This is a genomic window from Aeromonas sp. R5-1, assembly GCF_040908265.1.
Taxonomy (GTDB): Bacteria; Pseudomonadota; Gammaproteobacteria; order Enterobacterales; family Aeromonadaceae; genus Aeromonas; species Aeromonas caviae.
Genome location: NZ_JBFODJ010000110.1, coordinates 53963 through 111390, shown reverse-complemented (window position 1 = coordinate 111390; position 57428 = coordinate 53963). Strand labels below are relative to the sequence as shown.

Sequence of the window (57428 nt, the reverse complement as noted above, 5' to 3'; positions counted from 1 at the left end):
GGCGCGGTCTTCCACCCACTTGGTGATCTCGCCTTCGGCAGGACCGCCGTGGGGCGGGTTGTATTTGAAGCCACCGTCTTCCGGCGGGTTGTGGGACGGGGTGATCACGACGCCGTCCGCCTGCGCCACGGGTTTGCCTGCGTTGTGGCGCAGGATGGCATGGGAGATGACCGGGGTCGGCGTGAAGCCGAGGCCGGCCTGAATGCGGGTCTCGACACCGTTGGCCGCCAGCACTTCCACCGCGCTGGCAAAGGCGGATTCAGACAGGGCATGGGTATCCATGCCGACGAACAACGGCCCCGTGATACCGGCCTGCTGGCGGTACTCCACCAGCGCCTGGGTCACCGCCAGAATGTGGGATTCGGTGAAGGCGCTGTGCAGGGCGCTGCCGCGGTGACCGGAGGTGCCAAAGGCGACCCGCTGCTCAGGGCGGCTCATGTCCGGCTTGTTGAGGTAGTAGGCGCTGACCAGACGGGGAATGTTGGTCAGATCGCAAAGACGAGCCGGCTGACCGGCGTGGGAATGCTGTGCCATGGCGTTTTCCTTGAGCTGAGCCTTGCCCGGCAAGGCCTGAAGTCGTTGATGGGTTAAACGGCGCCGCACACCCGAGCCGTCAGATCCTCGTCATAACCCATGCTGTTCATGAGCTGGGCCACCATGTTCTGCTTGCGGCTGGTATTGGTATTGGTGATCACCCAGAACGGGGTCTCCGGTACCGGCTTGGGCTTGGTGGTGCTGCCACTGGCACGCAGCGCTTCCGGGTCACGGGAGAAGTAGACGCGCTTGCGCCCTTTTATCTCGGTCGCCTGGGTGAAGCCTTCCGGGTTGTCCCGATAGAGGGTGCTCAATACCAGCATGAAGCGGTTGATGGACTTCTCTTCTTTCTGCAGCTCGCCGGAATCCAGCAGTGCCTCCAGCCCCATGGCATCGGCCACGGGTTGCGGTTGCATCGCAGGCGCGGCCGCCACGGTTGCCGTGCCGGCCTGGGCGGGTTGCTCCAGCAGGCGACGCAGGATATCGGACGCACTCTCGCCGATGTGCCGGGTCTGGCTCGCGATAAAGAAGTAGAGATCGTCATCAAGCTCGATGGTTTTCATAGGGATGCGCTGGACTCGTCGAAATTCGGATGCGGCGATTATACATAGGCAGACCCGGCAGCCCAAGCAAGGGGCGGACAGATGTGCATGAATCTCCTTGAGAATACGGCATAATGACGGGCCAAGTGTGTGATCCCCCGCACTGATAGCCGATCCCGGGGAGATATTTTTGAAAAAAAACCACAAAAAAATCCCCCACCAGGAATGAAATCCTTTTCTTTCAGTGTGTTAAAAATTATGGCGATAGAGCCCACGACCGATAAGGTGTCATTTTGCAACAATACCCACGATTGAACTTCAAGGAACAGGGCGAAGGCCCGACTATCGTACTGATCCATGGCCTCTTTGGCAGCCTGGACAACCTCGGCCTGCTGGCACGCCCCCTCAGCGAACAATACCGGGTCATCAGCGTCGATCTACGCAATCACGGCGCCTCCTTTCACTCGGACGAGATGAGCTACCCGTCCCAGGCTGAGGACATCCTGGCCCTGCTGGACCATCTTGGACTTGAACAGGTGGCCCTGGTGGGTCACTCCATGGGGGGCAAGGTCGCCATGCAGGTCGCCAAGCAGGCCCCTCACAGGGTCAGCAAGCTGGTAGTGGCGGACATCGCCCCGGTGGCCTATCCCCACGCCCGCCACAAGAACGTGTTTGCCGGGCTCAATGCCACGCTGGCCACGCCCCCCCAGAGCCGCAGCGAGGCGGAAGCCATGCTGGCCGAGTACATCGAGATCGCCGGGGTGCGCCAGTTCCTGCTCAAATCCTTCGCCAAAGGGGAGTCTGGATGGGGGTGGCGTTTCAACGTGCCGGCCCTTGAGCGCAACTACGCCAACATCATGGGCTGGCCTGACGATGAACGCCGCTTCGAAGGCGCGACACTCTTCATCAAGGGGGGCGACTCCGACTATATGCTGCCCGAATACACCGGGGCCGCGATGGCCCAGTTCCCGGCCGCCAAGGCCCGCGTCATCGCCGGCACGGGTCACTGGCTGCACGCGGAAAAGCCGGTTTTGTTCAACAAACTGGTTGTGGATTTCCTGTCGACAGGCGGTTAACAGTTTCAAATCCTTTGTGATATAGTGCGCCCGTCTTAAGGAGTGCGCGCAATCCATGCTGAGTGAACACATCGATCTCATCGAGAGTCTGGGCCTGAAACTGTTCTTCGTGGCCATCTTCCTGCTGATTGGTCTGGCCATTCAGGACGTGCTCAAACGGGGCAATGTGCCCCGCTTCGGCCGCTTCATCGTCTGGCTGGTGCTGTTTCTGGGTTGCGCGGGTTTTGTCGCCAAGGGGCTGATCGAAATGGGCTGGGAAGGCTCAGGGATCGGCTAACTACTTTTCATCTGTGATGTATGGCCAAACAGCAAACTGATCGAACAACACTGGATCTGTTCGCAACTGAGAAGCGCCCCGGCAGGCCAAAGACCAATCCACTCCCCCGCGAGACCCAGCTCAAGATCAACAAGCGCAACCAGCTCAAGCGCGATCGTGAGAACGGGCTGAAACGGGTCGAGTTAAAGGTGGAAGCCGAGTTGCTGGAGCGCCTGAACCAACTTGCGCTGCAACAGAACGTCAGCCGAGCCGAGCTGATCCAATCTATCCTGAAGCAACAGATCGAGTCTGCTCATGCAGCAGGCATCGCAATCTGAACCGTCAAGCATCAACACCAGATACGGGTAACGAAACACTATGGCTAGTGTAGGTCTGTTTTTCGGCAGCGATACCGGTAATACCGAAGCTGTCGCCAAGATGATCCAGAAAGAACTGGGCAAACAACTGATTGAAGTCCGTGACATTGCCAAGAGCAGCAAGGCCGACATCGACAGCTTCGATCTGCTGATGTTCGGCATCCCGACTTGGTACTACGGCGAAGCCCAGGCCGATTGGGACGACTTCTTCCCCGAACTCGAAGAGATCGATTTCAACAACAAGCTGGTGGCCATCTTCGGATGCGGCGATCAGGAAGACTATGCCGAGTACTTCCTCGACGCCATGGGCACCCTGCGTGACATCGTCGAAGCCAAGGGCGCCATCATCATCGGCCACTGGCCGACCGCGAGCTACGAGTTCGAAGCCTCCAAGGCACTGGTGGATGACAAGCACTTCGTGGGCCTGGGCATCGACGAAGATCGCCAGCCGGAGCTGACTGCAGAGCGCGTCAAAGGCTGGTGCAAACAGCTGCACGAAGAGATGTGCCTGGGCGAGCTGGAGTGATCTGATCTCCCTCCCTCTTCATGCAACAAGGGCCCCGACGGGGCCCTTGTTGCATCTGCAGCAGGCATTCAGCCCCCCCTGTGCTGGGGCTTGGATCTGACATAGAGGGTGCGCTTCACCTGGGCCACCAGCTCGCCCTGGCCATCCTGCACCTGCACCTCGAACTCGGGAAAGTGCTTCTCTCCCCCCTCGGTCGCCGCCACGATCGATGCCAGCTTGGCGTCGCTCAGGGTGAACTCCGCCACCAGTTTGCCCTTGCCCGGCTTGATGAAATTGATGCTGCCCGCCTTGTCCCACACGTAGTAGCGGTTCTTGAAATAGCCCATCAGCATCAACGGGTAGATGGGATCCGTCATGGCGAACATGCTGCCACCGAACTGGGTCCGGTTGGCATTCTTGTTCCACCAGCGGGACTTGAGAGTGACCCGGCAGAAGCGGAAATCGGGGCTCAGGGTTTCTATCTTGATGCCTGCGCCCCAGAAGGGGGGCCAGGCGTTGAGGGCGCAGCGCACCCAGGCGGCATTGCCGAAAAGCCAATCCATGGATCTCATCCGACCAGACTATAAAGAAGTCACATAGTATCAACATTCTCTGGTCGAGCAAGCGGGCCTGAATATTCCCATGACGGGCTTGATGAGCTAAAGCCCTTGAATTGCTGGGTTTATTTTTAACTTGGCTACGACCTATAATGACAGGCCAAGCGAGTTCGTGGTTGCCATTACAGCGGCAGTCAATCAGAATAACCACACCTTCGAGAATGCGAATAAATAGAAATGGCAGACAACAACCAAGCGTTAAAAAAGGCCGGGCTCAAGATCACCTTGCCCCGTGTCAAGATCCTGGAAATCCTGCAACAGCCGGACTGCCAGCACACCAGTGCGGAAGATCTGTACAAACGGCTGATCGATCAGGGCGAGGAGATTGGTCTCGCTACCGTTTATCGCGTTCTCAACCAGTTTGATGATGCCGGTATCGTCACCCGTCACCATTTCGAAGGGGGCAAGTCGGTGTTCGAGCTCGCCACCCAGGAGCACCACGACCACCTGGTCTGCCTCGACTGCGGCAAGGTGATCGAGTTCTCCGACGAGGTGATCGAACAGCGCCAGCGCGACATCGCCAAGGCGCACAACATCCGCCTGACCAACCACAGCCTTTACCTGTATGGCCACTGCGCCAACGGTGACTGCAAGCACGACGATTGATTCGGCCGGGTCGGCGCAATAAAAAAGCCAGCATGATGCTGGCTTTTTTGTGTCCGCAATCCGGACCAGAAGCGGCAGGGTTTCCCCTGCCCTCTTCTATTAGACCTCGGCCTTGCCCCAGACGTCACGCAGGGCCACGGTGCGGTTGAACACCAGGCGCTCGGCGCTGGAGAGCTTGTTGTCGGCGCAGAAGTAACCTTCACGCTCGAACTGGTAGGCAAACTCCGGCTTGGCATCCTTCAGGGAAGCTTCCACCCGGGCCCCTTCGATGATCACCAGGGATTCCGGATTCAGAGCCGCTTCGAAGTCATCCTCGGCGCCCGGGTTCGGCACCTTGAACAGACGGTCGTAGAGACGCACTTCGGCCGGCAGGGAGTGAGTGGCGCTGACCCAGTGGATCACCCCTTTCACCTTGCGGCCGTCCGCCGGATCCTTGCCCAGGGTCTCGCGGTCGTAAGAGCAGTAGATGCAGGTGACCTTGCCGTCCGCATCCTTCTCGACCCGTTCGGCCTTGATGACGTAGGCATTGCGCAGGCGCACTTCCTTGCCCAGCACCAGACGCTTGAACTGCTTGTTGGCTTCCTCTTTGAAGTCCGCCTCGTCGATGAAGATTTCGCGGGAGAAATGCAGCTCACGGGTCCCCATCTCCGGCTTGTTCGGGTGCGCTGGCGCCGTCAGCACCTCGTCCGCCGCCAGGTTCTCGATCACCACCTTCACCGGGTGCAGCACGGCCATGGCGCGCGGGGCGTTCTCGTTGAGATCGTCGCGGATGCAGGCTTCCAGCATGCTCATCTCAACGATGTTGTCCTGCTTGGTCACGCCGATGCGCTTGCAGAACTCGCGGATGGAGGCCGGGGTGTAACCACGGCGGCGCAGACCGGAGACGGTCAGCATGCGCGGATCATCCCAGCCGTTCACGTGCCCCTCGGTCACCAGCAGGTTCAGCTTGCGCTTGGACATGACGGTGTATTCGAGGTTCAGACGGGAGAACTCGTACTGACGGGGGTGACAGTCGATGCTGATGTTGTCCAGCACCCAGTCATACAGGCGACGGTTGTCCTGGAACTCCAGGGTACACAGGGAGTGGGTGATCCCCTCCAGGGCATCCGAGATGCAGTGGGTGAAGTCATACATCGGGTAGATGCACCACTCGTCACCGGTCTGGTGGTGGTGGGCAAACTTGATGCGATAGATGACGGGATCGCGCATCACCATGAAGGGGGATGCCATGTCGATCTTGGCGCGCAGGCAGGCGGAGCCTTCGGCCATCTCACCGTTCTTCATCTTGGCGAACAGGGCAAGGTTCTCTTCCACGCTGCGATCGCGGAACGGGCTGTTCTTGCCAGGGGCGGTCAGGGTACCGCGGTATTCGCGCATCTGCTCCGGGGAGAGCTCGTCCACATAGGCCAGTCCCTTCTCGATGAGCTCGATGGCGTAGCCGTGCAGCTTGTGGAAATAGTCGGAGGAGTAGCAGATCTCGCCGCTCCACTGGAAGCCCAGCCACTGGACGTCCTGCTTGATGGACTCCACGAACTCGATGTCTTCCTTCGCCGGGTTGGTGTCATCGAAACGCAGGTTGCACTGACCCTGATAGTCGCGGGCGATGCCGAAGTTCAGGCAGATGGATTTGGCGTGGCCGATATGGAGATAACCGTTCGGCTCCGGCGGGAAACGGGTATGCACGCTGCTGTGCTTACCGCTGGCCAGATCTTCATCAATGATCTGACGAATAAAGTTAGTTGGGCTGTTCGCCTGACTCATGGCTCACCTCAAAAATGCGTCACTGGCGGACGTTGTGCCGGCTGGCACCCTCATACCCCCGCCGTCAAGCCGGGTATGATCCCTCATTACGCGCCCTGCCTCAACCTGAATTTGGCCAATTCGGGTCATTGGCGCACCAAAAACGGCGAAACGGGAGAAATTGCAGAGATCCTGGTCAAAAAAAGCCCCGCACGGGGCGGGGTCTCAAGTGATGAAAAACAGACAAAACACACACAACAAAGGTTCACACGCAGAGTCAACCTTTCCCAAACCCGATGGCCATCGCCCTTGGGAAAGGCGGGTCTTGCGACCCACCTTGCGTTATGGATTGAAGGCTAGCTATCAGTTCAGCTCGGTGACGCGGCTGGTGCGCTTGCCATCGAAGCTGGTGGTACGCAGGTAGACCTTGCCGTTGACGCTCGGCTTGGCGGCTGCGTCGTAGGCAGTCCAGGTAGTGCCGTCCAGGCTGTACTGGATGGGCAGACCCGGCAGATCCACGTTCGCTTCCAGCACACCGTTCACCACCTTGGCACCCGGTACGGAGAGGCGATATTCCACCCCGGCCTGATCCAGTTTGGGCAGCACGCGCTGACCCAGCACGTTGGCAAACTGGTTCCACTCCTTGTTCAGGGTGGCCTTGTTGACATGCTTGGTGGTGCCGGAGAACTCGCGACCCTTCACGTAATCGAGCTCGAAGCCGCCCTTGTGCCAGGCGCGTTCGGCCACGGAGAAGATGCGCGGATAGACCATGTACTCGTACTGGGCATCGGTGCGCACGGTTTCACTCCATTGCTGACCGGAGATCCCCTTGAACTTGACCGGATCCTGGTCACCCTTGGCCACGAAGGCGTTGCCGTCGCGGTCAACCGAGGTCTCGGCGTTCTGCGGCAGGTTTTCCGGGGCGAAGGCGAACACCTTGCGGGTGTCGTTGAAGCGGGTTGCCCAGTAGTAGCCGCGCTCGGCCGGGTGTACCTCGTTCGGGAAGTCGAAGTAGAGGTAATCCGGGTTGGAGAGCACCACGTCATAGCCCTTGTGCGCCCACTTCATCGCCTCGTTGAAACCACCCCAGTAGAGGGTTTCCCAGAAGTTGACCCGGGTCTTGTCGGTGGAGAATACGCTGGCATCCGTGGCGTACTTCAGGCCATCTTCCCACGCCTGCAGGGTGGAGAAGCCGTGGCCCTTGACCATCTCGCTCACTTCCTTGGCAAAGTAGACCGGCAGCTCGGCCACGTCCTTGATCTTGCCATCGTCGATCATCTTCTGGCACATGGGGGACTTGCCGAACGGCTTGTCCTGCTTGCTGGAGTCGACGTTGCCCTTCCAGGCCACCAGATCTTCTTTCTTGGTGACGGCCGGATCCTGGTAACCACCGCCCTGCATGATGTTCTTCGCCTCGTCACCACCGTAGTGCCAGGCGGTCAGCGGCTGGCCGGCGGCCTGGTGCATCTGGGCCACTTCATCCATCACCTTGGCAACGAAGGTGGCGGCACCCGGCTGGCAGGGGTTGATGAAGGACATCTTGTCGTAGAACTGCACCGAGGTGACGTTGGAGGTATCGGCCGGGTCAGTCAGACGGAACTGGTTGGCCTCGGCTTCTTTGCCCTCGCTCATCAGACGCTTGTAGCGCGCCTCCATGGAGACCACGGCGGCACGGGCGTGGGCCGGCATGTTGATCTCGGGGATCACGGTCACACCGCGGGCCTTGGCATAGCGTACCAGGTCGATGTAGTCCGCCTTGCTGTAGAAACCGGAGCCCTGGTTGTCGCTGGTGGGGCCGGAGCCAAGCTGCGGCATCAGGCACTTGGTTTCGGACTCGTCATGGCAACGCTGGCTGCCGACGTCGGTCAGCTCTGGCAGGCCCGGGATCTCCAGACGCCAGCCTTCATCATTGGTCAGCCCAAGGTGCAGCACGTTGAGCTTCATGGCGGACATCTGGTCCACCAGCTTCTTCATGGTCTCGGGGCTTCGGAAGTGACGGGCCACGTCGGTCTGCATGCCACGGTATTCAAAGCGCGGCGCATCCTCGACGCTCATCTGGCTCACCAGCTTGTCGTCAACCCCCAGCAGAGAGATCAGAGACTGGGCGCCCCAGAAGGCGCCGTCAACGTCGTGCCCCTGAATGACGGTGCCCTTCTTGCCGATGGTCATGTCGTAGCCTTCGGCCTGCTTGAGCTTGCTGCCGAGCTTGATGGTGACCGGGTAGCCGGTGTCGGAGAGGGTAACACCCAGCTTGGTCAGTTGCGCCTTCAGGGCCTCGGTGCGATCGCTCGGCAGGTCAAGGGCATTGAGCTTGATGGTGGAGAAGTCGATTTGCGGGCCGGCCTTGACCACCTGCTTCATCGGGCTTGGCAGGATGCGGTCGTCAATCTTGCCGGCAGGCAGCAGGGTGCTGGTCTGGTTCGCGGCGAAACGGGTCTCGCTGTTCATCAGGATGTTGTTGTCATCCTTGGTGCGCTTCCAGCCATCGGCAGGCATCGGCTTCTCGTAGGTGCTGGCATCGTCGATGTTGCTCATGCTGGCCAGCACTTTCGGCTCGGCCCCTTCACTGGCGACATACCAGTTCGGCATGATGTCAGATTCGAACAATACCCAGTATTCCACCACCAGGGGCACCTCGACCGTGGCGTCCTTGGCAAAGCCCTGGAACTTCTCGGTCGGCGTCAAACGATAGAGGTCGCCGGTCAGGTGGGTGATGGTGAACTGGTCGTTGTCCACCCGCTGGATGCGGCGGATGGAGGAGACATAGATGCTCCAGTCCTTGGAGGTGACGTCGGCACCGGTATTGGTCAGGTGCAGCTTGGCAACGCCGCAGCTCGCCCACTCGGAGCCCAGCGCCTGGCAATCAAGACCGGCGCCGGCACCGTCATTGGTGACGACTTCGTACTTGACGACGAGGTTGCTGGCGAGGGCGTCGACCACCGCTTGCCTGGCAGCATCGGCTGCAAGTGCGGGACCGGCGAAAACGGTAGACATGGCAATGGCTAACAGAGAATGTTTCAAGTTCATAACTGCTGCTCTCATTTGAAGTAAAGGTTGGATTTTCTTGGCTTTTTTTATATGGGGCCCCGAGGCGGGGCCCTTAGTTATGTCAACAATGGACTTAGACTTGAGGTGAGCGAGTCGCTCGATTAACGCAGGGCTTTCATCTCACCGGCGATGATCTCGGCCAATGGGCCCAGAATCACCTGCAGGTTCTGCTCACCGAGCTTGACCACACCGGCCGCGCCCAGAGCTTTGAGCTTGCGCTCATCGACGATGCTGCGGTCTTTCAGGGTCAGACGCAGACGGGTGATGCAGGCATCGATGGTCACCAGGTTCTCCTGACCACCCAGCACTTCCAGATACTGCTTGGCCAGCTCGGTGCGGTCGGTGGTTTGAGCCTGTACCGGCACGGCTTCGTCATCTTCACGACCCGGGGTTTTCAGGTTGAACTTGGCGATCACCGCGCGGAAGACCACGTAGTAGAGGCCGAAGAAGACCAGACCCTGTACCAGCAGCATGTACCACTGGGTCGCCAGCGGGTTGCGGCTGGAGAGCACCATATCCACCAGACCGGCGCTGAAGCCGAAACCGGCGATCCAGTGCATGGAGGCTGCGATGAACACAGAGATACCGGTCAGCAGGGCGTGGATGACGTACAGTACCGGCGCCACGAACATGAAGGAGAACTCGAGCGGCTCGGTCACCCCGGTGAAGAAGGCGGCAAAGGCGGCAGCGATCATGATGGACGCAACCTTCTCTTTGTTCTCTTTCTTCGCGCTGTGGTAGATGGCCAGTGCGGCACCCGGCAGACCGAACATCATGATGGGGAAGAAGCCGGCCTGGTACATGCCTGTCACGCCCACGACAGCCTTGCCGGCGTCGATGGAGGACTGGCCACCCAGGAAGTTCGGGATGTCGTTGATGCCGGCCACGTCGAACCAGAACACGGAGTTCAGGGCGTGGTGCAGACCAACCGGGATCAGCAGACGGTTGAAGAAGGCATAGATGCCGGCACCGGTGGAGCCCATGCTGACGATGGATTCACCGAAGCTCACCAGGCCACCGTAGATGACCGGCCAGACGGCCATCAGGATGAAGGAGACGACGATCATCACCACGGAGGTCACGATCGGCACCAGACGACGACCGGAGAAGAAGGCCAGCGCCTTGTGCAGCTCCACGCTGCTGAAACGGTTGTAGAGCTCGGCGGCGATGACACCACACAGGATGCCGACGAACTGGTTGCTGATCTTGGCAAAGGCTGCCGGCACCTGGTCGGCCGGGATACCCTTGATCTGGGCCACGGCGCCCGGGCTCAGCAGAGTGGTGACCACCAGGAAGCCGACCAGACCGGCCAGCGCGGCGGAACCGTCTTTATCCTTGGACATGCCGTAAGCGACGCCGACGGCGAACAGAATGGGCATACTGTCGATGATGGCGGCGCCCGCCTTGATCAGAAACGCAGCCAGAGGGCTTCCGCCACCCCAACCGTTCGGGTCAATCCAGTAGCCAATCCCCATCAGGATCGCGGCGGCAGGCAATACCGCTACCGGCACCATCAGGGCACGGCCGATCTTTTGTAAATAACCGAGAATGTTCACGGTTCCTCTCCTTAGTTGGTGTTTTTCTAGAAATTAAGTGCTTATCACGTTCGACGCATAAGCCATCAAGGCTTGATTGGCAGTCTATGTGTTTTATTTCGCTGCGCAAATTAATAAACCAGCTTTCGTGATCATTATCACTCAACAGAGATAAAGGTAGCCGATAGATGTGGCTTAGTTCGCAATCTTTATTTACGCTATAAAACAACTTGAATCCGTGTCTGGTCCCTTGCCGTCACTCCCTGTGCGGCAACCGTACTGAGGTATATAGAATGCGCCTGATCCCGTTGAAGTCTGCCAGCCAGGTGGGTCTCTGGTCTGCCCGTTACATCGTTGACCGCATCAATGCGTTCAAACCCACTGCCGAGCGCCCCTTCGTGCTGGGTCTGCCCACTGGCGGCACCCCGCTCAACACCTACAAGCGCCTGATTGAGCTGCATAAAGCCGGCGAGGTGAGCTTCCAGAACGTGGTCACCTTCAACATGGACGAGTATGTGGGGCTGCCCAAGGAACATCCGGAGAGCTACCACAGCTTCATGCACAACAACTTCTTCAATCACGTTGACATTCGCCCGGAAAACATCAACATCCTCAATGGCAACGCCGAGGATCTGGTGGCCGAGTGCCAGCGTTACGAAGACAAGATCAAGTCCTACGGCAAGATCCACCTGTTCATGGGCGGCGTCGGCAATGACGGCCACATCGCCTTCAACGAACCGGCCTCTTCCCTGGCTTCCCGTACCCGGGTCAAGACCCTGACCGAAGACACCCGCATCGCCAACTCCCGCTTCTTTGGCGGCGACATGGAGCAGGTGCCCAAGCTGGCCCTGACCGTGGGTGTCGGCACCCTGATGGACGCCGAAGAGATCCTGATCCTGGTGGTCGGTCACGCCAAGGCCCAGGCCCTGCAGGCCACCGTGGAGGGCAGCGTCAACCACATGTGGACCATCTCCACCCTGCAACTGCATCCGAAAGGGATTGTGGTGTGCGACGAACCTTCCACCATGGAGTTGAAGGTCAAGACGGTGCGCTACTTCCAGCAACTGGAAGCCGACAACATCAAGCACCTCTGAGGAGCTCCCATGTACGCTCTGACTAATTGCACTCTCTACACCGGCAGCTGCGTGCTGACCGGTTATGGCGTGGTCATCGATGGCGACAAGATTGTCGCCATCTCCCGCCAGGCAGAACTGCCAGCCGGCATCGAGCAGATTGACCTCCAGGGCGCCAACCTCAGCGCCGGCTTCATCGACGTCCAGCTCAACGGCTGCGGTGGCGTCATGTTCAACGGTCACATCACCACGGACACCCTGGCCACCATGCAGGCGGCCAACCTGAAATCCGGGACCACCAGCTTCCTGCCGACCCTGATCACCAGCCCGGATGCGGACATGAAGCAGGCCGTCGCCGTCACCCGCGACTACATGGCCGCCCACCCCAACGAGGTGCTTGGCGTCCATCTGGAAGGGCCCTACACCAACCTCAAGCGCAAGGGGATCCACCCGGCCGAACAGATCCGCCAGCCCGCCGACGAGATGATCGACTTCTTCTGCGACAACGCGGACGCCATCGCCAAGATCACCCTGGCACCCGAGCGCAACAAGCCCGAACACATCCGCCGTCTGGTGGAAGCCGGCATCCTGGTCTCCGCCGGCCACACCGCCGCCAACTACGACCAGGCCATGGCGGGCTTTGACAACGGCATGCGCTTTGCCACCCACCTCTACAACGCCATGACTCCGACCCTGAACGGTCGCGAGCCCGGCGTGGTCGGTGCCATCTACGATCGCAAGGATGTCTATGCGGGCATCATCGTCGACGGCCACCACGTACACTGGGCCAACGTGCGCCTGGCGCACAGGATGCTGGGGGAGCGGCTGGTGCTGGTCACCGATGCCACCGCGGCGGCAGGTGCACCGGAAGGCTTTGAGAAATTTGATTTTTGCGGCGCAACCGTCTATTTCCGCGATGGTCAGTGCGTCGATGAGAATGGTACACTCGGCGGCTCCGCCCTCACCATGATCGAAGGGGTGGAAAATCTGGTCAAACAGGTCGGATTGCCGCTCGACGAAGCACTGAGAATGGCCACCCTTTACCCCGCTCGCGCCATTGGATGGGACTCGCGTCTCGGTAGTATCCAGGTCGGAAAAATTGCCAACCTCACCGTCTTTGATCAGGCCTTCGCGGTCTGCGGGACCGTGGTTAACGGACACTACACAACACAGTGACACTATGACTGGCGGACAAATAGCAAACGTAGATCTTATCAAGCAGGTAAACAGTGCGGTCGTCTATCGCCTCATTGACCTGCAGGGGCCCATCTCGCGGGTCAAAATTGCCGAGTTGAGTCAGCTGGCCCCGGCCAGCGTGACCAAGATAACCCGGCAACTGATCGAGCACGGTCTCATCAGGGAAACCTCGCCGCAAGCCTCCACTGGCGGGCGCCGCGCCATCTCCCTGACCACCATCAAGCATCGCTTCCAGTTTGTGTCCGCCAAGCTGGGTCGCGGCTACCTGCAGCTCTCCCTGTATGACCTCGACGGCAAGGAGCTCGATCAGCACATCACCCAGGTGACCGAGATCGAGCAGCAACCCGTGGTGGACATGCTGCTGCGGGAGATTGGCGCCTTCATCGACGCCAATCAGGATCGCAGCCGCAACCTCATCAGCATCGCGCTGACCATGCCGGGTCTGGTCAACCCCGAATCCGGCATGGTCATCTACACCCCCACCTACCAGATCCGCAACCTGGGGCTCGCCAAGCTCCTGGAGCACCACTTCAACCTCCCCTGCTACGTGGGCAACGACACCCGTTCGCTGGCGCTGGCCGAACACTTCTTCGGCGAGTCCCGCGACTGCATGGACTCCATCCTGGTGAGTGTCCACCAGGGGACGGGCTCTGGCATCATCACCAAGGGCAAGGTGTTTCTCGGCCAGAACCGCAACGTCGGCGAAATAGGCCACATCCAGGTCGAACCCCTTGGCAAGCGCTGCCACTGCGGCAACTTCGGCTGCCTCGAGACCATCGCCTCCAACGAGGCCATCGTCGACAAGGTGAAGGAGCTCATCAGCCGGGGTCACCTGAGTTCGCTGCAAGAGAAGCACATCACCATCCAGGAGGTGTGCAAGGCGGCGGTGGCCGGTGACGAGCTGGCCCGCAGCGTGATCGAGAACGTGGGGGAGCACCTGGGGCGCGCCATCGCCATCACGGTCAACCTGTTCAACCCCCAGAAGGTGCTCATCGCCGGTGAAATCACCGCCGCCGAAGAGATCCTGATCCCGGCCATCCGCCGCTGTGTCGAGCACCAGTCTCTGCCAAGTTTCCATCGCGGCCTGCCCATCGTGAAGGCGCGCTTCCAGAACCAGCCCACCATCGGCGGCTTCGCCCTGGTCAAGCGCTCCCTGCTGGAAGGGGATCTGTTGCAGATCATCATGGAGCAAAAGTAAGGCCTACCCCTTCGGATACGAAAACGGCAGCCGGTGGCTGCCGTTTTTTTATGGTCTGTTTTCGCCGGTTCACCCCGCCCGGCACGGTTTGAAGAGATCCAGCTTGCCGTCATACACCTGGGTCTGCACGTCCATGATGCCGAGCATGGTGCGGGGCAACAGGTCGTCGTGCCGCTCAACCGCTCGGGCCCATTTACCCCGCCCGGCACGGTTTGAACAGATCCAGCTTGCCGTCATAGACCTGGGTCTGCACATCCATGATGCCGAGCATGGAGTGGAACAGGTTGTCGTGGGAGAAGCGCTTGCTGGCTGCCTCCTGTTGCAGGCAATCCAGATTGAGCTGACGGTCCGCCTGCAACTGGGGAGAGAACCAGGTCAGGAACGGCACCCGGGTCTGATCGTCCGGTGCGAACTTGTAGGGGGTGCCGTGCAGATAGAGCCCCATGGCGCCGAGGGATTCGCCGTGATCCGACAGATAGACCAGCCCCACGTTGTACTGGCTCTCCAGGCTCTTGAGCTTGTCGATGAGCTGGGCCAGCACCTTGTCGGTGTAGCGGATGGTGTTGTCATAGGTGTTCACCAGCTCTTCGTTGCTGCAGTTCTCGATGTCGCTGCGCGGGCAGTCCGGCAGGAAGACACGATCGGCGGCCGGGTAGCGGCGATAGTAGGTCGGACCGTGGCTGCCCATCAGGTGGAAGGCCACCAGCTTGCTGCCCTGCTTGCCCTGCATGTCGGCGATCTGCTGATCCAGCCCCTGCAACAGCACCTCGTCATGACAGGCATTGCCGGAGCAGTATGCGGGGAATGCCTTGGGCTCAATCTCGATGGTGGGGACGTTTTTGCACACCCCCTTGCAGCCGCCGTCGTTTTCCTTCCAGAGCACCGAGATCCCGGCATGTTGCAGCACGTCCAGCAAGCCATCCTGGGACTGGGCCCTGGCCTCGTCATAGCCACGCCGGGTCATGTTCGAGAACATGCAGGGCACGGAGAGCGCAGTGGCGGTGCCGCAGGAGCGCACGTTCCTGAACGAGACGACATTGGCCTCCTTCTCGGTGAAGCCGTTGGTCTCCTTCTTGTAGCCGTTGAGGGAGTAGTTCTGGCTGCGGGCCGTCTCCCCCACCACCAGGAACATCAGGGTCGGCTTCTCATGCTGGCCGATCACCCTGGCATCGGTGCCGATCTGCTGGTAGGGAATGGGAGTGGCGAAGACCACATCCCGGGCGTACTTGTAGAGCCCGTGCACATAGTTGGCGGGCACTATCTCCTTGCCGAGGGACTTGTTGTTGCGCCCGACCGAGGCGTAATCCTGGTAATAGAGGGCGGCAGCCCCCATCAGAAACAGCAAGGAGAGGGCGATGGAACCGAGGCGCAGACCCAGCCCCTTGTACCAGGGACGGGGATACTCAATCTTCACCCACAACAGAACCAGCACCGGCAGCAGGCCGGTCAGCAGGAACCAGAGCACCACGGAGCCGTTGAGGTAGGAGCCCGCCTCCCCGCTGTTGGTCTCGATGATGTTCTGCATCATGCCCATGTCGAAGATCACCCCGTACTTGAGCATGGCGTAGCTGACCAGGGAGCCGGTCAGGATGAGCAAGGCGAAAAAGGGCTTGAGCAGATAACGGAAGGTAAAGGGCAGGAACACCGCGTTGAGGGCCGCCACCAGTACCAGGGGAATGGAGAGGACAAACCCCGCCTTGACGTGTTCAAGGGCGCTGAGAATGCGATAAAAGTGCAGGAAAATGGGCCAGTTGAAGACCAGTGCAAACAGCAGCACCAGCAACAGATTGACCTTCATCACTCCCAGAGTGAGACGCATAGAGAGACTCCGACAAACCAGTGGAACTAACAACCTGCCAGCAGGCTTCGTGGTGACCATCCCGGCGCTCGGCCCTGGAAAAACAGGACAAGAGCCAGGGAGGTCCAGATACGGGGTCATCCTAGGACGGCAAACTTAAGCGAACATTAAGAGAGGAAATCGAACCACAAGGGGAGGTGCTCGGTCTGGCAACATAAAAAACGGCAGCCCGGGCTGCCGTTTTTGCGAAGGTGAACAAGGTGTCGCACCTGTGTGTTCGCGAACCTGAACAGGGTCACGAGAGACAATGACAGGGTCGCGGCAATCTCGTCGGAGCCGGGGAAGAGGACCGTTGTGGTCGCCCTCCCCTTGCCCTGGGGGATCACAGGGTCGCGGCGATCTCATCGGAGCCAGGGAAGAGGACCGTTGTGGTCGCCCTCCCCTTTGCCCTGAGGGATCACAGGGTCGCGGCAATCTCGTCGGAGCAGGGGGAGAGGACCGTTGTGATCGCCCTCCCCTTTGCTCTGGGGGATCACAGGGTCGCGGCAATCTCGTCGGAGCCGGGGAAGAGGACCGTTGTGGTCGCCCTCCCCTTGCCCTGGGGGATCACAGGGTCGCGGCGATCTCGTCGGAGATGGAGCCGTTGTGGTACACCTCCTGCACGTCGTCCAGATCTTCCAGCATGTCGATGAGGCGCATCAGCTTGGGCGCGGTCTCGGCATCCAGTTCCGCCTCGGTGGAGGGGATCATGGTCACTTCGGCGCTCTCGGGCTTGAAGCCGGCGGCTTCCAGACCGTCCAGCACGGTGCCGAAGTCGTTCGGGGTGGTGTAGACCTCGATGGTGCCATCTTCTTCGGTCACCACGTCGTCGGCACCGGCTTCCAGCGCGGCGTCCATCAGAGCGTCTTCATCGGCGCCCACGAAGGTCAGCACCCCCTTCTTGGTGAACAGATAGGCCACGGAGCCGTCGGTCCCCAGGTTGCCGCCGCACTTGCTGAAGGCGTGACGCACTTCGGCCACGGTACGGTTGCGGTTGTCGGTCAGGCACTCCACCATGACGGCGGAACCGGCCGGGCCGTACCCTTCGTACACGATGGTCTCGAGCTGCTCGCCGTCACCGCCGCCGGCCCCACGGGCGATGGCGCGGTTGATGGTGTCGCGGGTCATGTTGCTGGTCAGGGCTGCCGCCACCGCTGCACGCAGGCGGGGGTTGTTGGCAGGATCGGCATCACCCAGACGCGCGGAGGTGGTGATTTCGCGGATCAGCTTGGTGAAGATCTTGCCGCGCTTGGCGTCTTGCGCCGCCTTGCGGTGTTTGATGTTGGCCCATTTACTGTGACCTGCCATAGGGACTCTCCGTTATAGTTGGAAATTTCAGTAACACTGGTTGCGCCCAGGGGGAAACGGGAAAGGCCGCATCGCTGCGGCCTTTGTTGCCGATAACGGCTTATTCGTCACCCTTGACGGTGGTCGCAATCGCCAGCTCGCCCAGTTGGGCCGGGTTGGCAAAGCTCGGGGCGTCTGTCATCAGACAGGCGGCCGCCGTGGTTTTCGGGAAGGCGATGACATCCCGGATGTTGTCGGTGCCGGTCAGCAGCATGCTGAGGCGGTCCAGACCGAAGGCCAGGCCGGCGTGGGGCGGGGTGCCGTATTTCAGGGCATCCAGCAGGAAGCCGAACTTCAGGCGCTGCTCGTCCGGGGTGATCCCCAGGATGTCGAACACGGTGGACTGCATCTCGCTGTTGTGGATACGCACAGAGCCGCCACCCACTTCGTAACCGTTGATCACCATGTCGTAGGCGTTGGCGTAAGCGCCCACCGGGTTCGCTTTCAGCTCGGCCGGGCCCAGGTTGCTCGGGGCGGTGAAGGGGTGGTGCATGGCCGCCAGGCCGCCTTCGCCATCTTCTTCGAACATGGGGAAGTCGATGACCCACAGGGGCTTCCAGACGTTCTCCACCAGACCCAGATCGCGGCCCACCTTCAGGCGCAGGGCGCCCATGGCATCGCACACCACTTTCTTGGAGTCGGCGCCGAAGAAGATGATGTCGCCATCCATCGCGCCGGTGCGGGCCAGGATCTCGCGCACGATGGCGTCAGAGAGGAACTTGGCCACCGGGGACTGCACCCCTTCGAGGCCGCTCCCGGCTTCGTTGACCTTCATCCAGGCCAGGCCCTTGGCACCGTAGATGCCGACGAACTTGGTGTACTCGTCGATCTGCTTGCGAGACAGCTCCGCGCCGCCCGGTACCTTCAGGGCCGCCACACGGCCTTTCGGATCCTTGGCAGGACCGGCGAACACGGCGAACTCCACCTCGGTCAAGAGATCTGCCACGTCCACCAGCTCCATCGGCAGGCGCAGGTCCGGCTTGTCGGAGCCGAAGCGGCGCATGGCTTCGTCGAAGGTCATGATGGGGAAGTCACCCAGGTCCACGTTCAGGATGTGCAGCCAGAGCTTGCGGATCATCTCTTCCATGATTTCACGCACCTGGGGCGCGGTCATGAAGGAGGTCTCCACGTCGATCTGGGTGAATTCCGGCTGGCGGTCGGCACGCAGGTCTTCGTCGCGGAAGCACTTGACGATCTGGTAGTAGCGGTCGAAGCCGGACATCATCAGCAACTGCTTGAACAGCTGGGGGGACTGCGGCAGGGCGTAGAACTTGCCCTTGTGCACGCGGCTCGGCACCAGGTAGTCACGGGCCCCTTCCGGGGTCGCCTTGGTCAGCATCGGGGTCTCGATGTCGAGGAAGCCGTGCTCGTCCATGAAGCGGCGCACGAAGGCACTGGCCTTGGCACGGGTCTTCAGGTACTTGGCCATCTCGGGACGACGCAGGTCCAGGTAGCGGTACTTGAGGCTCACCTCTTCGCTGTTGACCTGGTTGAAGTCAAGGGGCAGCGGCTCGGCACGGTTGATGATGGTCAGCTCGTGGGCGAACACCTCGATGGCACCGGTGGCCATGTCGCTGTTGCGCTGGGAGTCGGGGCGGGTACGCACCACGCCGGTCACCTGGATGCAGAACTCGCCGCGCAGCTCGGAGGCCAGGGCAAAGGCGTCCGGCTTGTCCGGATCGAAGAACACCTGCACGATGCCCTCGCGGTCGCGCATGTCGATAAAGATGAGGCCGCCGAGATCACGACGACGATGGACCCAACCGCACAATGTAATGGTCTGCCCGGCATGGGCCTCATTGACCTGTCCGCAATAGATAGAGCGCATGGACTTCTTCCTTCGAAATGGTAGAGAGACGGTTCATCCTGGGTCGCCGGGCACGACTGGCAAGCACCGTCTGTCTCACAGCTGGCCAGATCCTGCTTCTTGCCCGGTTTGAAATCTGTCTCGGGTCATCCGGCTCCCCGAGCCGGATTCTTGCCGCCGTCCCAGGCATGCCCCCGCTCCCGACCGGGATGACGAGTGGGCGCCGGGGTATCGGCTGGCGTCGTTGTCTGGCCACTGCCGGGCCGCGATCATCGTCACCCGGGGGCTCGGTCGCGCGCATTACGACAATGTGGCAAACAAAAGGGTTGGCATTATAGAGGAAAACCTCCATTTGGGTAAAATGGCCCGCAGCCCCCTTTACCCTGTTTTTTGTTGTTCTGGCGCAAAAAGGAGGGCAAAAGTGCGCCAACCTGCCGACAGGAACCATCATGAGCCTCTATTTGGGCCTGCCCCAGTGGTCACACCCGGCCTGGCCCGGCCAGTTGCTGGGGATGAATGCCAGGCCCGCCGAGCACCTCGCCGACTATGCCCGGGTGTTCAACTCCGTGGAGGGCAACACCACCTTCTACGCCTCGCCAACCCCGGAGACGGTGCAGCGCTGGGCCGATGCGGTCCCCGACCACTTTCGCTTCAGCTTCAAGTTTCCCAAGGAGATCAGCCACCAGAGCGATCTGGTGAGCGCGGACAAACAGGTGACGGCCTTCATCCGCCTGCTGGCCCCCCTGCATGACAAGCTGGGGCTGCTCAAGCTGCAACTGCCCGCTCTTCTCGGTGCCCGCCACCACGGCCGCCATGATCGATGCCCAGGGCAAGAAACCCAGGTTGCCGGTCCATCTGCTGGCCACGGGGGGTGCCCCGGTGGTGCGCCTGATTGGTTTGCCTCAAATCGAGGACAATCATCCATTTTTGCCACCATGGTTGCCACATTGGAAACAATGGCTCCAGGAGGGCAAGGATCTCTACCTCTTTGTTCACACCGCCGACAATGCCCGGGCCCCCGAACTCGCACGGCAGATCAGCCGCCTGCTCGGCCAGGAGATGGCCCCCTGGCCGGGAGAAAACGATCGCGCCCGCCAGGGGGTGCTGCCCTTTTGAGCGGCCCCCTCCCCGCCCCTTCTCCATCCCCAAAAAAAGCCGCTTTTTTTGTGGTCCCACCGGGGTTGGCGTCAAGACAAACGCCCGCCTTTCCTCTACACTAGCGCCCCAAGTAAGGTCCCGGGCCTGGGTGCATGGCAATGCGTTGCCCACCCCAGCCCGGCACCCTGAGGGCCCGGACCATGGCCCGTTGCGAACAGGGGCAGCCCGAAGGATCCCGGAGCAAGCCACCCCGTTCGTCAACCGGTGACGACGCCATTTCGATGCCCGTCCACCCAAGATTCAATTGAATAAAACAGCCGCCCACCACACCGGCTGTCAGGTTGCGTCAGCATGCACGATCAGATTTTTGCCGCCCCCATTGCCCGTCTGGGAGACTTCTGCTTTGACGAGCAGGTCGTCGACGTCTTCCCCGACATGATCCAGCGCTCGGTGCCCGGTTACAGCAACATCATCTCCGCCATCGGCATGATGGCCGCCCGCTACGCCCAGCCCCAGAGCCGCCTCTACGATCTCGGCTGCTCCCTCGGCGCCGCGACCCAGGCCATGCGCCGCCACGTCACCCAGCCCGGCTGCCAGATCACGGCGGTGGATCTCTCCCACCCCATGATCGAGCGGGCCCGCGCTCACCTCTCGGGCTTCAAGTCCGAGGTGCCGGTGGAGCTGGTGGAGGCGGACATCTGCGACATCCCCATCGAGAACGCCTCCGTAGTGGTGCTCAACTTCACCCTGCAGTTCGTCGCCCCCGAGAAGCGGGCCGCCCTCATCGCGCGCATCTTTGACGGCCTGCGCCCCGGCGGCATCCTCATCCTGAGCGAGAAGTTCCGCTTCGATGACGAGCAGGTCAACGAGCTGCTCATCGACTTGCACCTCGACTTCAAGCGGGCCAACGGCTACAGCGAGCTGGAAATCAGCCAGAAGCGCACCGCCCTTGAGAACGTGATGCGCACCGACACCCTGGCGGTCCATCAGGCGCGCCTGCGGGACGCCGGCTTCACCCACCTGGACCTCTGGTTCCAGTGCTTCAACTTCGGCTCCATGATTGCCATCAAAGCCAGCGACACCAACTAAGCCATGATCGATTTCGCCCATTTTTATCAACTGATCGCCAAGAACAGGTTGAGCCACTGGCTGCACACCCTGCCCGCCCAGCTGCACGCCTGGCAGCACGACAACCTGCACGGGGATCTGCCGCGCTGGAACCGCGCCCTCGCCAAGCTGCCCGTCGTGGCCCCCGGCCGGATCGAGCTCAAAGAGCGGGTCGCCATCGGCGGCTCCGATAGCCTGGGAGAGGGTGAGCGCAAGAAGACCGAGAGCCTGTTGCGCCAGCTCATGCCCTGGCGCAAGGGCCCCTTCCATGTGCACGGCATCCACATCGACACCGAGTGGCGCTCCGACTGGAAGTGGGATCGGGTGCTGCCCCACATCAGCCCGCTCCAGGGCCGCTACGTGCTGGACGTGGGCTGCGGCAGCGGCTACCACCTCTGGCGCATGGTGGGGGAAGGGGCGAAACTGGCGGTCGGCATCGACCCGAGCCCGCTGTTCCTCTGCCAGTTCGAAGCCATTCGCCACTTCATGGACAACGACCAGCGCGCCCACCTGCTGCCGCTCGGTATCCAGGAGCTGCCGGAGCTGCGCGCCTTTGACACCGTCTTCTCCATGGGGGTGCTCTATCATCGCAAGTCCCCCATCGAGCACATCGAGCAGTTGCGCAACCAGCTCAAAGACGATGGGGAGCTGGTGCTCGAGACCCTGGTGGTGGACGGCGACGAAAACCAGGTGCTGATGCCCTCCGATCGCTACGGCAAGATGCGCAACGTCTGGTTCCTCCCCTCGAGCGCGGCCCTCACACGCTGGGTCGAGCGCTGCGGGTTCACCGATGTGCGCATCGTCGACGAGAATATGACCAGCACCGACGAACAGCGTCGTACCGACTGGATGATTAACGAGTCCCTGAGTGACTATCTGGATCCACACAATCCTGCACTCACGGTCGAAGGATACCCGGCACCCAAACGTGCCGTACTGATCGCCAGAAAGGCCAAAGACTAGCCGATGGCGGCTGTGGAAGTTACACTGACCCAATTCCAGGAAGCACAGTTAAATGAATGACATGAAAAGCAAATTAAAAGGAATGACCCTGCTCTCCCTGCTCAGTCTCGGCGGGTGTGTCAGTATGGAAAAAGCCCCCCCGGCCCCGACCCTGACGCTGGCCGAGCTGCGCAACGAGATCTCGTTGAGCGAGCAACGTCTGCAAACATCCATGGAACAGCAACAGAAGCAGTATGTGCAGCAACAGCACCTGCTGGTTCAGCTCAACACCGATGTCACCAACATGAAAGAGTCCGTGAAGAAAGTCGACAGCAAGCTGGCTACCCTGCCTCCCGAGCCGCCCAAGGCCATGCCCATTCCCACCGAGAAGTGCCCGGCGCCGAGCCAGGGCCACACCGTCGATGGCAAGCTGCTGGTGGGTGAAGCGGAGTGGATCTGGGTTGACGCCGCCAACGACGCCTTCCAGGCCCGGGTCGACACCGGCGCCACCACCTCCTCCATCAGCGCCCAGGAGATCACCATCTTCGAGCGCAACGGCAAGAACTGGGTGCGCTTCTTCCTGAGCCACCAGGAGATGGACGACAAGATCCAGATTGAAGCGCCCCTGGTGCGTCACGTGCGGGTCCGTCAGGCTTCCGCCGACGATCTCGACCGTCGCCCCGTGGTCCGCCTCGCCGTGCGCATCGGCGACATGACCGAGAAGGCCGAATTTACCCTGAAGGACCGCAGCGACATGACCTTCCCCGTGCTGCTGGGCCGTGAATTCCTCAAAGACATCGCCGTGGTCGACGTGGCCCGCGAATATATCCAACCCAAACCCAAGCTCAAGGATGTGAAATAATCCATGGTTTCCCGTAAGCCGTTCTATCTGCTGGTCGCCCTGCTCTACATCGTCGGCCTGGGGATGACCTTCTATCATCACATCGCGCTGGACGTCCCGCTCACGCCGGGTGAAAAGCGCCAGATCTGGTCCATCGAAGCCAAGCTCGAGTTCGAGGCCACCGGCGAGCCGGTGATCGCCTCCCTGGCCATTCCGGGCACCCAGCCCGGCTTCACCCTGATGAACGAGAACGCCGCGAGCCCGGGCTATGGCCTGTCGTTCGTGGAAAAAGACGGGGATGCCCGCGCCGAGTGGTCCATCCGCACCGCCTCCGGCCGTCAGGAGCTCTACTACCGGGTCGACATGATGGCCGATGCCCATGCCAAGCCCGCCGCCAACCCGCAGCCGCCCGCCATCGAGAAGCAGATCGAGAGCGAGCCCTACGCCACGGCCATGAAGCAGATCCTGGAGCGCGCCCAGGAGCGCTCCGCCGACGGCTACACCCTGACCCGCGAGATCATCAAGGAGATCGAGAAGCAGGAACAGAACGCCGAGCTGCTCAAGTCCCACAAGAGCCGCGCCAATCTGATTGCCGAGCTGCTCAACAACGCGGACGTCCCGGCCCGGGTGGTTCACGCCCTCAGTCTGGAAGATGGCCGCCGCCGTCAGGAGCTGGTGGATTACCTGCAGGTCTTCAACAGCCCGACCGACTACAAGCTGTTCAACCCGCAAAGCGGTGAACAGGGTCAACCGGCCAACCTGCTGCTGTGGGAGTACAACTCCGGCGCCCTCCTGGACGTCACCGGCGGTCACAACTCCCGCGTCACCTTCTCGATGATCGAGCAGGAGCAACCGGTCAACGTGGCCCTGGCCCAGAAGTTCGAAAAATCCGAGATGATGAACTTCTCCATCCACAGCCTGCCCCTGGAAGAGCAAGCCCTGTTCAAGGGTCTGCTGCTCATCCCCATCGGCGTGCTGATGGTGGTGTTCCTGCGGGTCATCGTGGGGATCAAGACCTCCGGCACCTTCATGCCGGTGCTGATCGCGGTCGCCTTCATCCAGACCTCGCTGGTCACCGGCCTCATCGGCTTCCTGCTGATCGTCGGCACCGGCCTGGTGATCCGTTCCTACCTCTCGAGGCTGAACCTGCTGCTGGTCGCCCGAATATCGGCGATCATCATCATGGTGATCTCGATGATCGGCATCTTCTCGGCGTTCGCCTTCAAGCTGGGGTTGACCGACGGCATGAAGATCACCTTCTTCCCGATGATCATCCTCTCCTGGACCATCGAGCGCATGTCCATCCTGTGGGAAGAAGAGGGTCCCAAAGAGGTGTTCCGCCAGGGCGGCGGCTCCCTGCTGGTGGCGGTCATCGCCTACCTGGCCATGGACAACGAGCTCATTCGTCACCTCACCTTCAACTTCCTCGGCCTGCAGCTGGTGCTGATGGCGACCGTGCTGTTGATGGGTAACTACACCGGCTACAAGCTGAGCGAGCTCAAGCGCTTCAAGCCGCTGGTGGACGAGATGAAGTCTGGTGCCACCCCGGGTAAGGACAAGTAACAGATGTGGTTCTGGCAGAAATACACCAGTCCGTGGAGCCTGTCCCAGGCAGGCATCCTCGGCATGAACAAGCGCAACCACTCCTACATCAGCCGCTACAACCCGCGCCGCCTCTATCCGCTGGTGGATGACAAGCTCAAGACCAAGCGCATCGCGCTGGATGCGGGGGTGACGGTGCCTGAACTCATCGGCACCATCCGCGAGCAGCACGACGTGACTCGCATCACCGCGCTGGTGAAGGACTGGCCGGGCTTCTGCATCAAGCCGGCCCGCGGCTCCGGCGGCAAGGGGATCCTGGTGATCCTGCGCCAGGAGGATGGCCTCTTCTACAAGCCCAACGGCAGCGCCGCCAACGGCCAGGATCTGGAGCGCCATGTCTCCAACATCCTGGCGGGGCTCTATTCCCTCGGCGGCAAGCCCGACGTGGCGCTGGTGGAAGGGCTCATCAACTTCGACGACGTGTTCGACGGCTACTCCTTCGAAGGGGTCCCCGATGCCCGGGTGATCATCTTCAAGGGGTTCCCGGTGATGGCCATGATGCGCCTCTCCACCTCGGCTTCCGATGGCAAGGCGAACCTGCACCAGGGCGCCGTGGGGGTGGGCCTGTGCCTGCGCACCGGCCGCGCCCTGCGGGCGGTGCAGTTTGGCAACCCGCTGCGCCACCACCCGGACACCGGCCTGGATCTCTACGATCTGAAGGTGCCTCACTGGGACACCCTGCTCAACCTGGCGGCCTCCTGCTACGAGATGTCCGGTCTTGGCTACATCGGGACCGACATGGTGCTGGACAAGTTCCGCGGCCCCATGCTGCTGGAGCTCAACGCCCGTCCGGGCCTTGCCATCCAGATCGCCAACGGTCGCGGCCTGGTGCCCAACCTCAAGACCATCGAGAAGCTGGGTCAGGTCAAGATGAACGTGGAGCAGCGGGTCAACTTCGCCAAGGATCACTTCGGTATCTTCGACGAATAGTCCGCCCCCCTTCTGCAAAAACGCGCCCACCGGCGCGTTTTTTTATGGCCGCTCCTGCGCGCAGGGCGCCTCGCCCGAAGGCCGATCCCCGTCACATCCCATGGCGGCGCCCCTTCAATGGCGCGGCACAAGGGGATAAGCTCCTGACCAATGAGGGGTGACCAGCTCATCGGCGCAGGCCACCCCATGTGCGTGAGGCAGTGCGCCTGCCAGGGGGCACCGATTTGTCGACGACAACGGGGCTTCTCGATGGTAGATTAATCAAATCAAATAGATAGCATCGATCGGGTTTCTCCTATGCAACGTTGGCCCAGCCTGAAGCAGCTCCAGTATCTGGTCGCTCTGGACGAGCACAAGAATTTCAACCGCGCCGCCAAGGCCTGCCATGTCAGCCAGTCGACCCTGAGTACCGGGATCCAGACCCTGGAGGACATGATGAACCTGCAACTGGTAGAGCGGGATCACAAGAGCTTCATCATGACGCCGGTCGGCATGGAAATCGTGGCGCGGGCGCGCAACCTGCTCTCCGATGCCCGGGACCTGATGGAGCTGGGGCAGCAGCAGGGGGGCGTCATGCACGGCACGGTGCGCCTGGGCTGCATCCCCACCATCGCCCCCTTCCTGCTGAGCAAGCTGCTGCAGGTGTGCGGTAAGGCCTATCCGGATCTGGAGCTGCTGCTGCGGGAAGACACCACCACCAATCTGCTCAAGCAGCTGGAGCAGGGGCAGCTCGATCTGCTGATCCTGGCGCTGCCGGTGGAGATCGGCGGCTTCCACAGCAAAACCGTCGGCCAGGATCCCTTCCACATGGTGATGCCCTCCCACATGGCTGCGGGCCTGCACATGCCGTTCGACTACAAGGAGCTGCCCAACCAGAGCATCTTCCTGCTGGAGCGGGAGCACTGCCTGACGGAGCACGCGGTGAGCGCCTGTCGGCTGCGGGACAAGAGCAAGATCAACCCGTTCGCCGCCACCAGCCTGCACACCCTGGTGCAGATGGTGGGGGCCGGTCTTGGCACCACCTTCCTGCCCCAGATGGCCATAGATGCGGGCATCCTCGACAACACGGACCTGGTGGCCATCCCCCTGCCCGGGGAGAAACCCTATCGGGAGATAGGCCTGGTGTGGCGCCCCAGCACCACGCGGGTGCAGACCTTCTACAAGATTGCCGAGTTGCTGACGCCGCTCATTACCCCCAAACCGGCGGGGTGATCCAGTGGTTGCCCCCACAGGCGGCCACTCGTCAATGCCGTTGTCATTCAGGTTCCAGGCAGGATCATCGTCTATGATGAACCCCGTGCCCTATCAAGGAGTTGAGATGTTTCGCACCTTGCTGCTGCCCCTGCTGGCCCTGCTTCTCGCCGCCTGCTCCAGCACGCCGGAGCCTCCCCCTCCCGTGCGCCAGAGCGGCGCATTCGACAACTTCTATCAGCAGTGGCGCGGCGTGCCCTATCGCATGGGCGGTACCAGCCGCGCCGGTCTCGACTGCTCCGCCTTCACCCAGCTCGCCTACAGCCAGGTCCTGGGCTTCACCCTGCCCCGCACCACGGAATCCCAGGCGAGCCTCGGCCGCCCGGTGGACAGATACCGTCTCCAGCACGGGGACCTGGTCTTCTTCAAGACCGGCTGGCAGCAGTACCACGTCGGGGTCTACACCGGGGCAGGTGAGTTCATCCACGCCTCCACCAGCAAGGGCGTGATCCGCTCGCGCCTCGACAACGTCTACTGGAACAGCCGCTACTGGCAGGCCCGCAGGCTGGTCCAGTAGGTGTGACCCCCAACATGAAAAGGCCCCGAGGGGCCTTTTCATGTTGTTGTCGGGTCAGTGCTTGCGGTGCCAGCGGGGCGAGGTGGCACGCTCCCCCCAGGGGGTCATGCAGGGCAGCAGGGCCCCCTCGATGACGCCCTCATGGCTCGCCAGCGCCAGGGCAATCTTTTCGTGGAGCAGGCGCAGCAGGTTCTTCTCCTGGCCCGCCAGGGAGTGGCCTGCGGCGAAATACTCCTGCTGATGTTGCAGCGCCAGCTTCTGGGCAAACTCATAGGTATTGAAACTGTCCGGCATGCGCGCGATCACGTCATCCAGCCGGGCCAGCAGGCTATGCAATTCCCTGGTCATGTGCGGTTCTCCCTCCGAGTTGGTGACCCACAATTACCCCTTATTAGATAGAAGACCAATCCAGATACCTCAAAAATGGGAGCCCGGACACAGTTCCGGACAACGCCGCCCACTGGCAGCCACCCTCTGCCCCCGCCCGGTTTACAAGTCGGCAACGAATCGCTAGATTTGGACCGACTAATCAGTCGGTCACTTTTCGTGCGGAGCATGCCATGGACACCACCGTCACCCCCGCCTCACCGGACAAGTTCTCCCTCCCCGAGCAACTGCATCGGCTCAGGCAGGCCAGCCAGGCCACCCCCATGCCGGATCTGGCGTCCCGCCTCGCCAGACTTGATGCCCTCAAGCAGGGGCTGCTGCGCCACAAGCAGGCACTGTGTCAGGCCCTGGCCCGGGACTACGGCCAGCGCAGCGATTACGACAGCCTGATCGCCGATGTGCTCCCCTGCGTCATGCAGATCAACTACACCCTGAAACGGCTCAAGGGGTGGATGAAACCGGAGCGCCGTCATTCCGGCCTGCTGCTGGCCCCCGCCAGGGTCGAGGTGCACTATCAGCCCCTCGGCGTGGTCGGCATCATGGTGCCCTGGAATTTCCCGGTGATGCTGAGCCTCGGGCCCCTCATCGGCGCCCTCGCCGCCGGCAACCGCGCCATGATCAAGCTCTCCGAGTTCACCCCTCACACCAACGCCGTGCTGCGCACCCTGCTCGATGAGGCCCTCGGCGGTGACGAGGTGGTGGTCATCGAGGGGGATGCGGGGATCGCGGCCGCTTTCAGCGCCCTCCCCTTCGACCATCTCATCTTCACCGGCTCCACGGCGGTGGGTCGGCTGGTGATGGCCGCGGCCGCCCCCCAGCTCACCCCCCTCACCCTGGAGCTCGGCGGCAAGAGCCCCTGTCTCATCGCCCCCGACATGCCCCTGGCCCTGGCGGTGGAGCGGATGATCTTCGGCAAGAGCCTCAACGCCGGCCAGATCTGCGTGGCCCCCGACTACGTACTGCTGCCGAGGGGGCAGGAGCAGGCCTTCATCGAGGCCTATCAGGCCCATTTTCGCCGCCTCTACCCCAAAGGGCTCGAGAGCCCGGATTATGGCGCCATCATCAACGCTCCCCAGTACGAGCGGCTCACCGCCTGGCTGGAGGAGGCGAGGCAGGCCGGCGCCCAGATCCACCCCTGCGTCACGCCCGCCCGGGATGACGCCACCCGCAGACTGGTGCCCCACCTGCTGACCGAGGTGCCCGGCCACTGCCAGGTGATGCAGCAGGAGATCTTCGGCCCCCTGCTGCCCCTGGTGCCCTATGACGACATCGAGGAAGCCCTGGCCTATGTGGCGGCCCGGCCCCGCCCCCTGGCGCTCTATCTGATGAGCCTGGACGAGACGCTGCAGCGCCGCCTCATCCGGGAGACCCACGCCGGAGGCATGGCCATCAACGAGAGTCTGTTCCAGGTGGCGGCGGACGATGCCCCCTTCGGCGGCATCGGTCCCTCCGGCATGGGCCACTATCACGGCCGCGAGGGGTTTCTCACCTTCTCCAAGGCCAAGACCGTGCTGCGCCGCGGACGCTTCAGCACAGGCTCCCTCATTCACCCCCCCTATCGGCGCTGGTACCAGCGGCTGATGATGGCCCTGTTCCTGCGCTAGGAGGCGAGATGCGAGAGACCATGACCGACAAACGCCGCCAGATCCTGGATGCCGCCCTGGCCCTGTGCGCGGAGGATGGCCTGCAGGGCGCCGCCACCGCCCGCATCGCCAAGGCGGCCGGGGTGGCCAATGGCACCCTGTTTCATCACTTTCCCAGCAAGGAGGTGCTGATCCAGAGCCTCTACCAGGACATCAAGCTGCGCCTTGGCGCCGCCATCACCGAGGCCGATGCCGCCCTGCCGCTCCAGGAGCAGGCCCGCCACTACTGGCACCAGGCCATGGGCTGGATGCAGGCCCACCCCCGTGAGCTCAGGTTCGTGCTGGGCTTTTTCCACTCCCCCCTGCTGGCCCGCCCCCTGCGCAGCCAGATCCTGGCGGAGACCCTGCATTTTCTGCCGAGCCTGCTCGCCCGGGGCCAGGCCAGCGGCGAGCTGATGTCGGCCCCGCCGGCACTGATGCTGGAGGTGTGCCAGGGCCAGTTTCTGGCCTGCGCCTCCCTCTTTGTCGATCAGCCTGAACTGGGAGAAGACCCCCACTGGCAGGAGAGCGCCTTCGCCCTCTTCTGGTCCGCCATCAGCGGAGGTTCCCATGCGCCCTGACGCCCTGCTTGCCACCGGCAGACGCCTCTGGATTGGCAGCCTGCTCTGGATCATCGGCCGCACTCTGTGCCGCGCCGCCCGGGTCGACGAGGCGGTGCGCCGCGAGCTTGCCCCCCTGCCGGACGGCCTCACCATCAGGCTCGAGGTAAACGGCATGACCCGGGGGCTGAGTCTCTACAAGTTCGCGGGGCGCTGGCACTGCGGTGAGGAGGCTGGCAGGGCGCATTCGACCTGTGCCCATGACGGCCCCCACCCCCTGCGGGTGCGCTTCAAGCACCCCGCCGTCGCCTTTCGCGCCCTCAGTTTTCGCCTCGGCATCAACCAGGCCTTTTGCGAAAACCGGCTGCTGGTGGAGGGGGATCTCGACGCGGCCATGCACCTGGTGCGAGCGCTTGAGCAGTTGCAGAGCCTGATCCTGCCCGCCTTCATCGCGCGGCCCCTGCTTCGCCACTACCCGGACCCGCATCGCAAGCTCGCGCGGGCCTGCCACATCTATCTGGGTCTTCTGACCGGTTGAACACGAGGAGAACGGGATGAGCCGTTATTACGATTTTTTCTGCCCGGTCAAGCTGATGGCGGGGGAGCAGGCACTGGAACAGTTGCCGGATGCCCTGAGGGGATTGGGAGCTGGCCGCCCCTTGCTGCTCACCGACAAGGGGGTCAGCGGCAGCGGGCTCGCCACCCTGCTGGCCGATGTGATGGCCGAAGGGGCGTTGCCGGTCGCCGCCATCTGGGACGAGATCCCGGCGGACTCCTCCACCGCCGTGGTGGAGCGGATCGCCCGCCACTACCGGGAGCTGGGCTGTGACAGCCTGCTGGCCCTTGGCGGCGGCTCCGTCATCGACACCGCCAAGGCGGTGAACATACTGGCGACCCTGGGGGGCGAGCGGCTGCTCGACTATGCCGGAGCGGATTGCCTGACCCGTCCCCTCAACCCCCTGGCGGTGGTCCCCACCACGGCGGGGACCGGCTCCGAAGTGACCCTGGTGGCAGTGATCAAGGATGAAGGGAGCGGGCGCAAGGTGCCCTTCACCTCCCCCTTCCTGCTGCCCCGGCTGGCGGTGCTGGATCCCCGCTTCACCCTGGGGCTGCCGCTGCCCATCACCGCCGCCACCGCCATGGATGCCATGACCCACGCCATCGAGGCCTTCATCGGCAACGGCAAGAACCCGGTCAGTGACGCCCTGGCCCTGATGGCGGTGGAGAAGATTGCCACCGCTCTGCCCAGGGTGCTGGCCCACCCGACAGACAAGGGCCTGCGGCTGCAACTGGCGGAGGGCTCCACCTTGGCGGGCATGGCGTTTTCCAACTCCATGGTGGGGCTGGTGCACGCCCTCGGCCACAGTCTGGGGGCGCGCTGCCACCTGCCCCATGGCCTCTGTATGAACCTCTTCCTGCCCACCGTGCTCGACTACAACCGGCCCGGCATCGACCCCGAGCTCGCCCGCCTGCTGCTGCCCCTGGTGGGGCCGGAGCGCTTTGCCGCGACCCCGGCCGAGGGGAGACCCCAGGCCACCATCGAGGCGTTGCAGGCACTGCGCGATACCCTGTGGCAGACGGTCAAGCTGCCCCGCACCCTGCGGGAGGCGGGCCTCACCGACAAGGCGCTGCTGCCCGGGATCCGGGATCTCGCCATCAACGACGGCGCCCTGCTCTACAACCGCAAGGATGCGGACAGGGAACAGTTGCTGGCCCTGCTGGAGCGGGCCTGGGAGTAACGGACCCTTGCCCGTCAGACATCGGGGGTGAAGACCCCGGTGGAGAGATAGCGATCCCCCCGATCGCAGATGATCGCCACCACCACCCCCTGCCCGATCTCCGCCGCCACCCGCAAGGCCCCGGCCACCGCGCCACCCGAGCTGACACCGCAGCAGATCCCCTCCTCCCGCGCCAGGCGGCGCATCATGACGAGGGACTCTTCCAGTGTCACATCCAGCACCCCATCGACCCGCGCAGGCTCGAAGATGGCGGGCCGGTAGGCCTCGGGCCAGCGGCGAATGCCGGGGATCTGGCTCCCCTCGGCCGGTTGCAGGCCGATCACCGCCACCGCCGGGTTCTGCTCCTTGAGGTAGCGGGAGACCCCCATGATGGTGCCCGTGGTGCCCATGGCCGAGACGAAGTGAGTGACCGCCCCGCCGCTCTGGCGCCAGATCTCGGGGCCGGTGGAGCGGTAGTGGGCATCCGGGTTGGCGGGGTTGTTGAACTGATCGAGCACCAGCCCTTCCCCCCGCGCCTGCATGGCCAGGGCGAGGTCTCGCGCCGCTTCCATGCCCTCTTCCACCAGCACCAGCTCGGCGCCGTAGGCCTGCATGGCGTCGCGCCGCTCCTGGCTCATGTTGCTCGGCATGATGAGCCGCATCCGGTAACCCCGGGACGCCGCCACCATGGCCAGCGCGATGCCGGTATTGCCGGAGGTGGCCTCGATGAGCCGGGCTCCTGGCGCTAAGTGACCACTCGCCTCTGCCTGCCTGATGAGGTTCAGCGCCGCCCTGTCCTTGACGGAGCCGGCGGGGTTGTTGCCCTCCAGCTTCACCAGCAGGGTGACGCCGGGATGCGGATTGATGCGGCGCAGCGCCAGCAGCGGGGTGTTGCCTATCAGCTCGTCCAGGGTGGCGAAGGCCATGACGGATCCATCCTCTCTCAATGTTCTATACCTTGCCTTGCGACCATTCGCAGGCCGGCCAGTGTAAGCGAGCCCGCCATGGGCGCAAAGAATGGCGTTGGCAAACCCTGTCCGCCATGTTCTGATCTTCCCATTCACCCAGAGAGGACTCCCGATGAGCGACATCCTTCACCAGGCCGATCAGCAGCAGTTTGTCTGCACCGTGGACGGCAAGCTCTCCCGCCTTGCCTATCGCCGGCTGGACGCCACCACGGTGGACGCCTACAGCACCCAGGTTCCCCCCGAGCTGCGCGGACAGGGGATTGCCGACAAGCTGGCCCGCCGCTTCTACGACTGGACCCTCTCTGAGGGGCTCACCATAGTGCCGAGCTGCAGCTACATCGACGTCTGGTTGCGCCGCAATGCCGGTTGAAGCCGCGCCGCTGCGGGAGGCGCACCTGCGGGCCTGCACCGAGGCCCTGCTGCGGGCCGATCACCCGCGCATGGATTGCCTCCGGGCTGCGCGGGAGCTGGCCCTGCCCGACTGGGCCCTGGGGGCGGGGTTTGTGCGCAACCTCATCTGGGATCACCTCCATCACAAGGCCGAACCCACCCCGCTCAACGACATCGATCTTATCTATCTGGACAGCGCTGATCCGACTGGATTGAAGGAGGCCGATCACGAAGCCTGGCTCGCCGCCAGGATGCCGGGCCAGTTATGGGAGGTGCGCAACCAGGCCCGCATGCATCTGCGCCAGCAGGTGCCTCCTTTTGCCAGCTCCCTCTCGGCCCTCAGCCACTGGGTGGAGATACCCACCTGCATCGGAGTCCGCCTGTTGGCAGATGATGGGTTCGAGTGGCTGGCCCCCTACGGCTTTGCCCCCAACTGGTCCCTGGTGGTGAGCCCCAATCCGCGCTGTCGCCAGGAGAGCCGTATCTTTAGCGAACGGGTCAGGGCCAAGGAGTGGCAACGCATCTGGCCTGACCTTGTGGTGAACTGGCCATGAGCGGATTGCAAAGGGCCGACGACCTTGGGCACACTAAGAAAAAGATGTTTGTAACTCAATGGGTTAAATAATGCGCGACTTCTTCTCTCTCGAGCGCTGGCTGCCGGGGCTCGCCGCCTTGCTGCAATACCAGCGGGCCTGGCTGATGCCGGATCTTCGCGCTGGCCTCTCGGTCGCGGCCGTGGCCCTGCCCGTGGCCATCGCCTATTCGGAGCTCGCCGGGGTGGGTGCCATCGTCGGCCTCTACTCCTGCATCCTGCCCATGGTGGTGTATGCCCTCTTTGGCACCTCCCGTCAGCTCATCGTCGGTCCGGATGCCGCCACCTGCGCGGTGATCGCCGCCGTGGTAACGCCGCTCGCCGCCGGGGATCCCACCCGTCACTGGCAACTGGTGATGACCATGACCGCCATGACCGGCTTCTGGTGCCTCATCGCCAGCCGCTTCAAGCTGGGGGTGCTGGCAGACTTTCTCTCCCGCCCCATCCTGATGGGGCTGCTCAACGGGGTGGCCATCACCATCATGGTGGGCCAACTCTCCAAGATCTTCGGCTTCACCTTCAGCGAGCGCTACCTGATAGAGCGGATCCTGAACGGCACCAGCTACATTACCCAGACCCATCTGCCCACCCTGGCCATGAGCCTGACCGCTCTGCTCACCTTGCTGCTGGCCAAGCGCTACAGACCGGCCTGGCCCTCCTCCATGGTGGCCATGGTGGTGACGGCGGCCCTGGTGTGGCTGTTCAATCTCGGCCGCGTCGACATCGCCACCCTGGGGACCATCGGCTCGGGGCTGCCCGCCTTCCAGATGCCGGACTTTCCCCCCGGGCTTATCCGTGAGCTGGTGCTGCCCGCCCTCAACCTTGCCATGGTGAGCTTCGTCTCCATGATGCTCACCGCCCGCAGCTTTGCCGCCAAGAATGGCTACGAGATTGATGCGGACAAGGAGTTTAGGGCGCTGGGCATGGCGAACCTGGCCGCCGCCGCCTCCCAGGGGTTTGCCATCAGCGGGGCGGATTCGCGCACCGCGGTGAACGACGCCAACGGCGGCAAAAGCCAGTTGGTCTCCATCATCGCCGCCGCCGTCATCGCCCTGGTCACCTTCTACCTGACGGCGCCGCTGCAATACATTCCCACCGCCGCCCTCGGGGTGGTGCTGGTGATGGCCTCCCTGTCGCTCACGGATTTTCGCGGCCTCTGGGCTCTGCGCGACTCGGACCGCGCCGCCTTCTGGCTCGCCCTGGTGACCTTTGTCAGCGTGCTCACCATGGGGGTCATTCCGGGCATCACCCTCGCGGTGCTGCTGGGGCTGTTCCAGTTCCTGCGCAACGTGATGCGCCCCACCGACCAGCTGCTCGGCATGGACGACGAGGGCGTGGTGCGCACCCTGGGAGACAACGAGCAGGCCAAGGCGATTCCCGGCATCCTGGTCTACCGCTTCAACTCCCCGCTCACCTACTTCAACGCCCCCTACTTCAAGCGGCGGGTGCTGGCGCTCCTGGTGCAGGATCCCCACAATCCCAGGTGCCTGGTGGTGGATGCGGTGGCCTGCTTCACCCATCAGGACATCAGCGTCATGAGCATGGTGGGAGAGCTGCACAAGGAGCTCAAGCGGCGCGGCATCCACATGGTAATGGCCGGTCGGCACGGCCAGATGAGCCAGTGGTTCAAACAGGCGGGGATCCGGGTCGGCGAGGATGGCATCATCCTCTGCCCCGACATGTACCAGGCCCTGCGCATGACCCGCTGCTACCGGGAGCCGGTGTTCCGGGACGACGAGGGGGTGGAGAGCACCACGGATGCCCTGCTCACCCGCTGGCCGCACGATGACGACCTGCCCGACTCGGCGCGCCTCACCCGCCCCAGCGAGCAGGAGGCCGGCGCCACGCCGGTCTGAGAGACATCCCCTGGTCGCAGGCCCCCTCCTCCTGCGACCAGGATTGCACCCCGCCCCCGCTTGGTGTTAAATGCCCCTCCAGTTGGCCCTGACGAGGGCCATCGCCAGCACCTGGATATCCCATGCAGACTCAATCCCACGCGGGCCCGGGCTCCCTCTTCGCCCTGACCTGGCCACTGTTCATCGATCTGGCCCTTCACTTTCTGACCGGGGCCCTCAACACCTTCATGGTGGGCCACGTCTCCTATCAGGGGGTGGCGGCCCTCGCGGTGGGCAACCAGGTCTTCGATCTCGCCATCACCCTGTTCAGCTTCGTCAGCATCGGCACCAGCGTGGTGATCACCCAGTATCTGGGGGCGGGAGACAAGGAAAAAGCCCGCGTCGTCATCCACACCGCCATCGGCTTCAACCTGCTGGTGGGACTGGTGGCCGCGGTCGGCGTCATGGCGGGGGCCGGCACTATGCTGGCGCTGATGAACCTGCCTGCCCACCTGATGAGCGACGGCAGCCTCTACCTGCAGATCATCGGGCTTTGCCTGCTGCCGGAGGCGGCGGCCCTCTGTCTGGCCGCCACCCTGCGTGCCCACGGACACACCCGCCAGGCCATGTACGTGACCCTCATCGTCAACCTCATCACCTTCGTCGGCAACCTGCTGCTGCTCTACGGCTGGTTCGGCCTGCCCCAACTCGGGGTCGCCGGGGTCGCCATCAGCACGGTGGCGGGGCGCATCGTCGGGGTGGTGCTGCTGGTGTGGCTGGTGGCGCGCAAGACCGGCATCCGGCTGCGTCTGCCCGAGATCGTCCGCCCAAGCCGCGCCATGCTGGACAAGGTGCTGCACATCGGTCTGCCGGCGGCGGGGGAGAACCTCTCCTGGATGCTGCAGTTCATGGTGGTGACCGCCTTCGTCGGCCTGCTCGGTGACAAGGCGCTGGCGACCCAGTCCTACTTCTTCCAGATCTGCCTGTTCATCCTGCTGTTCGGCCTCTCCATCGGCCTTGGCAACGAGATCATCATCGGCCACCTGGCGGGGGCCCGACGCTTCGATCAAGCCTATCGCCAACTGATGAAGAGCCTGAAACTCGGCCTCATCGTCACCGCCGCCATCGCCATCGCCGCCGCCCTCAACGGCCGCGCCATCATCAGCCTGTTCACCGACGACGCCGACATCATCACCCAGGTGGCGCAGCTCTTCCTCATCAGCCTCATCCTCGAACCCGGTCGCACCTTCAATCTGGTGGTGATCAACGCCCTGCGCGCCACCGGGGATGCCCGTTTCCCGCTCTACATGGCGCTCGTCTCCATGTGGGGCATTGCCGTTCCCCTGGCCTATTTCCTTGGTATCATGCAGGGCTATGGCCTGGTAGGCATCTGGCTGGCCCTCGCCTGCGACGAGTGGGTGCGCGGTCTGGCCATGTTCTGGCGCTGGCGCAGTCGTCGCTGGCAAAACAAAATTCTTGTCGAAACATAAGCGGAATCACCATGAAGAAAATCGGACTCTTGTTGACGGCCATCCTGCTCAGCCCGCTCGCCATGGCGCAAACCGCCCCGGCGACCCCCAAGGCGCAGGCTCCCCAGACCTGGTATGTGGCCCCCATCGTCATCGACGAGACCAGCGAAGCCCAGAAGGCCCTGACCAAGGAGTTCACGGCCCAGATGATCAAGACCATCAAGATCAACGAGTACCAGACCGGCAAGGCGGTGGGCAAGACCAAATCGCCCAAGTGGCTGATCCGCACCAAGCTGATGCCCGCAAGCCAAGAGCCCCTGGTCGGCAAGAAGCACCCGCAGGGCCTCACCTACGGCAAGGGCATCCCCACCCAGGAGATCGTCGGCGAGCTCATCATGAACGGCACCCTGGTGGCCCACATCGGTCAGGGCTGGCGCGAACCCATCGTGCCGGGCACACCGGTGGCGGAGAAGATCTCCATCGCCAACTACCAGTACGCCATCGGCAACGAGGCCAAGGCGCCGGATCTGGAAGAGCTGGCGGCGCAGATCGGTTTCGAGGCGGGCAAGGTGATTGCCAGAGACGGCAAGCCCCTGCCCGAGAAGAAAAAGAAAAAAGAGTAAACGGCTCACCCGTTTCCAGTCAGGGGCCTCGCGCCCCTTTCTGTTGCCCGTCCCGTTACAGACCCCCTCTCCCGAATGTGAAGCGGATCCCGCTTCTTTCCTCTGCTGCCCCAGGGCCAGCAGGCAATCATCTTGTAATTCAAACAGTTAAAAATCGCCCTTCCCATGCAACAAATCCGTGGCCCCGAATTGGATCGGGATCACGTTTCTCCCCGGCAGTAAGGGGTACTTTGGTCTTGCAGGCACAATCAAACGACAACAAGGAGGCTTCATTACATGTTTCCGGAGTACAGAGATCTCATCTCGAAACTGAAGAGCAGTGATGTCCATTTCCAGAAGAAGTTTGACTTGCACAACGACCTGGATGCGGAGATCAGAAAGCTGGAGAAACACCACGCCAGCGACTACAGCTCCGAGGTGAAGGATCTGAAAAAACAGAAACTTAAACTGAAAGAGGAGATATACGACATCCTCAAACAACATCCACACTAGACGCCTCGACGAATACCTGGATAAGCAACTTATCCTGCCAGCCCGGCCCGACGCCGGGCTTTTTGTTGGCCGTCCCAAGACGCGGCAACGGCCACTTCCCTTGGCACCGGAAAACGAAGCGGGCCAATGGCCCGCTTTCTCATACCTGTTTCACCCCATGATCACACCGGCGGATGGAAATGGCTGGCTTCGCGGGTGGCCATCTCCTCGTAGGTGGCCCACTTCTGCCACGCCACTTGTTGCGCCACCTGCATCAGCCGCTCGGCCTCCTGTGGGTGGCTCTGGGCCAGCACCCGATAACGGGTCTCCTGCTGCCGGTATTCGGCAAGGGGGATGGAGGGGCGCAGGCTGTCGAGGCTGAAGGGGTTCTGCCCCGCACTGCGCAATACCGGGTTGTAGCGCATCAGCGGCCAGTGGCCCGAATCGACCGCACGCTTCTGTTGGGCCAATCCCTGCTCCATGTCGATGCCGTGGGCGATACAATGGCTGTAGGCGATGATGAGCGACGGGCCCGGATAGGCTTCGGCCTCACGCAAGGCCTGCAGCGCCTGCTGCGGATTGGCCCCAAAGGCGATGCGGGCAACATAGACGTTGCCGTAGGAGATGGCCTGCAACGCCACATCCTTCTTGGCCAGCGTCTTGCCTCCCGCAGCGAATTTGGCGACGGCACCGAGCGGGGTCGATTTCGACATCTGGCCGCCGGTGTTGGAGTAGACCTCGGTATCCATCACCAGCACGTTCACATCGCGCCCGGAGGCAAGCACATGATCGAGTCCCGCCGAGCCGATGTCATAGGCCCAGCCGTCGCCGCCGATGATCCAGACCGAGCGGCGCACCAGCTGATCGATAAGCGAGAGCAGCTCGCGGGCCTTGCCGGATTTCACCTCCTCCAACCGTTCCCGCACTTGCGCCACCCGGGTGCGCTGGGCACGGATCTCCGACTCCAGCCGCTGCGGAGCGCTGATCAAGGTATCGACCAGCTCTGCGCCCAGCTCCCCCTTCATCGCTTCGAGGGCCGCCACCGCCTGACCGTGATGCTGATCGGCGGTGAGACGAAAACCAAAGCCAAACTCGGCGTTGTCCTCGAACAGGGAGTTCGACCAGGCCGGTCCCTTCCCTTCCGCGTTCTTGGCCCAGGGGGTGGTCGGCAGGTTGCCGCCATAGATGGAGGAGCAACCGGTGGAGTTGGCCACCAGCATGCGGTCACCAAACAGCTGGGTCAGCAGCTTGAGGTAAGGGGTCTCGCCACAGCCAGCGCAGGCGCCGGAGAACTCGAACAGGGGTTCGAGGAACTGGGTGCCGCGCACCGTGGAAAAATCCACCCGCTCGCGGGCCGGCCACGGCAGGCTCTCGAACCAGCGCAGCGCCTGTTTCTGGCCAGCCAGATGGGGGGCCTTGTCCATCATGGCGATGGCGCGCTCGCCCTCGTGTTCCTCATCAGCCCCAGCCCGCACCGGACAGGCCTGCACGCACTGGCCGCAGCCGGTGCAATCCTCCGGATAGAGTTGCAAGGTGTAGCGGCTGTCGGGGAAACCCTTGGCGGTGACGGGCACCGACTGGGCCACCTCGGGGGCGGTCGCCAGCCAGTCCTGATGGTAGAACTTGGCCCGCAGCGCCCCATGGGGGCAGACAAAGACGCAGTTGCCGCACTGGATGCAGATATCCGAATGCCAGATCGGGATCTCGCGGGCGATATCCCGCTTCTCGAAGCGGCTGGTGGCGGTGGGGTAAGTGCCATCCACCGGCAGCATGGAGACGGGGATCAGATCGCCGCGCCCCGCCAGCATCTCGCCGGTGACACGCTGGACAAACTCGCTGCCCCCCGGTGCCAGCGGCAGCGGATAGTCGCTGATCTGCTCCTCACCGGCCGGGATGACCACCTGATGGAGATGAGCCAGGGTGTCGTCCACCGCGGCGAAGTTGCGCGCCACCACTTCGGGCCCCTTGCGGGCATAACTCTTCTCGATGCTCTCCTTGATAAGGGCTATGGCTTCGTCCCGCGGCAGCACTCCGGCCAGGGCGAAGAAGCAGGTCTGCATGATGGTGTTGATGCGATTGCCCATGCCGTTTTGCTCGGCCACCCGATCGCCGTCGATGCAGTAGAGCTGGATATTGAGGGCGCGGATGCGGGCGCGCAGCCGCTCGGGCAGCTGGTCCCAGACCCGGTCAGCCTCATAAGGGGCGTTAAGCAGCAGGGTGGCCCCCTCGGCGGCGTGCTCCAGCAGATCCACCGACTCCACAAAGCCCCACTGGTGGCAGCCGATAAAGCTCGCCTGCTCGATAAGCCAGGGCGCGTCTATGAGCTCGGGGCCAAAGCGCAGGTGGGAGACGGTGCGCGAGCCCGACTTCTTGGAGTCGTAGACGAAGTAGCCCTGAGCGTGGAACCCCTCCAGCTCGCCGATGATCTTGATGCTGTTCTTGTTGGCGCCCACGGTGCCGTCGGCACCGAGGCCGAAGAAGAGCGCCCGCACCCGGCTGGCAGGCTCCAGATCGCCGATGGGGTGCCAGGCCAGACTGAGGCCCGACACATCATCCACTATCCCCACGGTAAAGCGCGGGCGCGGCGCATCGGATGCCAGCTCCTCGAACACGGCCGCGCACATGGCGGGGGTGAACTCTTTGGAAGAGAGGCCATAGCGACCACCACTGAGCCAGGGCAGCCGCTTGATAAGGCCGCGCTGCAAGCCGTCGATGAGGGCACTCTGCACATCCAGCAGCAGCGGCTCGCCGCCGGCGCCCGGCTCCTTGGTGCGATCCAGCACCGCCATGCGGCGCACGCTCTGCGGTAGCGCATCGAGCAGTGCCTGCACCGGGAAGGGACGATAGAGGCGAATGACCAGCACCCCGGTCTTGCGATCCTGCCGGTTGAGCCAATCCACGGTGGTGCGGGCGGTGGCCGCTCCCGAGCCCATCAGCACAATGACATCGGTGGCATCGAGCGCGCCGTGGTACTCCACCAGCTGGTAGTGGCGGCCGGTCAGCTCGCCGAGGCTCTCCATGCACTGCTGCACCCGGGCCGGTACCGCCTCGTAGAAGGGGTTGACGCTCTCGCGGGACTGGAAATAGGTGTCCGGGTTCTGGGCGGTGCCACGCATCACCGGATGATCCGGGTTGAGCGCCCGCGCACGGTGGGCGCGTACCCAGTCGTTGTCGATCAGCGCCCGAATTTCATCTTTATGCAATGCGGTGATCTTGTTCACCTCGTGGGAGGTGCGAAAGCCGTCGAAGAAGTGGATGAAAGGCACCCGGCACTGCAGGGTGACACTGTGGGCGACCAAGGCCAGGTCCTGCGCCTCCTGCACCGAGCCGGAGGCGAGCATGGCAAAGCCGGTGCTGCGCGCCGCCATCACATCCTGATGGTCGCCAAAAATCGACAACCCCTGCGCCGCCAAGGATCGGGCCGCCACATGGAACACCGCCGAGGTCAGTTCACCGGCGATCTTGTACATGTTGGGCAGCATCAGCATCAGCCCCTGACTGGCGGTGAAGGTGGTGGCGAGCGCCCCTGCCTGCAGGGCGCCGTGTACCGTGCCGGCCGCCCCCCCTTCGCTCTGCATCTCCACCACCGTGGGGATGTTGCCCCACAGGTTGGTCTGCCCCTCCGCGGCCCAGGCGTCGGCCAGTTCGGCCATGGTCGAGCTCGGGGTGATGGGGTAGATGGCACACACTTCGCTCAGCTGATACGCCACCCGGGCCGCGGCTTCGTTGCCGTCAACCATGATCAATTCATGTTTCATTGGGACTCCTCCGGTTGGCGCAGCTCGATGGCGTGGCAGGGACACTGGTCATGGCAGGCACCGCAGCCGGTGCAGAGTTCGGCATCCACCTGATACCCCAGACCCGGCCCCAGCTTGGCGATGGCCTGCTCTGGGCAGCTGCCGTAGCAGCCGTCGCACTCGAAGCAGTTGCCGCAGGAGTAGCAGCGCGCCGCCTCGTAGCGGGCGGCCACCTCATCCAGCCCGCCGATGATCTCGCCAAAGTCGTCCCGCGCCCACACCGGTTTGACCGGCTGACTGCTGGCCGGGGCGTGGGTCTGGAACCAGAGCTGCAACTGCTCCGGCCCCACCAGCGGCTTCCCTGCCTGCAAATGGGAGAGCGGCTTGTGATAGAGGCGACCGCGCAGCCAGGCATCCATATGGCGCGCCGCCTTCTTGCCGTGGCCGGTGGCGATGGTGACAGTGCGCTCGGAGGGCACCATGTCGCCACCGGCAAAGAGGCCCGGCACATCCGTCATCAGGTTGCCCGCCACCTGTACAACCCCCTCCTTGTTGACCCGCACGCCGGGAATGCTCTCCAGCACGCTCAAGTCCACCTCTTGGCCCAGCGCCAGAATGAGGGAGTCCGCTTCGAGGGTTTCAAACTTGCCGGTGGGCACCGGCTTGCCCTCGGCATCCAGTGCCATCACCTCCACTTCGATATTGGTACTGTCGAGCTGGCGGATAGTGCGCAGCCAGTTGATCTTGATCCCCTCCTCCTCGGCCTCATCGGCTTCGAAGGCGTGGGCCGGCATATGATCCCGGTCGCGGCGATAGATGATCATCGCCTCTTCAACGCCCAAACGGCGAGCGGTGCGAGCCGCGTCCATGGCGGTATTGCCACCGCCGTAGATGGCCACCCGCCGCCCCAGTTTGGGTGGCGGAAAGCCTTTCTCTTCGGCCAGACTGGCCTGCTCGAGGAAACTCACCGCATCGAGGATCTTGCCCGCCTCCCGGGCCGGAATATCGACCCGCTTGGCCAGATGGGCGCCGATGGCCATGAAGACGGCGTCAAAACCACCCTCGTCGCGCACTTTGAGCACGTCTTCCACCTTGTGGTTGAGAGTCAGGGTCACCCCGGCAGCGACGATGCGGGCCACCTCCCGATCCAGCACATCGCGGGGCAAGCGGTAGGCGGGAATACCGAAGCGCAGCATGCCGCCGGCGAGCGGGCCCGCTTCGCGGATCTCCACCTGATGGCCGAGCCGGTTGAGGTGCCAGGCGCAGGAGAGGCCGGAGGGACCGGCGCCAATGACCAGCACCTTCTTGCCGCTGGCGGGTGCGGGGGGCGCAGGCTGCCAACCTTTGGCCAGCGCTTCGTCGCCGAGGAAGCGCTCGATGGCGTGGATGGAGACGGCATCATCCACCTGGGCACGGTTGCAGGCCGTTTCGCAGGGGTGATAACAGACCCGCCCGTGGACTGCAGGCAGGGGATTTTCTTCGATCAGTCGTTGCCAGGCCGCCTCAAAGCGGCCCGCTTCGGCCAGGGCAAGCCAGGCCTGGATGTTCTCGCCAGCCGGGCAGGCATGGTTGCAAGGTGGCAGGGCCGGCCGCCAGACGGGCAGCCGGGTGCGGACCGGGCCTGTTCCCGTTTTCTGGGAGAGATCCGGCTGTGGGGTCATATCCAGTTGTTTGCTCATACATTGCTTTCTTCTTTTTGTGTGACAGGCCCCATCCGAATGCGCTTGATACCGTGTTGCCTGGGCAGACGGTGGCCGGAGGGGGAAGAAGCGAAAGCGTCAGAAACTGGAAGCTGGCCCGATGATGGGCCGTTTTTTGTACGACATGGTGGATCAGGATCAATAAATGTTGCGCTTTATGGGTCGCCCCCTTCACAACCGGATCCCCGTCACACCCCGCAGCCATTCGGGCCTGTCGCCCGAGCCCCCTCGCCGCCCTCGACGTGGGCAGAAGGAGAAGATTGCCGCCCGGGACAGGAATCGTTATCTTCCCCTCTTCACAGGAATCGCCACAGCACAAGGACCAGGACATGCCGACCCTCGCCAGCATACATCTCTACCCCATCAAATCGACGGCAGGCATGCCGCTGGAGCGCGCCCGGGTGACCCAGGAGGGACTTGCCGGGGATCGCCGCTACATGGTGGTCAAACCGGATGGCACCTTTATCACCGCCCGCACCCATCCCCAGTTGCAGCAGGTGGTGGCCACCCCCGTCGAGGGGGGGCTGCAACTGCGCTATCCAGGTCTGCCCCCCCTTGCCCTCATGGAGGCGGCGTTCAGTCGCGCCCCTCAGCACACCGGTGTCTGGGGGGATCGCTTTACCGCCCTGCACACCGGGCCCGACGCCGATGAGTGGCTGAGCCGGGTGGCGAGGGAGCCGGTGCGCCTGCTCTGGCTCGGAGAGGCATCCGATCGTTTTCGGGAGAAGACCGGCACCCGGGTGAGCTTTGCAGACGGCTACCCCTTGCTGCTCATCAGCCAGGCTTCCCTTGAGGATCTCAACCTGAGATCCGATGCCTTGCACCAGATGAGCCAGTTTCGTACCAACCTGGTGGCGAGCGGCACCCGCCCCTTCGAGGAGGATGGCTGGAAGCGGATCCGCATCGGCGAGGTGGAGTTTCGGGTGGACAAGCCGTGCAGCCGCTGCATCATGACCACGGTGGAGGCAGGCACGGAGCGCTTCAATGCCTTGAAAGAGCCGCTGGCTACCCTCACCCGCTACCGCCGTGGCGAAGATGGTGAGGTCTATTTCGGCCAGAATCTGGTGGCCCTGAACGAGGGGTGGATTGAAGCGGGCAGCGAGATCGAGGTGTTGGAGCGGGCCCGGGCGCCGGTCTACCCCAACGCGGCCCCGAAAAAACGGGAGCTGGTGTGCGTCGCCCGGGAACCCCTGGCCCGGGATCTGGAAACCTTCTGGTTCGAGGCCGCCGACGGCGAGCCCCTGCCCGACTACCTGCCTGGCCAGCACCTGCCCATCAGCCTCGATATCAAAAACACACGGGTTCAACGCCGCTACACCCTGAGCTCCACGCCGGAGCGGCCCGAGCGTTACAGCATCAGCGTCAAGAAGCTGGCCGATGGCCGCCTCTCCCCCTGGCTGCACCATGAGCTGCGCGTGGGCGATCACCTGCTGGCCGCTCCCCCGGCCGGCGAGTTTCACTTAGGGACCGAGCGCAGGCTGCTGCTGCTCTCGGCGGGATCCGGTGTCACCCCCATGCTTTCCATTGCCCGCACTCTGGCACTACGGGGGGAGCTCGATGACGTCCACTTCATGCACCTGTGTCGCAGCGAGGCAGACATCCCTGCCGCCAGCGAGCTGCACGCCATGGCGCAGCAGGGAATGACCCTCACCCTGATCCTGAGCCAGCCCGATACGCACTGGCAGGGGCTCAAGGGGCGGCTGGACGATGTTCACCTCAAACAGATCAAAGGGTTGCAACAGCGGGAAGTGTTTATCTGCGGCCCCCACGGCTTTATGGCCGATGCAGCCAACCGGCTGACCGCCCTCGGCGTACCGGCCGGGCGCATCCGCCAGGAGAGCTTTGGCGGGGCCCTGCTCTCGGTGGCCCGCACCCATCAGGCGGTGCAACTGCGTATCGGCGAGCGGGAGTTTGCGGGCAATAACCAGGGCACCGTGCTGGATCAGGCCAACAAGCAGGGGGTAGAGCTGCCCTGGAGCTGCCGTGCCGGCATCTGCGGCAGTTGCAAGCAGACCCTGGTCTCGGGCGAGGTGGATCACCCCGATGCCCCCGCCATCAGCGCCGCCGAGCGGGCCGAGGGCAAGATCCTCACCTGCTGCGCCGTGCCCCTGACGGATCTGGTGATCAAATAGGGTGATCGGGGGACAAAACCCCGTCCCCGGAATGCAAAACGGCTGCCCGAGGGCAGCCGTTTTCTTTAGATGACTGGCTATCAGCCACGCAGGGCGGCGATGCGCTGCTCGATGGGCGGGTGGCTCATGAACAGCTCGCTCATGGAGCGCTTGCCGTTGATGCCGAACGCCATCATGGAACCCTCCATCTGCGGCTCGGCACCGCGGGCGAGACGCTGGAGCGCGGCAATCATCTTGTCGCGGCCGGCCAGCTTGGCGGCACCGGCGTCGGCACGGAACTCGCGCTGACGGCTGAACCACATGACGATGATGGAGGCGAGCACGCCGAACACCATCTCCAGCACGAACACGGTGATCATGTAGGCGAAACCGCCGGTGCTGCTGCTCTCTTCCTCGTTGTTGGAGCTGAAGAAATTGCTGATGACGCCGGCCACGATGCGGGCGAAGAACATCACGAAGGTGTTCACCACCCCCTGGATCAGGGTCAGGGTCACCATGTCGCCGTTGGCCACGTGGCTCACCTCGTGGGCCAGCACGGCTTCCGCCTCGTCGCGGCTCATGCTGTAGAGCAGACCGGAGGAGACGGCGACGAGGGAGTCGTCACGGCGGGCGCCGGTGGCAAAGGCGTTCATCTCGGGGGAGTCGTAGATCCCCACTTCCGGCATCTTGATGCCAGCTTCACGGGCCTGACGGGCAACAGTGCTCACCAGCCAGTGCTCGGTCTCGTTGCGGGGCTGCTCGATGACCTGGACGCCATAGCTGCGCTTGGCCATCCACTTGGACATCAGCAAGGAGATAAAGGAACCCCCAAAACCGAACACGGCGCAGAATACCAACAGACCGGAAATGCTGGACTTGTTGATCCCCAGAACCGAGAACAGGATATTGAGTACCACCCCCAGCACCAGCATGACGGCCAGGTTGGTCACCAGGAATAGCATAATTCGCTTCATATTGACTCCTTGTGAGATATGGATGCATGGTTCGGGGCGCCCCAGGGGCGACCGATGCCACACTTGCCCCAGATAATAGACAGACTCGATGAATGTTTGCTGAATGTCTGGCCTCAGAGCAAGGGCGACACATCGAGACAGTGGTGCAAATCCACCTCATTCACCGCGTCCACGAAGGGGAGTTCCCCCAGAAATGGGGCCGGCAACATGGCTTTCAAGGTGTCCAGGTTCTCCTCGTAGCGGCTCATGTGCGGATCCACCCGGTTGATGACCCAGCCCGCCAGGGTCAACCCCTGCTGGCGAATGGCGCTGACGGTGAGCAGGGCATGGTTGAGACAGCCCAGCCTGGCCCCCACCACCAGGATCACCGGCAGCCGCTCCTGGGCGACCCACTCCGAGAGCAGACGCTGATGATCCAGCGGCAGGAACCAGCCCCCCGCCCCTTCGACGATCACGAGTTCGGCCCCAGCTCCCTCAATCTCCCGCAAGCCGGCGGACAGCCCCTCGAAGGGGATGCTCGCCCCCCGCTCACGGGCGGCGATATGGGGGGCGATGGGCGGCTCGAAGGCATAGGGATTGACCTGCTCGTAGGGCAGCGCAACCGTGGCCGCCCGCTGCAACAGCAAGGCATCCAGATTGCGAAGCCCCTCCGGGGTGCGGGTGCAGCCCGCCGACACCGGTTTGTACCCGGCGCAGCGAATGCCTCTGGCGGCAAGCGCCAGCAACAGGGTGCGGGCCACCAGGGTTTTGCCCACGTCGGTGTCCGTGCCCGTGATGAAATAGGATGTCCCCATGATGATTCCTCGATGCAGTGCAGGGGCGCAGAGGCGCCCCGATATCCATGGTGAAAGGCAGGCGCGCGTCCTGCCGCTGAAGGGGTGGGTGCGCCGGGTCTTTTTGTGTCAGCGCCGCACCAGGCGCCCTAGGCAGACCTCGTAGCTGGCGGCCAGCAGGCCGTCCGGTTGACGGTGGCGCTCGTAGGCCTCCCCCAGTCGCACCAGGCGCTGGCGATGACCCAGGCCCGCAGACCGCTCGTCGTTGACCTGGCTCGCGCCTATCCCCTTGAGGTCGCGCAGCAGTCCGCTGAGCGCCGGGTAGGCGAGGGACCAGGTCAGCGGGCAGAGTACCGGAGCCTCGAAGCCCCCGTCACGGGCCGCCTGCTGCAACTGAGGCAACGTCAGGAAGCGATTGACATGGTCACGACCATCCACGGCCCGCCAGGCCTCCCGCAGTTGCCACAGTGACCCCGAAAGCAGGGTCGAGAAGAAGACCTGTCCACCGGGTTTGAGCACCCGGTTGAGCTCGGCAAAGGCCTGGGCCGGCCGCTCGCACCACTGCAGGGCCAGGCTGGAGAAGACCCAGTCCAGGCTCTGGTCGGCAAAGGGCAGCCCCTCCGCGTCGCCGCACACCAGGCGGGCTCCGCTGCCGCGAAGGGCCGCCTGGGCCAGCATGCCGGGCGCGAGATCCAGCCCGGTCAGCGTCTCGCAGCGCGGCGCCAGGGCAGGCAGGAAAAAACCGGTGCCGCAACCCAGATCCAGCCCGGCCCCTGAGCGCACCTCTTTCACGCCCCCCTCGTCCATGCGCGCCAGCAGCGACTGCCCCACCTCCTGCTGGAAGCGGGCGTGGGCGTCGTAGTGGCGGGCCGCCGCCCCGAAGCGGCGGGCGAGCTGTGCCTTGTCCACCGACTGGAAACGCTCATGCACCATGGGCGCCCCCTCTCTCGTCAGTGGATGGGCTGGGCCCCAGGGCCTCGAGCAGGCGATCCACGTCATCTTCGCCATGGGCAGCGCACAGGGTGATGCGAAGGCGCGCCGTGCCGACCGGCACCGTGGGCGGGCGGATGGCGCCGGCCCAGACACCGCACTCCCGCAGGCGCTCGGCCAGTTGCAGGGCAGCGACGCTCTCCCCCACCAGCAACGGCTGGATGGGGGTATCGCTTGCCCCAAGCCGCCAGCCGAGCGCCTGCGCCCCCTGCCGGAACCGGGCGACAAGGCGAGCCAGGTGGGCACGAGCCTCGTCGGCTACGCGTACCAACTCAATGCTCTGGCGCACGGCGCACGCCTGGGCGGGGGGCATATGGGTGCTGTAGACATAGTGGCGGGCAAAATTGACCAGGTACTCCACCAGCTCGCGACTGCCACCCACAAAGGCGCCGGCCACCCCGAGCGCCTTGCCGAAGGTCCCCATCTGGATGTGCACGCTGGCCGGAGCAACCCCCTGGGCCACCAGGGTGCCGCGCCCCTCGGCACCCAGCACGCCCAGGCCGTGGGCATCGTCAATCATCAGCCAGTTGCCGCTTCGGGATGCGAGTGTTGCCAGCTCAACCCAGGGGGCCTGATCCCCGTCCATGCTGAAGACCCCTTCCGAGACGATCAGGCCCCGGTTTGGCTCAAGCAGCCGCTCAAGGGCCGCCATGTCGTTGTGGCAAAAGCGCTTCATCTTGCAGGGGAGCTGGCTCCCCATCTCCTGCAGGGAGGCGTGGTTGAGCCTGTCCTGCCACAGCAGGTGATCCTTGCCGAGCAGGGCCTTGAGCACCGCCTGATTGGCGGAGAAGCCGCAGTTGAACAGCAGCACCGCCTCCACCCCGAGCCAGTCGGCAAGCGTCTCTTCCAGCTGCTGGTGAGCGCGGCTGTAACCGGTCACCAGGGGCGAGGCGCCTGCCCCTGCGCCATATTGCGCCACCCCCGCCGTGAAGGCGGCCTTGATGGCGGGGTGACCCGCAAGGCCCAGGTAGTCGTTGCCAGAGACGTTGAGGTAATCGCGCCCCCCGACCCGGATCCGCCCACCGCTCGCCACATCCACCGGGGTGCGTCGGCGCAGCAGGGTGGCCTGTTCACGCTCGGCCAGCGCCTCCCCCAGGGCAAAGGGGCCGGTAACAACGGGCGTCATCATGGACGGAGGACATCTTCGCGGGAACGGGTGGCATCGTAGAAGAGTTCGCTCGGCTCGCTCTGGCGGTTCACCTCGGCCAGCAGCTCCTCCTCTTGAACCTGATCCGGCTTCTGGGCCCGCTGGGCGGGGCGAATGCCAAGGCGCTTGAAGAGCTGCATGTCGCTGTTCTCGTCCGGATTGGGGGTGGTCAGCAGCTTGCAGCCGTAGAAGATGGAGTTGGCCCCGGCCATAAAGCACATGGCCTGCATCTGCTCGTTCATCTTCTCCCGCCCGGCGGAGAGGCGCACGTGGGAGGCCGGCATCATGATGCGCGCCACGGCGATGGTGCGGATAAATTCGAACGGGTCCAGGTTCTCCTGGTTCTCCAGGGGCGTCCCCTTCACCTTGACCAGCATGTTGATGGGCACGCTCTCCGGGTGGCGCGGCAGGTTGGCCAGCGCCATCAGGAGGCCCGCACGGTCTTTCGCCTGCTCTCCCATGCCGACGATGCCGCCGGAGCAGACCTTCATGCCGGCACCGCGCACATGCTCCAGGGTGTCGAGCCTGTCCTGATAGGTGCGGGTGGTGATGATGTCGCCGTAGAACTCCGGCGAGGTGTCGAGGTTGTGGTTGTAGTAATCGAGCCCCGCCGCCCCGAGACGCGCCGCCTGATCGGCGGTCAGCATCCCGAGCGTCATGCAGGTCTCCATGCCGAGCCCGCGCACCTCTTCAATCATGCGCAGGATGTAGGGCATGTCCTTCTCTTTCGGGTTGCGCCAGGCCGCCCCCATGCAGAAGCGGGACGAGCCGTTGGCCTTGGCCTCCCGGGCCCGCTCCAGCACTTTTTCCACCTCCATCAGCCGCTCGGTCTCGAGCCCGGTGTGGTAGCGAGCGCTCTGGGGACAATATTTGCAATCTTCCGGGCAGGCCCCGGTCTTGATGGAGAGCAGGGTGCTTACCTGCACCTCGTTCGGGTCGAAATGGGCGCGGTGCACCGTCTGGGCCTGGAACAGCAGATCGTTGAATGGCAGGGCAAAGAGATCCTGAACCTCGGACAGGGTCCAGTCGTGACGAAGGGCGTGGGCACCCGCGGTGAGAGCATTCATACATGGCTTCCGGTTGTTATTGGTGGGATCCTGCGCCGCGCTCAAGAGAGCGTTCGCCGCAAGACCCGCCAGCTGGACAGCGCGACGCCAGGGCGTGCGCGAAGCCAAGTGGCTGAAATTGTTGGCTAGTGTAGAGAGCACGCGTAGACTGTCAACACCGACCAGATCAAATCAATTGACAATAGAACGCAAAATGACCAACCAAGAATTCGACCTGCACCACGTCTGGCACCCCTATACCTCCCTCACCCATCCCCTGCCCTGCTATGAAGTGGCCAGCGCCAAAGGGGTGACCCTCACCCTGACGGACGGGCGCGAGCTGGTGGATGGCATGAGCTCCTGGTGGGCCTGCGTGCACGGCTACCAGGTGCCTGAGCTCGACGCGGCCGCCACCGCCCAGCTCGGCAAGATGTCCCACGTGATGTTTGGCGGCCTGACCCATGCCCCGGCGGTCGAGCTCTGCCGCAAACTGGTGGAAATCACCCCGAAGGGGCTGGATCGGGTCTTTCTGGCGGATTCCGGCTCGGTGGCGGTGGAGGTGGCCCTCAAGATGGCCCAGCAGTACTGGCATGCCAAAGGGACGCCTCGCGCCAAATTCGTTGCCCTTCGGGGCGGCTATCACGGCGACACCTTCGGCGCCATGAGCGTGTGCGACCCGGATGGCGGCATGCACGAGCTCTACCAGGGCTTCCTGCCCGAGCACCATTTCGTCGAAGCGCCAAGCTGCCGCTTCCACGCCCAGTGGGACGAGCAGAGCGTGGTGGAGCTGGCCACCCTGGTGGCGGATCATCACGAGGAAATTGCCGCCATCGTGCTCGAACCCATCGTCCAGGGGGCAGGCGGCATGCGCTTCTACCACCCCCGCTACCTGCAGTGGGTGCGCGCCCTGTGCGACGAGTTCGGCGTGCTGCTCATAGCAGATGAAATCGCCACCGGCTTTGGCCGCACCGGCCAGCTCTTTGCCTGCGACTGGGCGGGGATCAGCCCCGACATCCTGTGTCTGGGCAAAGCGCTCACCGGCGGCTACCTAACGCTGTCGGCCACCCTCACTACCGAGCATGTCGCCCACACCATCTGTGACGGCAAGGCGGGCGTCTTCATGCACGGCCCCACCTTCATGGGCAACCCGCTCGCCTGCGCGGTAGCCAACGCCTCCATCGAGTTGTTGCTCGCCTCCCCGTGGCAGGCGCGGGTGCAAGCCATCGAACACCAACTCAAAACCGAACTGGTGGAGCTGACCTTGCACCCGGCGGTGGCGGATGTGCGGGTGCTCGGCGCCATCGGGGTGGTGGAGATGAAGGAGCGGGTGGACGTGGCGCGCATCCAGCGCAAGTTCGTGGAGCTGGGCGCCTGGATCCGTCCCTTTGGCAAGCTCATCTACCTGATGCCCCCCTTCGTCATCACGTCCGACGCGCTGCGAGTATTGACCGGCGCCATCCACGAGGCCATCACCAGCGGCCAATATTGAGTCCGGTTGAACGGGCCCTGCATGAGAACGCAGGGCCTTTCGGCGCTTTTTCATCAGAATGTGAGCAAGACACCAAAACCCGTCCGGCGAGGAGAGTAGACTGCGCGGGTTTTACCCAACAGATGTACCAGTCCCATGCGCCTCTCCATTGCTGCCAAGATCAACTTCTTCCTGCTCTTCATCTTCTCCATGGTGTTGGTGTTTTCCGCGGCCTATCAGGCGGTGCGCGAGCGTGACCTCATCCTGACCCTCATCAAGGAACAGAGCCGCGAGCAGACCGAGGCCTACTTCGACGGCCTCAACATGCTGATGCTGACCGGCAAGATGGACGCCCGCGACACCCTGCGCGCCAAGTTTCTCGATCACGCCCACGTGGAAGATGCCCGCATCGTGCGCGGGGCGGCGGTCAACAAGCAGTACGGGCCGGGCCGTGACGTCGAGGCCCCGAAGGACAGGTACGATGCCCTGGCGCTGGCGGGCAAGGGGAGCCTGGAGGTAGAACATGACGGCATGCACAGCCGGCTGGTGGTGACCCGCCCGCTGCTGGCCAGAAAGGATTTTCGCGGTACCGACTGCACCAGCTGCCACCAGGTGCCGGAAAACACCGTACTGGGAGCGGTGCGTTTTGACTACTCCCTCGACACCCTGTTTACCCGGGTGGAGCAGAACATCCTCACCTCGGCCCTGAGCCTCACCCTCATCTTCGGGCTGGGACTCCTGCTCACCCTCTGGGTCATCCGCACCTGGATAGTCCGCCCTCTCAACCAGCTGACCCGCTCCATGGAGGAGGCCACCGATCGCAACGACTTCGGCCACAGGCTGGAGGGGGATGAAGGGGACGAGATTGGCCGGGTGGCGCTCGCCTACAACCAGATGCTCGACAGCGTGGAGCGCCAGATAGGCAAGCGCCCCGCCTCTCAGGGGATGGATGACGGCGACGGCCCTCAGCCCCGGTAGTAAAGCAGCAGGCAGGCCACCAGGATCAGCAGCAGGATGAAGATATTGACGTGGCGGGCATCTTCCTGCCGGCGGCTGCGGCCACGGGCCAGCACCAGCACCACCAGGGTCAGCAGGCAGCAACCCCAGAGCCCGCGCTCCAGCCAGGGGGTAAGCAGGGGGTCCCAGCTCTGGCGCACTTTGACGCCCCCATAGACCAGAAAGCCGTAAGCCACCTCTGGCCGGGCGAAGTGATAGAGGGAGAGCAGGGCGACAAAGCCGCCCCAGCAGAGGATCACCAGCCCCTGCAACACCCGTATCCAGCCATCCGGCCCCCGCCTGCGCTCCTTCACCCTCACCCCCGTCCAGCCGCCATGATCCATGCACGATGCATGGGGAAATCCCCGCAAGGGTCCGACATTTTTGCTTGTTTATCAAACCTGCGCGGGTAAGATGAACGGCTTAGTCTGCCATGGTGGGCCAACTGCGCCCGGGCCAGACCCCTAGTGTTGCAAATAGCGCTGCAAGAACAAGCTGGAGACAATATTTCGATGACGCACGCATCCGTAGTTGATGTGCTGGCCGGTAAGTATTCGGTCGGCACCACCCTGACTGTGAAAGGGTGGATCCGGACCCGCCGCGATTCCAAGGCGGGAATCTCATTTTTGGCCGTTTCCGATGGCTCCTGCTTCCATCCGGTGCAGGCCGTCGCCCCCAATACCCTGGCCAATTACGAGAATGAAGTGCAACGTCTGACCACAGCTTGCTCCGTCGAAGTGACCGGCACCGTGGTCGAGTCCCAGGGCAGCGGCCAGGCGTTCGAACTGCAGGCCACCGAGGTCAAGGTGGTGGGCTGGGTCGAAGATCCGGACACCTACCCCATGTCTGCCAAGCGCCACAGCATCGAGTACCTGCGCGAGCAGGGCCACCTGCGTGCCCGCACCAACATCGTCGGTGCCGTGACCCGGGTGCGCAACTGCCTCTCCCAGGCCATTCACCGCTTCTTCCACGAACAGGGCTACCTCTGGATCGCGGCGCCCCTCATCACTGCCTCCGACACTGAAGGGGCCGGCGAGATGTTCCGCGTCTCCACCCTGGACATGGAAAACCTGCCGCGCACCCCCGAAGGCAAGGTGGACTACGACAAGGACTTCTTCGGCAAGGAGACCTTCCTGACCGTGTCCGGCCAGCTGAACGTCGAAACCTACGCCTGCGCCCTGTCCAAGGTCTACACCTTCGGCCCGACCTTCCGCGCCGAAAACTCCAACACCAGCCGCCACCTGGCCGAGTTCTGGATGGTGGAGCCGGAAGTGGCCTTCGCCGATCTGGAAGACAACGCCGCCCTGGCCGAAGCCATGCTGAAGTACGTCTTCAACGCCGTGCTGACCGAGCGCCGCGACGATCTGGAGTTCTTCGCCCAGCACGTGGACAAGGACGCCATCGGCCGTCTGGAGCGCTTCGTCGCCTCCGACTTCGCCCAGATTGACTACACCGATGCCATCGACGTGCTGCAAAACTGCGGCAAGAGCTTTGAGTTCCCGGTCTCCTGGGGCATCGATCTCTCCTCCGAGCACGAGCGCTACCTGGCCGAGGAGCACTTCAAGTCCCCGGTGGTGGTGAAGAACTATCCGAAGGACATCAAGGCCTTCTACATGCGCCTCAACGACGACGGCAAGACCGTTGCCGCCATGGACGTACTGGCCCCGGGGATCGGCGAGATCATCGGCGGCTCCCAGCGTGAAGAGCGTCTCGAGGTGCTGGATGCCCGTCTGGCCGAGATGGGTCTGAACAAGGAAGACTACTGGTGGTACCGCGATCTGCGTCGCTACGGCACCGTGCCCCACTCCGGCTTCGGTCTGGGCTTCGAGCGCCTGGTGGTCTACGTGACCGGCATGGGCAACGTGCGCGACGTGATCCCCTTCCCCCGTACTCCCCGCACCGCCGAGTTCTAAGGCGACCCGCCCACTCGCACCGTGCAAAAGCCGCCCCCCGGGGTCGGCTTTTTTTATGCCCGCCTCGCTCTTCCCGCACGTGTTATTCCCGCCTTTTGCATTCCAAACCCTGTGCGCTCCCCCATCTTTCCCGTCATTTATCTGGTGTGCGCCAGGAAGCGGTCCCCTGTTCAAGGGCTGAACCGTAGTTTTTATGCACTTAAATCGGAAAAAAGCCGGTTGTTGAAGCAACGCAATTTTTTACCCCTTTAGGGGTGACAAAATATTCATTAACCCTTCAGGGGTAATTGATGACAGCGGATCCCGGGCAGCTGGCCGATGGGGACATGGATAAAACACACGAGGTAATGGAATGATCTTGATGGAATTTTTGGTGGTACTCGGCTGCTTGCTGCTGGGTACCCGCTTCGGGGGCATGGGGCTGGGTCTTATCAGCGGCATTGGTCTGTTCCTGCTGACCTTCGTCTTCGGCCTGGTGCCGGGCGAGCCGCCGGTGCAGGTAATGCTGACCATACTGGCGGTCATTGGCTGCGCCGCCACCCTGCAGACCGCCGGCGGTCTCAACCTGATGATGCAGGTGGCCGAGCGTCTGCTGCGCCGTCACCCCCAGTACATCACCCTGCTGGCGCCGCTCACGACCTGGACCCTCACCTTCCTGTGCGGTACCGGCCACGTGGTCTACACCATGTTCCCCATCATCGCCGACATCGCGCTGCAGAAGAACATCCGTCCGGAGCGCCCCATGGCAGTGGCGTCCGTAGCCTCCCAGATGGCCATCTGCGCCTCGCCGGTCTCGGTGGCCGTGGTCTCCATGGTCTCCATCCTGGCGGCGGCTCACGGCGTGGGTCAGGCCTACGGTCTGCTCGACATCCTGATGGTCGCCATCCCCTCCTCTCTCATGGGTGTCATGATGGCGGCCCTGTGGAGCCTGCGCCGCGGCAAGGATCTGGACAAGGACGAGGAGTTCCAGGCCAAGATCAAGGACCCTGCCCAGCGGGACTTCATCTACGGCGGTGGTGAAACCCTGCTCAACACCAAGTTCCCGAAAGAGGCCTACTGGTCCACCTGGATCTTCTTCGCCGCCATCGCTGCCGTGGTGCTGCTGGGGGCCGATGAGGCGCTGCGCCCCGTCTTCACCATCAAGGAGAAGACGGGGCCCCTCTCCATGAACCTGGTGATCCAGATGATGATGCTGATCGCCGGCGCCATCATCCTGATGCGCTGCAAGGTCAAGCCGGGGGAGATCGCCAACGGCGCCGTCTTCAAGGCGGGCATGGTCGCCATCTTCTCCGTGTTCGGGGTCGCCTGGATGAGTGAAACCTTCTTCCAGGCCCACATGCCGCTGCTCAAGGAGACCCTGGCCCATGTGGTACAGGCCCAGCCCTGGACCTACGCCCTGGTGCTCTTCCTCATCTCCAAGCTGGTGAACAGCCAGGCCGCGGCGCTCACCGCCATCGCCCCCATGGGGCTGGCGCTGGGGGTCGAACCCAAACTGCTCATCGCCTTCCTGCCGGCGAGCTACGGCTACTTCGTGCTGCCGACCTACCCGAGCGATCTCGCCTGCATCGGCTTCGACCGCTCCGGCACCACCCGCATCGGCAAGTTCATCATCAACCACAGCTTCATCATTCCGGGCCTCATCGGGGTGGTGACCTCCTGTACCCTGGGCTTCATCCTGACCAGCATCCTGCTGTAACAGGCATCCAGTGCGAGCGGCTCCCCGTGGGAGCCGCTTTTTTATCCCCGCATCCCCGGCCCGCGCTTTGCCATCGCCCCCCACTCTGGGTAGCATGAGCCCTCTTTTATTCAGCGGAAATCCCCCATGTCTCGCGTCATCCTGCTCTGGAGCGGCGGCAAAGATGCCATGCAGGCCCTCTGCCACGCCCGGGAAGCGGGCCATCAGGTGGTAGCCCTGATCACCTTTGCCCCGCCAGCGCCCCGCTTTCTCGCCCATCCCCTGTCACAGGTTCGCCGTCAGGCGGCGGCCCTCGCACTGCCCCATCAGCTGGTCACCATCGAAGCACCGTTCGATCTCGGTTATGAGCGGGCGCTGGCGGCATTGAAAGAGGAGTGGCAACTCGATGGGGTCGTCACCGGCGACATCGACAGCGTGGGGGGCGCGCCGAACTGGATCCGCGAGCGCTGTCGACCCCTGGGGCTCACCGTTCACACCCCGCTATGGCAACAACCCCGCGAGGCGTTGCTGGCGGACATGCTGGCCCGCGGCATCGTCGCCCACCTCTCCTGCGTCGATACCCGGGTACTGGCCCCCGAGTGGGTGGGGCGCAGGCTCGATGCGGCCACCCTGGCCGAATTGCAGCAACTGGCGGCAACCCGGGGCTTCGATGCCTGCGG

The 57428-nt window shown here is 63.3% G+C and carries 50 protein-coding genes and 1 pseudogene (2 of these 51 running past the window's edge); 32 read left to right on the top strand and 19 right to left on the bottom strand.

Annotated features, from left to right (window positions below; genetic code table 11):
- Together pgm and seqA are read right to left on the bottom strand one after the other, a co-directional pair.
- Positions 1-534: the 5' end (the start) of a phosphoglucomutase (alpha-D-glucose-1,6-bisphosphate-dependent) gene (pgm, locus tag AB5Y64_RS15960; protein WP_010674109.1), read on the bottom strand. 1116 nt of this gene lie to the left of the window's left edge; the window shows 534 of its 1650 coding nt (coding positions 1-534); its start codon is at positions 532-534; its stop codon lies off the left edge, out of view.
- A gap of 53 nt (positions 535-587) precedes the next feature.
- Positions 588-1097, bottom strand: coding sequence for a replication initiation negative regulator SeqA (seqA, locus tag AB5Y64_RS15955; RefSeq protein ID WP_010674108.1), 510 nt, complete (start codon positions 1095-1097; stop codon positions 588-590).
- Positions 1098-1387: 290 nt separating this feature from the next.
- Here seqA and AB5Y64_RS15950 point away from each other — a divergent pair, with 290 nt between their 5' ends.
- Genes AB5Y64_RS15950 through fldA form a run of 4 tightly spaced genes read left to right on the top strand, consistent with a single transcriptional unit; the run spans position 1388 to position 3311 of the window.
- Positions 1388-2152, top strand: a complete 765-nt coding sequence (locus AB5Y64_RS15950; protein WP_109112016.1) for an alpha/beta fold hydrolase — start codon at positions 1388-1390, stop codon at positions 2150-2152.
- A gap of 55 nt (positions 2153-2207) precedes the next feature.
- Positions 2208-2429, top strand: coding sequence for a DUF2788 domain-containing protein (locus AB5Y64_RS15945; RefSeq protein WP_010674106.1), 222 nt, complete (start codon positions 2208-2210; stop codon positions 2427-2429).
- A 20-nt stretch (positions 2430-2449) separates the two neighbouring features.
- On the top strand, positions 2450-2746 hold the full coding sequence (gene ybfE, locus AB5Y64_RS15940) for a LexA regulated protein (RefSeq protein WP_005325670.1): 297 nt from the start codon (positions 2450-2452) through the stop codon (positions 2744-2746).
- A 40-nt stretch (positions 2747-2786) separates the two neighbouring features.
- Entirely contained in the window at positions 2787-3311 is a 525-nt protein-coding gene (gene fldA / locus AB5Y64_RS15935; protein WP_010674104.1) for a flavodoxin FldA, read from the top strand.
- A gap of 68 nt (positions 3312-3379) precedes the next feature.
- Here fldA and AB5Y64_RS15930 read toward each other — a convergent pair whose 3' ends face one another.
- Positions 3380-3853, bottom strand: coding sequence for a DUF4442 domain-containing protein (locus tag AB5Y64_RS15930; protein ID WP_010674103.1), 474 nt, complete (start codon positions 3851-3853; stop codon positions 3380-3382).
- Between the two features lie 231 nt (positions 3854-4084).
- On the opposite strand from AB5Y64_RS15930, the gene fur reads away from it, so the two are divergent.
- A complete protein-coding gene (fur, locus tag AB5Y64_RS15925; protein ID WP_010674102.1) occupies positions 4085-4513 on the top strand; it encodes a ferric iron uptake transcriptional regulator in 429 nt (142 codons plus the stop codon).
- Between the two features lie 99 nt (positions 4514-4612).
- On the opposite strand, the gene glnS is transcribed toward fur, so the two are convergent.
- The 3 genes from glnS to nagE form a co-directional block, all read right to left on the bottom strand.
- Entirely contained in the window at positions 4613-6274 is a 1662-nt protein-coding gene (gene glnS, locus AB5Y64_RS15920) for a glutamine--tRNA ligase (RefSeq protein ID WP_201873062.1), read from the bottom strand.
- A gap of 342 nt (positions 6275-6616) precedes the next feature.
- Positions 6617-9280 carry a beta-N-acetylhexosaminidase gene (locus AB5Y64_RS15915; protein WP_201871979.1) on the bottom strand — a complete coding sequence of 888 codons (2664 nt, stop codon included), beginning with the start codon at positions 9278-9280 and terminating at the stop codon, positions 6617-6619.
- Positions 9281-9402: 122 nt separating this feature from the next.
- Positions 9403-10857 (bottom strand): N-acetylglucosamine-specific PTS transporter subunit IIBC, encoded by a 1455-nt coding sequence (gene nagE, locus AB5Y64_RS15910; RefSeq protein ID WP_039039841.1) that lies wholly within the window; start codon positions 10855-10857, stop codon positions 9403-9405.
- 272 nt (positions 10858-11129) lie between these two features.
- Between nagE and nagB the strand changes: the two genes are divergently transcribed.
- The 3 genes from nagB to AB5Y64_RS15895 are packed head-to-tail and all read left to right on the top strand — an operon-like array spanning position 11130 to position 14304.
- Positions 11130-11930, top strand: a complete 801-nt coding sequence (gene nagB, locus AB5Y64_RS15905) for a glucosamine-6-phosphate deaminase (RefSeq protein ID WP_010674098.1) — start codon at positions 11130-11132, stop codon at positions 11928-11930.
- A gap of 9 nt (positions 11931-11939) precedes the next feature.
- The gene (gene nagA, locus AB5Y64_RS15900) at positions 11940-13085 is read left to right on the top strand and encodes an N-acetylglucosamine-6-phosphate deacetylase (RefSeq protein ID WP_039039842.1); all 1146 of its coding nucleotides are present in this window, start codon (positions 11940-11942) and stop codon (positions 13083-13085) included.
- A gap of 4 nt (positions 13086-13089) precedes the next feature.
- Positions 13090-14304 (top strand): ROK family protein, encoded by a 1215-nt coding sequence (locus AB5Y64_RS15895; RefSeq protein WP_010674096.1) that lies wholly within the window; start codon positions 13090-13092, stop codon positions 14302-14304.
- Positions 14305-14497: 193 nt separating this feature from the next.
- On the opposite strand, the gene AB5Y64_RS15890 is transcribed toward AB5Y64_RS15895, so the two are convergent.
- The 3 genes from AB5Y64_RS15890 to aspS all read right to left on the bottom strand — a co-directional run bounded on the left by AB5Y64_RS15890 (position 14498) and on the right by aspS (position 19316).
- The gene (locus AB5Y64_RS15890; protein WP_103243440.1) at positions 14498-16123 is read right to left on the bottom strand and encodes a phosphoethanolamine transferase; all 1626 of its coding nucleotides are present in this window, start codon (positions 16121-16123) and stop codon (positions 14498-14500) included.
- Positions 16124-16708: 585 nt separating this feature from the next.
- On the bottom strand, positions 16709-17449 hold the full coding sequence (locus AB5Y64_RS15885) for a YebC/PmpR family DNA-binding transcriptional regulator (protein ID WP_010674094.1): 741 nt from the start codon (positions 17447-17449) through the stop codon (positions 16709-16711).
- Positions 17450-17549: 100 nt separating this feature from the next.
- Positions 17550-19316 (bottom strand): aspartate--tRNA ligase, encoded by a 1767-nt coding sequence (gene aspS, locus AB5Y64_RS15880; protein WP_045525291.1) that lies wholly within the window; start codon positions 19314-19316, stop codon positions 17550-17552.
- A 428-nt stretch (positions 19317-19744) separates the two neighbouring features.
- Between aspS and AB5Y64_RS15875 the strand changes: the two are divergent.
- The 8 genes and pseudogenes from AB5Y64_RS15875 (at position 19745) to AB5Y64_RS15840 (ending at position 27583) form a co-directional block, all read left to right on the top strand.
- Positions 19745-20411 (top strand): annotated as a pseudogene (locus tag AB5Y64_RS15875) (DUF72 domain-containing protein).
- Between the two features lie 333 nt (positions 20412-20744).
- Positions 20745-21482 carry a carboxy-S-adenosyl-L-methionine synthase CmoA gene (cmoA, locus tag AB5Y64_RS15870; RefSeq protein ID WP_010674091.1) on the top strand — a complete coding sequence of 246 codons (738 nt, stop codon included), beginning with the start codon at positions 20745-20747 and terminating at the stop codon, positions 21480-21482.
- A gap of 3 nt (positions 21483-21485) precedes the next feature.
- A complete protein-coding gene (gene cmoB / locus AB5Y64_RS15865) occupies positions 21486-22463 on the top strand; it encodes a tRNA 5-methoxyuridine(34)/uridine 5-oxyacetic acid(34) synthase CmoB (RefSeq protein ID WP_124244833.1) in 978 nt (325 codons plus the stop codon).
- A gap of 82 nt (positions 22464-22545) precedes the next feature.
- Positions 22546-23304 carry an ATP-dependent zinc protease gene (locus tag AB5Y64_RS15860; protein ID WP_010674089.1) on the top strand — a complete coding sequence of 253 codons (759 nt, stop codon included), beginning with the start codon at positions 22546-22548 and terminating at the stop codon, positions 23302-23304.
- A 3-nt stretch (positions 23305-23307) separates the two neighbouring features.
- The gene (locus AB5Y64_RS15855; RefSeq protein WP_010674088.1) at positions 23308-24846 is read left to right on the top strand and encodes an inactive transglutaminase family protein; all 1539 of its coding nucleotides are present in this window, start codon (positions 23308-23310) and stop codon (positions 24844-24846) included.
- 3 nt (positions 24847-24849) lie between these two features.
- Positions 24850-25815 carry an alpha-L-glutamate ligase-like protein gene (locus AB5Y64_RS15850; RefSeq protein ID WP_010674087.1) on the top strand — a complete coding sequence of 322 codons (966 nt, stop codon included), beginning with the start codon at positions 24850-24852 and terminating at the stop codon, positions 25813-25815.
- Between the two features lie 297 nt (positions 25816-26112).
- On the top strand, positions 26113-27027 hold the full coding sequence (locus AB5Y64_RS15845) for a hydrogen peroxide-inducible genes activator (protein ID WP_010674086.1): 915 nt from the start codon (positions 26113-26115) through the stop codon (positions 27025-27027).
- A gap of 106 nt (positions 27028-27133) precedes the next feature.
- Positions 27134-27583 carry a C40 family peptidase gene (locus AB5Y64_RS15840; RefSeq protein WP_029314241.1) on the top strand — a complete coding sequence of 150 codons (450 nt, stop codon included), beginning with the start codon at positions 27134-27136 and terminating at the stop codon, positions 27581-27583.
- Positions 27584-27637: 54 nt separating this feature from the next.
- Here the strand turns inward: AB5Y64_RS15840 and AB5Y64_RS15835 are convergent, their stop codons facing one another.
- Positions 27638-27931, bottom strand: coding sequence for a hypothetical protein (locus tag AB5Y64_RS15835; protein ID WP_010674084.1), 294 nt, complete (start codon positions 27929-27931; stop codon positions 27638-27640).
- 212 nt (positions 27932-28143) lie between these two features.
- Between AB5Y64_RS15835 and AB5Y64_RS15830 the strand changes: the two genes are divergently transcribed.
- Genes AB5Y64_RS15830 through AB5Y64_RS15815 form a run of 4 tightly spaced genes read left to right on the top strand, consistent with a single transcriptional unit; the run spans position 28144 to position 31891 of the window.
- On the top strand, positions 28144-29574 hold the full coding sequence (locus AB5Y64_RS15830; RefSeq protein ID WP_103243444.1) for a coniferyl aldehyde dehydrogenase: 1431 nt from the start codon (positions 28144-28146) through the stop codon (positions 29572-29574).
- Positions 29575-29582: 8 nt separating this feature from the next.
- Positions 29583-30173, top strand: a complete 591-nt coding sequence (locus tag AB5Y64_RS15825) for a TetR/AcrR family transcriptional regulator (RefSeq protein WP_043155215.1) — start codon at positions 29583-29585, stop codon at positions 30171-30173.
- Positions 30163-30690, top strand: a complete 528-nt coding sequence (locus tag AB5Y64_RS15820; protein WP_041212703.1) for a hypothetical protein — start codon at positions 30163-30165, stop codon at positions 30688-30690. The genes AB5Y64_RS15825 and AB5Y64_RS15820 overlap by 11 nt, the downstream gene beginning before the upstream one ends.
- Before the next feature lie 16 nt (positions 30691-30706).
- Positions 30707-31891, top strand: a complete 1185-nt coding sequence (locus AB5Y64_RS15815; RefSeq protein ID WP_111896656.1) for an iron-containing alcohol dehydrogenase — start codon at positions 30707-30709, stop codon at positions 31889-31891.
- A gap of 14 nt (positions 31892-31905) precedes the next feature.
- Here AB5Y64_RS15815 and cysM read toward each other — a convergent pair whose 3' ends face one another.
- A complete protein-coding gene (gene cysM, locus AB5Y64_RS15810; protein WP_039039854.1) occupies positions 31906-32796 on the bottom strand; it encodes a cysteine synthase CysM in 891 nt (296 codons plus the stop codon).
- Between the two features lie 154 nt (positions 32797-32950).
- Here cysM and AB5Y64_RS15805 point away from each other — a divergent pair, with 154 nt between their 5' ends.
- The 6 genes from AB5Y64_RS15805 to AB5Y64_RS15780 all read left to right on the top strand — a co-directional run bounded on the left by AB5Y64_RS15805 (position 32951) and on the right by AB5Y64_RS15780 (position 38239).
- On the top strand, positions 32951-33208 hold the full coding sequence (locus AB5Y64_RS15805; RefSeq protein WP_041212700.1) for a GNAT family N-acetyltransferase: 258 nt from the start codon (positions 32951-32953) through the stop codon (positions 33206-33208).
- Positions 33198-33782, top strand: coding sequence for a nucleotidyltransferase family protein (locus AB5Y64_RS15800; protein WP_368204210.1), 585 nt, complete (start codon positions 33198-33200; stop codon positions 33780-33782). Before AB5Y64_RS15805 ends, AB5Y64_RS15800 begins: the two co-directional genes overlap by 11 nt.
- A gap of 70 nt (positions 33783-33852) precedes the next feature.
- Positions 33853-35676: a SulP family inorganic anion transporter gene (locus AB5Y64_RS15795; protein ID WP_039039857.1), complete on the top strand. Its 1824-nt coding sequence runs from the start codon at positions 33853-33855 to the stop codon at positions 35674-35676.
- Between the two features lie 122 nt (positions 35677-35798).
- Positions 35799-37145, top strand: a complete 1347-nt coding sequence (locus AB5Y64_RS15790) for an MATE family efflux transporter (protein ID WP_010674075.1) — start codon at positions 35799-35801, stop codon at positions 37143-37145.
- Positions 37146-37156: 11 nt separating this feature from the next.
- Positions 37157-37747: a hypothetical protein gene (locus AB5Y64_RS15785; protein WP_039039859.1), complete on the top strand. Its 591-nt coding sequence runs from the start codon at positions 37157-37159 to the stop codon at positions 37745-37747.
- Positions 37748-38023: 276 nt separating this feature from the next.
- Positions 38024-38239: a YdcH family protein gene (locus AB5Y64_RS15780; RefSeq protein WP_005313020.1), complete on the top strand. Its 216-nt coding sequence runs from the start codon at positions 38024-38026 to the stop codon at positions 38237-38239.
- Positions 38240-38400: 161 nt separating this feature from the next.
- Here AB5Y64_RS15780 and nifJ read toward each other — a convergent pair whose 3' ends face one another.
- Both nifJ and AB5Y64_RS15770 read right to left on the bottom strand, forming a co-directional pair.
- Positions 38401-41976 (bottom strand): pyruvate:ferredoxin (flavodoxin) oxidoreductase, encoded by a 3576-nt coding sequence (gene nifJ, locus AB5Y64_RS15775; protein ID WP_368204208.1) that lies wholly within the window; start codon positions 41974-41976, stop codon positions 38401-38403.
- Positions 41973-43634, bottom strand: coding sequence for an NAD(P)-binding protein (locus tag AB5Y64_RS15770; RefSeq protein ID WP_227263515.1), 1662 nt, complete (start codon positions 43632-43634; stop codon positions 41973-41975). Before AB5Y64_RS15770 ends, nifJ begins: the two co-directional genes overlap by 4 nt.
- Before the next feature lie 350 nt (positions 43635-43984).
- Here AB5Y64_RS15770 and AB5Y64_RS15765 point away from each other — a divergent pair, with 350 nt between their 5' ends.
- Positions 43985-45787 carry an MOSC N-terminal beta barrel domain-containing protein gene (locus AB5Y64_RS15765; RefSeq protein WP_227263514.1) on the top strand — a complete coding sequence of 601 codons (1803 nt, stop codon included), beginning with the start codon at positions 43985-43987 and terminating at the stop codon, positions 45785-45787.
- A gap of 80 nt (positions 45788-45867) precedes the next feature.
- On the opposite strand, the gene htpX is transcribed toward AB5Y64_RS15765, so the two are convergent.
- From htpX to bioB, 5 genes are all read right to left on the bottom strand, one after another.
- Positions 45868-46740, bottom strand: a complete 873-nt coding sequence (htpX, locus tag AB5Y64_RS15760) for a protease HtpX (RefSeq protein ID WP_010674070.1) — start codon at positions 46738-46740, stop codon at positions 45868-45870.
- A 113-nt stretch (positions 46741-46853) separates the two neighbouring features.
- Positions 46854-47534 carry a dethiobiotin synthase gene (gene bioD, locus AB5Y64_RS15755; protein WP_103243453.1) on the bottom strand — a complete coding sequence of 227 codons (681 nt, stop codon included), beginning with the start codon at positions 47532-47534 and terminating at the stop codon, positions 46854-46856.
- Positions 47535-47642: 108 nt separating this feature from the next.
- A complete protein-coding gene (gene bioC / locus AB5Y64_RS15750; protein ID WP_128342944.1) occupies positions 47643-48446 on the bottom strand; it encodes a malonyl-ACP O-methyltransferase BioC in 804 nt (267 codons plus the stop codon).
- Positions 48436-49632, bottom strand: a complete 1197-nt coding sequence (gene bioF / locus AB5Y64_RS15745; RefSeq protein ID WP_368204206.1) for an 8-amino-7-oxononanoate synthase — start codon at positions 49630-49632, stop codon at positions 48436-48438. Before bioF ends, bioC begins: the two co-directional genes overlap by 11 nt.
- Positions 49629-50717, bottom strand: coding sequence for a biotin synthase BioB (gene bioB / locus AB5Y64_RS15740; protein ID WP_201872009.1), 1089 nt, complete (start codon positions 50715-50717; stop codon positions 49629-49631). The genes bioF and bioB overlap by 4 nt, the downstream gene beginning before the upstream one ends.
- Positions 50718-50910: 193 nt before the next feature.
- Between bioB and bioA the strand changes: the two genes are divergently transcribed.
- Together bioA and AB5Y64_RS15730 are read left to right on the top strand one after the other, a co-directional pair.
- Positions 50911-52185, top strand: a complete 1275-nt coding sequence (gene bioA / locus AB5Y64_RS15735) for an adenosylmethionine--8-amino-7-oxononanoate transaminase (RefSeq protein WP_279976361.1) — start codon at positions 50911-50913, stop codon at positions 52183-52185.
- Between the two features lie 135 nt (positions 52186-52320).
- The gene (locus tag AB5Y64_RS15730) at positions 52321-53142 is read left to right on the top strand and encodes a HAMP domain-containing protein (RefSeq protein ID WP_279976362.1); all 822 of its coding nucleotides are present in this window, start codon (positions 52321-52323) and stop codon (positions 53140-53142) included.
- Here AB5Y64_RS15730 and AB5Y64_RS15725 read toward each other — a convergent pair.
- Entirely contained in the window at positions 53130-53432 is a 303-nt protein-coding gene (locus AB5Y64_RS15725; protein ID WP_279976364.1) for a hypothetical protein, read from the bottom strand. The two genes, AB5Y64_RS15730 and AB5Y64_RS15725, sit on opposite strands and share 13 nt — an antisense overlap.
- A gap of 240 nt (positions 53433-53672) precedes the next feature.
- Between AB5Y64_RS15725 and asnS the strand changes: the two genes are divergently transcribed.
- From asnS to AB5Y64_RS15710, 3 genes are all read left to right on the top strand, one after another.
- Positions 53673-55073 carry an asparagine--tRNA ligase gene (gene asnS, locus AB5Y64_RS15720; RefSeq protein ID WP_039039869.1) on the top strand — a complete coding sequence of 467 codons (1401 nt, stop codon included), beginning with the start codon at positions 53673-53675 and terminating at the stop codon, positions 55071-55073.
- 352 nt (positions 55074-55425) lie between these two features.
- Positions 55426-56769 carry an anaerobic C4-dicarboxylate transporter gene (locus AB5Y64_RS15715; protein ID WP_041215561.1) on the top strand — a complete coding sequence of 448 codons (1344 nt, stop codon included), beginning with the start codon at positions 55426-55428 and terminating at the stop codon, positions 56767-56769.
- 126 nt (positions 56770-56895) lie between these two features.
- Positions 56896-57428 carry the 5' portion of a hypothetical protein gene (locus AB5Y64_RS15710; protein ID WP_368204205.1) on the top strand. Its footprint extends 124 nt past the window's final position, so only the first 533 of its 657 coding nucleotides appear in the window; its start codon is at positions 56896-56898; the stop codon falls past the right edge of the window.

Coding starts and splice junctions, on each gene's coding strand:
- seqA (WP_010674108.1), bottom strand. CDS start 1,097: ATGAAAACCATCGAGCTTGATGACGATCTCTACTTCTTTATCGCGAGC.
- AB5Y64_RS15945 (WP_010674106.1), top strand. CDS start 2,208: ATGCTGAGTGAACACATCGATCTCATCGAGAGTCTGGGCCTGAAACTG.
- ybfE (WP_005325670.1), top strand. CDS start 2,450: ATGGCCAAACAGCAAACTGATCGAACAACACTGGATCTGTTCGCAACT.
- fldA (WP_010674104.1), top strand. CDS start 2,787: ATGGCTAGTGTAGGTCTGTTTTTCGGCAGCGATACCGGTAATACCGAA.
- AB5Y64_RS15930 (WP_010674103.1), bottom strand. CDS start 3,853: ATGGATTGGCTTTTCGGCAATGCCGCCTGGGTGCGCTGCGCCCTCAAC.
- fur (WP_010674102.1), top strand. CDS start 4,085: ATGGCAGACAACAACCAAGCGTTAAAAAAGGCCGGGCTCAAGATCACC.
- glnS (WP_201873062.1), bottom strand. CDS start 6,274: ATGAGTCAGGCGAACAGCCCAACTAACTTTATTCGTCAGATCATTGAT.
- AB5Y64_RS15915 (WP_201871979.1), bottom strand. CDS start 9,280: ATGAACTTGAAACATTCTCTGTTAGCCATTGCCATGTCTACCGTTTTC.
- nagB (WP_010674098.1), top strand. CDS start 11,130: ATGCGCCTGATCCCGTTGAAGTCTGCCAGCCAGGTGGGTCTCTGGTCT.
- nagA (WP_039039842.1), top strand. CDS start 11,940: ATGTACGCTCTGACTAATTGCACTCTCTACACCGGCAGCTGCGTGCTG.
- AB5Y64_RS15895 (WP_010674096.1), top strand. CDS start 13,090: ATGACTGGCGGACAAATAGCAAACGTAGATCTTATCAAGCAGGTAAAC.
- AB5Y64_RS15890 (WP_103243440.1), bottom strand. CDS start 16,123: ATGCGTCTCACTCTGGGAGTGATGAAGGTCAATCTGTTGCTGGTGCTG.
- AB5Y64_RS15885 (WP_010674094.1), bottom strand. CDS start 17,449: ATGGCAGGTCACAGTAAATGGGCCAACATCAAACACCGCAAGGCGGCG.
- aspS (WP_045525291.1), bottom strand. CDS start 19,316: ATGCGCTCTATCTATTGCGGACAGGTCAATGAGGCCCATGCCGGGCAG.
- cmoA (WP_010674091.1), top strand. CDS start 20,745: ATGCACGATCAGATTTTTGCCGCCCCCATTGCCCGTCTGGGAGACTTC.
- cmoB (WP_124244833.1), top strand. CDS start 21,486: ATGATCGATTTCGCCCATTTTTATCAACTGATCGCCAAGAACAGGTTG.
- AB5Y64_RS15860 (WP_010674089.1), top strand. CDS start 22,546: ATGACCCTGCTCTCCCTGCTCAGTCTCGGCGGGTGTGTCAGTATGGAA.
- AB5Y64_RS15855 (WP_010674088.1), top strand. CDS start 23,308: ATGGTTTCCCGTAAGCCGTTCTATCTGCTGGTCGCCCTGCTCTACATC.
- AB5Y64_RS15850 (WP_010674087.1), top strand. CDS start 24,850: ATGTGGTTCTGGCAGAAATACACCAGTCCGTGGAGCCTGTCCCAGGCA.
- AB5Y64_RS15845 (WP_010674086.1), top strand. CDS start 26,113: ATGCAACGTTGGCCCAGCCTGAAGCAGCTCCAGTATCTGGTCGCTCTG.
- AB5Y64_RS15840 (WP_029314241.1), top strand. CDS start 27,134: ATGTTTCGCACCTTGCTGCTGCCCCTGCTGGCCCTGCTTCTCGCCGCC.
- AB5Y64_RS15835 (WP_010674084.1), bottom strand. CDS start 27,931: ATGACCAGGGAATTGCATAGCCTGCTGGCCCGGCTGGATGACGTGATC.
- AB5Y64_RS15830 (WP_103243444.1), top strand. CDS start 28,144: ATGGACACCACCGTCACCCCCGCCTCACCGGACAAGTTCTCCCTCCCC.
- AB5Y64_RS15825 (WP_043155215.1), top strand. CDS start 29,583: ATGCGAGAGACCATGACCGACAAACGCCGCCAGATCCTGGATGCCGCC.
- AB5Y64_RS15820 (WP_041212703.1), top strand. CDS start 30,163: ATGCGCCCTGACGCCCTGCTTGCCACCGGCAGACGCCTCTGGATTGGC.
- AB5Y64_RS15815 (WP_111896656.1), top strand. CDS start 30,707: ATGAGCCGTTATTACGATTTTTTCTGCCCGGTCAAGCTGATGGCGGGG.
- cysM (WP_039039854.1), bottom strand. CDS start 32,796: ATGGCCTTCGCCACCCTGGACGAGCTGATAGGCAACACCCCGCTGCTG.
- AB5Y64_RS15805 (WP_041212700.1), top strand. CDS start 32,951: ATGAGCGACATCCTTCACCAGGCCGATCAGCAGCAGTTTGTCTGCACC.
- AB5Y64_RS15800 (WP_368204210.1), top strand. CDS start 33,198: ATGCCGGTTGAAGCCGCGCCGCTGCGGGAGGCGCACCTGCGGGCCTGC.
- AB5Y64_RS15795 (WP_039039857.1), top strand. CDS start 33,853: ATGCGCGACTTCTTCTCTCTCGAGCGCTGGCTGCCGGGGCTCGCCGCC.
- AB5Y64_RS15790 (WP_010674075.1), top strand. CDS start 35,799: ATGCAGACTCAATCCCACGCGGGCCCGGGCTCCCTCTTCGCCCTGACC.
- AB5Y64_RS15785 (WP_039039859.1), top strand. CDS start 37,157: ATGAAGAAAATCGGACTCTTGTTGACGGCCATCCTGCTCAGCCCGCTC.
- AB5Y64_RS15780 (WP_005313020.1), top strand. CDS start 38,024: ATGTTTCCGGAGTACAGAGATCTCATCTCGAAACTGAAGAGCAGTGAT.
- nifJ (WP_368204208.1), bottom strand. CDS start 41,976: ATGAAACATGAATTGATCATGGTTGACGGCAACGAAGCCGCGGCCCGG.
- AB5Y64_RS15770 (WP_227263515.1), bottom strand. CDS start 43,634: ATGAGCAAACAACTGGATATGACCCCACAGCCGGATCTCTCCCAGAAA.
- AB5Y64_RS15765 (WP_227263514.1), top strand. CDS start 43,985: ATGCCGACCCTCGCCAGCATACATCTCTACCCCATCAAATCGACGGCA.
- htpX (WP_010674070.1), bottom strand. CDS start 46,740: ATGAAGCGAATTATGCTATTCCTGGTGACCAACCTGGCCGTCATGCTG.
- bioD (WP_103243453.1), bottom strand. CDS start 47,534: ATGGGGACATCCTATTTCATCACGGGCACGGACACCGACGTGGGCAAA.
- bioC (WP_128342944.1), bottom strand. CDS start 48,446: ATGGTGCATGAGCGTTTCCAGTCGGTGGACAAGGCACAGCTCGCCCGC.
- bioF (WP_368204206.1), bottom strand. CDS start 49,632: ATGATGACGCCCGTTGTTACCGGCCCCTTTGCCCTGGGGGAGGCGCTG.
- bioB (WP_201872009.1), bottom strand. CDS start 50,717: ATGAATGCTCTCACCGCGGGTGCCCACGCCCTTCGTCACGACTGGACC.
- bioA (WP_279976361.1), top strand. CDS start 50,911: ATGACCAACCAAGAATTCGACCTGCACCACGTCTGGCACCCCTATACC.
- AB5Y64_RS15730 (WP_279976362.1), top strand. CDS start 52,321: ATGCGCCTCTCCATTGCTGCCAAGATCAACTTCTTCCTGCTCTTCATC.
- asnS (WP_039039869.1), top strand. CDS start 53,673: ATGACGCACGCATCCGTAGTTGATGTGCTGGCCGGTAAGTATTCGGTC.
- AB5Y64_RS15715 (WP_041215561.1), top strand. CDS start 55,426: ATGATCTTGATGGAATTTTTGGTGGTACTCGGCTGCTTGCTGCTGGGT.